Source organism: Micromonospora sp. NPDC051227 (genome assembly GCF_044455385.1).
Taxonomy (GTDB): domain Bacteria; phylum Actinomycetota; class Actinomycetes; order Mycobacteriales; family Micromonosporaceae; genus Micromonospora.
Genome location: NZ_JBITET010000018.1, coordinates 1 through 56,545 on the forward strand (window position 1 = coordinate 1; position 56,545 = coordinate 56,545).

The following is a 56,545-nucleotide window of genomic DNA, read 5'->3' on the forward strand; positions in this document are numbered from 1 at the left end:
CCGGAAGCTAAGCCCTCCAGCGCCGATGGTACTGCACTCGTGAGGGTGTGGGAGAGTAGGACGCCGCCGGACAATCTTCCAGAAAAGGCCACCCCAATTGGGGTGGCCTTTTCTGCGTTTCCCTGCCCTGGTTGAGCCTTGAAGCCGCCGGTCACGCTCGAACCAAGATGTAGTGGCCTCACGACGTGCGGACATCACTACACCGAGGATGCTGCGCGATCTTGTCGTCTACGGATCGGCGGTGCCGGTCAGTCTCGGGTCTGCATGCCGTCGCGGAGGTTGCGCAGCAGGCCGCCGGCGTCGCTGACCGACCGGCCCGGGAACATCGCCATCACCACGCTGCCGTGGTCGGCCCAGCCGCACACCGCGAAGTCCCCGCCCTCGCCGCTGGTGCTGCCACACTTCAGCACCCCGCCGAGATCACCCGCGGGCAGCTCCCGCAGACCGTTCACCGCACCGGTCTCGTCCGACATCAGGCGGAAGAGGCTGTCCAGGTCCCGTTCCGGCTGCCAGAGCAGTGTGGTGCCCCCGAAGATGAGCACCGAGCGCTTGTCGTCGGCCGGGTCGCGGTAGACCGTGCCGAAGCTGCGGTCCAGTTCGATGTTCGCCGCCAGGCCGCTGCGCAGATAGTCGGCAGTGCTCTTCGCCCGCTCGCTGTCGTCGCGGGTCAGACCTGCCACCCGATCGGGTGACGCCAGTTGGGTGTCCTTCTGCTGGGCCACGCGCCACCCACCGACACCAAGCACGCCGGCACCGGCGAGACCAACCACCAGTGCGACCGTCCAACCGATCTTGCGGCGGCGTGACCAGCCGCTGGGCCGCTCGTCGGGGTCGCCTCCGGAGTCCCGGGTGCTCAGCTGGATCGGCTCTTCGGTCAGCTCGACCGGCTCGCGGCCGCCGTCGCGCGACCGCTCGGTGAGATGTGCGTCGGACATAGCCGACACCGTACGCGAACGGCAGGTGGCGCACGTCGGGTCTGCGGAAGCCCTCCGTAGACTTGTCCGGTGACCGAGAGACTGGATGCCCGACGCCCCGACGCCCCGACGCTTGCCGGCCAGTACCAGCCCGGTGAGGTAGAGCAGCGACGGTACGAGCAGTGGGTAGCCGGCGGGCACTTCCGGGCCTCCGCCGACAGCGACAAGCCCCCCTTCACCATCGTCATCCCGCCGCCGAACGTCACCGGCTCGCTGCACATGGGCCACGCGTTCGAGCACACGCTGATGGACGCGTTGACCCGGCGTAAGCGGATGCAGGGCTTCGAGGCGCTGTGGCTGCCGGGCATGGACCACGCCGGCATCGCCACCCAGAACCTGGTCGAGCGCCAGCTCGCCGCCGAGGGGCTGTCCCGACACGATCTCGGCCGGGAGAAGTTCGTCGAGCGGGTCTGGCAGTGGAAGGCCGAGTCCGGTGGCGCCATCCTCGGCCAGATGCGCCGCCTCGGCGACTCCGTCGACTGGGACCGCGAGCGCTTCACCATGGACGCGGGGCTGACCCGAGCCGTCCAAACGATCTTCAAGAAGCTCTTCGACGACGGCCTGATCTACCGGGCCAACCGGATCATCAACTGGTGTCCGCGCTGCCTCACGGCGCTCTCCGACATCGAGGTCGAGCACACCGACGACGACGGCGAGCTGATCTCGATCCGCTACAGCGACGAGGTCGTGGTGGCCACCACCCGGGCCGAGACGATGCTCGGCGACACCGCCGTGGCGGTGCACCCCGACGACGAGCGCTACCAGCACCTGATCGGCACCGAGGTCGAGCTGCCGTTGACCGGCCGCCGGATCCCGATCGTCGCCGACGCGCACGTCGACCCGTCCTTCGGCACCGGCATGGTCAAGGTGACGCCGGCGCACGACCCGAACGACTTCGAGATCGGCCAGCGGCACGACCTGCCCGCGCTGACGGTCATGGACGAGCGCGGTGTGATCACCGTGCCCGGCCCGTTCGAGGGATTGGACCGGTTCGAGGCGCGACCGGCGATCGTGGCGGCGCTGCGGGAGCAGGGCCGGATCGTCGCCGAGAAGCGCCCGTACGTGCACGCGGTCGGGCACTGCTCGCGGTGCAAGACCACCGTCGAGCCGCGGCTGTCGCTGCAGTGGTTCGTCAACACCGCCCCGCTGGCCCAGGCCGCGGGTGACGCGGTGCGCGACGGCCGGGTCCGCATCGAGCCGGCCGAGCTGGCCAAGCGCTACTTCGCCTGGGTCGACAACATGCACGACTGGTGCATCTCCCGCCAGCTGTGGTGGGGGCACCGCATCCCGGTCTGGTACGGCCCGGCGGGTGAGATCGTCTGCGTCGGCCCCGACGAGGCGCCGCCGACCGGCGAGGGCTGGCACCAGGACGAGGACGTCCTGGACACCTGGTTCTCCAGCGGCCTGTGGCCGTTCTCCACCCTGGGCTGGCCCGAGCAGACTCCGGACCTGGCGAAGTTCTACCCGACCAGCGTGCTGGTCACCGGGTACGACATCCTGTTCTTCTGGGTCGCCCGGATGATGATGTTCGGCCTCTACGCGATGGACGGCCGGCCGCCCTTCGACGTGGTCGCGCTGCACGGCATGGTCCGCGACCAGTTCGGCAAGAAGATGTCGAAATCGTTCGGCAACGTGGTCGACCCGCTGGACTGGATCGACCGGTACGGCGCCGACGCCACCCGGTTCACCCTGGCGCGGGGCGCGAACCCCGGCCAGGACGTCCCGGTCAGCGAGGAGTGGTGCCAGGGCTCCCGCAACTTCTGCAACAAGCTCTGGAACGCCACCCGGTTCGCCCTGATGAACGGCGCGCACACCACGGGCGACCTGCCCCCCACCGAGCAGCTCTCCACCGTCGACCGGTGGATCCTGTCCCGGTTGGCGCACGTCACCGCCGAGGTCGACGAGCAGTTCGAGGCGTACGAGTTCGCCAAGGTGTGCGACCTGCTGTACCACTTTGCCTGGGACGACGTCTGTGACTGGTACGTCGAGCTGAGCAAGCCGGTGCTCGCCGAGGGCGGTGAGCGCGCGGAGGCCAGCCGCCGGGTGCTCGGGCACGTGCTCGACCAGCTGCTGCGGCTGCTGCACCCGGTCATCCCGTTCGTCACCGAGGAGCTGTGGCTCGCGCTGACCGGCGGCGAGACGGTGCAGGCCGCGGCCTGGCCGGTGGCCGACCGGTCGCTGGTCGACGACGCCGCCGAGGTCGAGCTGGTCGGCGTGCAGCGGGTGGTCACCGAGATCCGCCGGTTCCGTTCCGACCAGGGGCTGCGCCCCACGCAGCGGGTGGCTGCCCGCCTGGACGGGCTGTCCGGCGCGGGTATCGCTGCCCACGAACCGCTGATCCGTTCGCTGGTCCGGTTGGATCCGGCCGGTGACGACTTCCAGGCCAGCGCCACGTTGGCCATGCCCGGCGCGGTCGGTGTCGCGTTGGACACCCGGGGGTCGATCGACGTGGCCGCCGAGCGGGCCCGGCTGACGAAGGACCGCGCGGCAGCCGAGAAGGAGGTCGCGCAGGCCCGGGCGAAGCTCGACAACCCTGCCTTCATCGGCAAGGCCCCCGAGCCGGTGGTCGCGAAGATCCGCGACCGGCTCGCCACCGCCGAGGCCGACCTGGTCCGGATCGACGCTGCTCTGGAGACACTGCCCTCGTGACCGACCGTAACGAATTCGCCGCCGTCGAAGCCGAGCTGAACGCCCGCGGTTTCACCCGCATGGTCTTCGAGCTGGACCGGATCGAGTCACTGCTCGACCTGCTCGGCAGCCCTCAGCGGGCGTACCCGGCGATCCACCTGACCGGCACCAACGGCAAGACCTCCACCGCGCGGATGATCGACTCGCTGTTGCGGGCGCACGGGCTGCACACCGGGCGGTACACCAGCCCGCACCTGGAGACCGTCCGGGAGCGGATCAGCCTGGACGGGGAGCCGGTCAGCGAGGAACGGTTCGCGTCGGTGTACCGGGAGATCAAACCGCTGGCCGAGCTGGTCGACGCGCGGTCGGACGAGCCGCTGACGTACTTCGACATGACCACCGCGCTGGCGTTCGCCACCTTCGCCGACGCGCCGGTCGACATCGCGGTGGTGGAGGTCGGCCTCGGCGGGGCCGAGGACGCGACAAACGTTCTCCAGGCCGGGGTCTGTGTGATCACCCCGATCGGGCTGGACCACACCGAGTGGCTCGGTGACACGCTCCAGGACATCGCGCTGGCCAAATCCGGCATCATCCACCCGGGTGCCACCGTGATCTCGGCGGCCCAGGAGGAGGAGGCTGCTGGCCCCCTTCTCGAACGCTGCGCCGAGGTCGGGGCCACCATCGCCCGGGAGGGCGGCGAGTTCGGCGTGCTGGGTCGGGCGGTCGCGGTCGGCGGTCAGGTACTCACCCTCCAGGGACTGGGTGGTGTGTACGACGACGTGTTCATCCCGCTGCACGGTGCCCACCAGGCGCAGAACGCGGCGGTGGCGCTCGCCGCCGTGGAGGCGTTCCTGGGTGCGGGGGCTCGACGTCAACTGGACATCGAGGCGGTCCGGGAGGGCTTCGCCTCGACCACCTCCCCGGGCCGGCTGGAGCGGGTCCGTAACGCCCCGACCATCCTGCTGGACGGTGCGCACAACCCGCACGGCATGAAGGCCACCGTCACCGCGCTCCAGGAGGAGTTCGCGTTCAGCAAGCTGGTGGCCGTGATCGGCGTACTGGCCGACAAGGACGCTGAAGCGTTGCTGGAGCTGCTGGAGCCGGTGGTTGATCAGGTGGTGGTCACCCGCAACAGCTCGCCACGGGCGATGCCGACGGAGGAACTCGCCGCGCTGGCCGCCGAGATCTTCGGCGATGAGCGGGTGGACTCGGCCGAGGAGATGCCGGACGCCATCGAGTTGGCGGTGGCGTTGGCCGAGGAGGACGTCCCGGGTGAGCTGAGCGGGGTCGGAGTGCTGGTCACGGGATCCGTGGTGACGGTCGCCGACGCGCGCCGGCTGCTGAAGCGATGACCAGCCCGGAGCGGGACCCGCACCCCACCGAGGACCCGACCGGCCCGCCGGTCGAGCAGCCGGTGGGGGAGGAGCCCACGACCGGGCAGCCGCGACGCTCCGGGTTGCGCAACCCGGAGCGGGCGGTACGCGGTCTCGGTGCTGGCACCCTCAGCCTGGAGGCGCTGGTGCTGTTGCTGGCGATCCAGCCGATCCGGGTGGTCGGCGGTGATCTCGGCGGCGCCGCGATCGGTGCGGTGGTGGCACTGGCGGTGGCCGCCGTGGTGCTCGCCGGCATGATGCGTCGCCAGTGGGCCTGGAACGCCGGCACCGTGCTCCAGGGCCTGCTGTTGCTGGGCGGTCTGCTGCACTGGTCGCTGCTCGGGCTGGGCATCATCTTCGCCCTGGTATGGGCGTACGCGTTGCACGTTCGCCGCGTCATTCTCGGCTGACGCCGGGCCCGGCCGGCGCCGTCCGAAGGCGGGCCGGGTCAGGCGTCGGCGCGTTCGCGCCACTGGGTCAGCGCGACGCCGTGGCCATCCGGGTCGCGAAAGGCCGCCGCCCACCCCTCCAGCTTCGTGCCCCGGTTGACCACCCGGGGCGCGTACGTGAAGCGGACGCCCGACTCGCGCAACCGCTCGTACGCCGCCTCGATGTCGCTCACCTCAAGGTTGACGTGCACGAGTCGGCGGCTGATGGGCGCCGCCCCGGTCACCTCGCGCAGGACGATCCGGGTCGTTCCGGAGGCCAGGACGGCGTTGTGGGCACCCTGGTCGACCTCGCTGAAGCCGAGCACGTCGCGGTAGAAACCGAGCGACCGGGGCAGGTCGGTGACCAGCAGGGTGAGGCCCACGCCGCTGATCGGCGCGGCCGGGTCCGCGGCCGAGCCGGCGTCGAACCCGAAGATCGCCTGGTCCAGTTCCTCGTCGGTCACGGTCGCGGGTGCGGCCCCGGCCGGGGAGGGATCGTCCAGCGGAAGATCGAGTGGGTCCAGCGGGTCGGCCGCGCCCGGGCCGGACCGCTGCGCGGGCGGCGGGTCGAAGCGCTGCGCGCTGGGCTGCTCGAAGCGCTGCGCGCTGGGCGGGTCGACGGGGTCCTCGGCGGGTGGGGCGGTCGTGCCGCCCTCCTCCGAAGCGTCGAACCGGTCGGCGGCGGGCTCGTCGAAGCGCTCCTCGGCGGGCGGGCGCGGTGCCGGAGTGGTCGCCCGTCGGGGCAGCCCACCGGCCTGCGGCTCGACGACGACGCCCTCCAACACCACCGGGCCACCCGGGCTCTGGTGCATCACCACGGGCTCGCGCTCCTCGGGCACGACGCCCGGGTCGTCGTGCCGGAGGTCGTCGCGCGAAGGGTCGGTGCGCAGCGGGTCACCGAGCGGGTCGCGGAACGGGTCACCGACCGGGTCCCGGAAGTCGTCGCGGAACTCGTCGTCGGGTGCGCGATCGGCCCACGGCGGCGCGTCCTGCTGGATCAACAGCTCGTCCATCGCCTCCGCGTCGGCGAACTCCGGCGGAAGATCGGCGACGGCAGCGGCGGTCTCGGCATGGGTCGGCACCTCGTCCCAGAGGACCTTGACGTGCCGCTGGTCGTCCAACGCGACCCGGATCGGCAGGGTCTGGCCCAGCGACGGCCACTTGGAGACCGGCACCCTCGGCTCAATGATCTTCTTGGACCGCGGCGGCAGACCAGGGGCGTCAATCACCAGTTGCAGTTCGCAGCGGCCGAACGCGTACTGGGTGGGTGGTTCGGAGGCGCTGTGCACGTGCCCGACGCCGACGACCCACGTGCGACCGCCGCCGCGTACGGTCGCCAGCGCGATCGCCAGCACCAGCAGGGCGACCCCGAGAGCCACGATGGCCCAACTCGTCATGCCGAGCCCGAACAGGACGACGAACGTGGCCACGGTGCCCAGCACCGCGCCGATCAGCTTGCGTACCGGCGCGATGGGTCGGTTCCCGCCATTCGCCACAGTGGACCTCCCGGGGTCAGGACCAGGCTAGGCCGGATCGGCCACCGGGGGAAAGACCGGCCGCCGCGCCGGCGCCGGGACCGGGTCGCTAGGCTGACCGTACCGATCCCAAGCGTTCTGCGCGTACAGGAGGAACCCAGCGTGTCCAGCAACAGCCCGGATGAGCGCAGCCTCGTTCTGATCAAGCCCGACGCGGTTCGCCGCGGCCTGGTCGGCGAGGTCCTCTCCCGCTTCGAGCGCAAGGGGCTGCGGATCGACGCGATGGTGCACCGGACGATGGATGCCGCGCTCGCCGACGAGCACTACGCCGAGCACGTCGACAAGGCGTTCTACCCGCCGCTGAAGGACTTCATGACCGGCGGCCCGCTGGTCGCCCTGGTGCTCTCCGGCGACCAGGTCATCGACGTGGTCCGCGGGCTGGTCGGCGCCACCGACGGACGCAAGGCCGCCGCCGGCACCATCCGGGGTGACCTGTCGCTGTCCAACCGGGAGAACCTGGTGCACGCCTCCGACTCGACGGACAGCGCCAAGCGCGAGATCGCGCTCTGGTTCCCCGAGCTGGGCTGACGCTTACCGGCCCGGGGCCGACCGACGACGCCCGGGTTCAGCCGACCACCGGCACCTTCGCCGGGTTGCCGACCACGTAGATCCCGGTGATCCGTCCGTCGGCCGCGGCGATGGTCAGCGTGTACCGACTGCCGTCCGCGCGGGTGATCAGCATCGCCGGCTCCCCGTTGAGCTCGACCGGATCCATCACCACTCGGTGACGCGGGCCGTAGACCCCGGCGTAGAACCGGGCTATCCGGTCCGCGCCGGTGACCGGGTTGAGGGCGGCCCGCACCCGACCGCCGCCGTCGTTCCACGCGGTGGCGTCGGCGGCCACCAGGTCGGTGAGCCTCGCCAGGTCACCGTCGCGGGCGGCGGCGAGGAACGCGTCCAGCAGCCGCTCCCGCTCCGGGCGGCTGGCGGTGAACCGACGCTGCTCCTGCCGTACCCGCGCGGTCGCCCGGTGGTACAGCTGCCGACAGTCGGCGACGGACCGGTCCAGGATCTCGGCGATCTCCGCGTACGGCAGGTCGAAGGCCGTGTGCAGGACGTACACCGCCCGCTCCGGCGGGGTGAGCCGCTCCAGGACGTGCAGCAACGCGGTGGAGAGCGAGTCGCGTAGCTCCACCCGGTCCAACGGCCCGAACGGCGAGGGCACGGTCGGCACCGGCTCGGGCAGCCATGTCCCGACGTACGTCTCGCGGGCCGCCTGCCGGGCGCGCAGCCGGTCCAGGGCCAACCGGGTGACCACCCTGGACAGGTACCGGCGCGGCTCCTCGACCCGGGCCCGGTCCACACCCAGCCAGCGCAGGTACGCCTCCTGGAGCACGTCCTCCGCGTCGTGCCGGCTGCCGAGCAGGCGGTACGCGAGCCCAAGCAGCATCGGCCGGTGCGCCTCGAGCGCACCGGCCGCCTCCGCTGCCGCCTCGGTGGTCACGCCTGGGCCGGAGGCTCCAGCCGCATCGTCACCCCGATCCGATTCCACACGTTGATTGTGGCAATCGCGATGACGAGGTCGGCCAGTTCCTTCTCCGACCAGACCTTCGCGGCGTCATTCCACACCTCGTCCGGCACCCCGTGCTCGCCGAGCCGGGTGACCGCGTCGGTGAGGGCCAGCGCGGCCCGCTCCCGCTCGTCGAAGAAGGGCGCCTCCCGCCAGGTGGCGACCGCGAACAGCCGCTGGCTCGACTCGCCGCCGGCGAGCGCGTCCCGGCTGTGCATGTCCACGCAGTACGCGCACCCGTTGATCATCGACGCCCGCAGCTTCACCAGTTCCAGCACGGTCCGGTCGACGTTCGTCTGGACGTACTTCTCCAACCCCATGACGGCCTTGTACGCCTGCGGTGCGACCTCGGCCGGGTTCATCCGTTGCACGACTACCTCCTGATCGGTCCGACGCCGGTACGACGGGTGGGCCGGGCCGGGTCGTGACAACACCGGCTGTGATCTCGCTCATGCCGCCGAGGTGGCCCGGGTGGGCGGCACGCCGACCGACCGACGACCGGCGTTCGCGTTCGCGTCACCCGGGCCGCCGCTCACGGTCACCTCCGCCCGATAGACCCACGGGGTCAACCCATGATCGGGAGGAAGCATGACCGAGCTTGATCGACGTACCCTGCTGCGGACCGGCCTGGTGGTCGGTGCCGGAGCTGCCGGCGGCGCCCTGCTGGGCGGTGCCGGCGCGAACGCCGCCCCGGCCTGGCGCCCGGCGGCGCGCCCGGTGCTCACCCACGGCGTGCAGAGCGGTGACGTGACCGCGGACTCGGCACTGGTCTGGACGCGGGCCGACCGACCGGGCCGGATGCTGGTCGAGGTGAGCCGTCGGCCGGACTTCCGGGGGGCGCGTAAGCTGCGCGGCCCGGTGCTCGGCCCGAACGGCGACTTCACCGGAAAGGTCCGGCTGCGGGGCCTGCCGGACGCCGAGCGGCTGCACTACCGGGTGCGGGTGGAGAGCCTGGATCGGCACGGGGTGGTCAGCGAGCCGCTGACCGGGACGCTGACCACCGCGCCGGGGCGGCACCGGCGACGCGACGTGAAGTTCGTCTGGACCGGCGACGTGGTCGGGCAGGGCTGGGGGATCGACCCGAACTTCGGCGGTATGTCGATCTTCCGGGCGATGCGGCAGACCCGGCCGGACTTCTTCCTGTGCAGCGGCGACACGGTGTACGCCGACGGCCCGCTGGTCGAGTCGGTGAAACTGCCCGACGGGCGGATCTGGCGCAACCTGGTCACCCCGGAGAAGAGCAAGGTCGCCGAGACTCTGACCGAGTACCGTGGGCAGTTCGCGTACAACCTGCTCGACGAGCACCTGCGGGAGTTCGCCGCGGCGGTGCCGCAGATCAACCAGTGGGACGACCACGAGGTCCTGAACAACTGGTACCCGGGCGAGATCCTGGACGACCCGCGCTACACCGAGCGGCGGGTCGACGTGCTCGCCGCCCGGGCCCGCCAGGCGTTCAACGAGTGGCTACCGGTGCCGGTCGACGGGCCGATGTACCGGCGGCTGTCGTACGGGTCGTCGCTGGACGTGTTCGTGCTCGACATGCGCACCCACAAGGACCCGAACGACGGCAACACGTACGCCGACCCGAAGCGTGGGCTGCTCGGCCGGCAGCAGCGGGAGTGGCTGATCCGGGAGCTGAAGCGCTCCACGGCGACCTGGAAGGTGATCGCCAACGACCTGCCGATCGGGGTGGTGGTGCCGGACGGTCCGGGCGCGCAGGAGGGTGTCGCGCAGGGCGACCCGGGTGCGCCGGCGGGCCGGGAGTTGGAGTTCGCCGAGGTGTTGCGGGCCACCCATCGGGCCGGGGTGACCGGCATGGTCTTCCTGACCGCCGACGTGCACTACTCCGCCGCGCACCACTACGACCCGTCCCGCGCGGCGGTCGGCGACTTCACCCCGTTCTGGGAGTTCGTCTCCGGCCCGGCGCACGCCGGCGCGTTCGGCCCGAACGCGCTGGACGGCACGTTCGGGCCGCAGGCGGCCTTCGTGCACGCGTCGCCGGTGGCCAACACAGGCCCGGCGGGAGGCTTCCAGCACTTCGGTGAGGTCACCATCGACGGTGAGTCCGAGGCCCTGACGGTCCACCTGCGCGACCGCGACGGTGCCTCGTTGTGGAGCACCACCCTCCCGGCCCCCTGACCCCCACCCCTCCCCGGGTTGATCATGAGGTTGGCGGGCGGATCGACGAGCTGCCGTCCCGTCAACCTCATGATCAGCGGGGGTCGTCGAGGCTGGTCGGGCGGGTCACCCGCCGCTGCTCCGGTTCGCCGCTACTCGGAGGCGCGGCGGTGGGCGCGTCGAGTATCGTTGAGCACCGTAAGGCGATGACCCGGCCATCACCGGTGAGCCTCCGGAAGAACAGCCGGGCAACCGGCCCAGTAGAACCGGACGGGTGCGGCCCGTCACAGCCGACAATGAGCGGGCGGTCGATCCTGACCGCCAAGCGGGGTGGTACCGCGGGCCACCCGGGAGCGCCGTTTGAGGCGTACCCCGGAAGGTTCGTCCTCGCAGTCCCACGTTGAGTGACTGCACGAGGAGAGCGACCCCCGATGGCCTATCCGTTGCACGACCCGACCGCCGCCGGTGTCCCGGCGAGCCCGGACCTGCCCGCGGTCGAGCGCCGGGTGCTGGAGCACTGGACGGCCGACAAGACCTTCGAGGCCAGCATCGAGGCCCGCCCCGCCGGCACGGACGGCAAGAACGAGTACGTCTTCTACGACGGCCCGCCGTTCGCCAACGGCCTGCCGCACTACGGTCACCTCTTCACCGGCTACGTCAAGGACGTGGTGCCGCGCTACCAGACCATGCGCGGGCGGCACGTGGAGCGGCGCTTCGGCTGGGACTGCCACGGCCTGCCCGCCGAGGTGGTGGCCGAGAAGCAGCTCGGCATCACCAGCAAGGCGGAAATCATCGACCTGGGCGTGGACCGGTTCAACGAGGCCTGCCGCACCTCGGTGCTGGAGTTCACCCAGGACTGGGAGCGGTACATCAACCGGCAGGCCCGCTGGGTCGACTTCACCAACGACTACAAGACCCTCGACCTGGACTACATGGAAAGCGTCATGTGGGCCTTCAAGACCCTGCACGACAAGGGTCTGATCTACGAGGGCTTCCGGGTGCTGGCGTACTGCTGGCGCTGTGAGACGCCGCTGTCGAACACCGAGACCCGGATGGACGACGTCTACCGGGACCGGCACGACCCCACCCTGTCGGTGTGGTTCGAGCTGACCGCCGACGAGTCCGCGCCGGAGCTGGTGCGCGGGCCGGTGAAGCTGGGCGTCTGGACCACCACGCCGTGGACCCTGCCGTCGAACCTGGCGCTCGCCGTCGGGCCCGACATCGAGTACGCGGTGCTCGAACGCGACGGCGACCGCTACCTGGTGGGGGCGGCGCGGCTGGCCGCGTACGCCAAGGAGCTGGAGGGCTACGAGCAGGTCGGCACGGTGTACGGCCGGGACCTGGCCGGACGCCGCTACACGCCGCTGTTCGACTTCCTCGTCGAGCAGGCCGGGGAGAACGCCTACCAGGTGCTCGGCGCGGAGTTCGTCACCACCGAGGACGGCACCGGGATCGTGCACCTGGCCCCGGCCTTCGGTGAGGACGACCAGAACGTCTGCAACGCCGCCGGCATCCCCACCATCGTCACCGTTGACGACCACACCCGGTTCACCGCGCTGGTCCCGCCGTACCAGGGTGAGCAGGTCTTCGACGTCAACAAGCCGGTGATCCGGGAGCTGAAGGACCGGGGGGTGGTGCTCAAGCAGGACACCTACACCCACTCGTACCCGCACTGCTGGCGTTGCGACACCCCGCTGGTCTACAAGGCGGTGTCCTCGTGGTTCGTCGCGGTGACGCAGTTCCGGGACCGGATGGTCGAGCTGAACCAGGAGATCAACTGGACGCCCGGCCACATCAAGGACGGCTCGTTCGGCAAGTGGCTGGCCAACGCCCGGGACTGGTCGATCAGCCGGAACCGGTTCTGGGGCTCGCCGATCCCGGCGTGGAAGTCCGACGACCCGAACTATCCGCGCCTGGACGTCTACGGTTCGCTGGCCGACATCGAGCGGGACTTCGGCGTACGCCTGACCGACCTGCACCGGCCGGCGGTGGACGACCTGGTCCGCCCCAACCCGGACGACCCGACCGGGCAGTCGATGATGCGTCGGGTGCCGGAGGTGCTGGACTGCTGGTTCGAGTCCGGGTCGATGCCGTTCGCCCAGGTGCACTACCCGTTCGAGAACGCCGACTGGTTCGAGCACCACTACCCGGGTGACTTCATCGTCGAGTACATCGGGCAGACCCGCGGTTGGTTCTACACCATGCACGTGCTGGCCACCGCGCTGTTCGACCGGCCGGCGTTCCGCAACTGCCTGAGCCACGGCATCCTGCTCGGCTCGGACGGGCGCAAGATGTCCAAGAGCCTGCGCAACTACCCGGACGTCTACCACGTCTTCGACGCGTACGGCTCGGACGCGATGCGCTGGATGCTGATGTCCTCGCCGGTGCTGCGCGGTGGGGACATGGCGGTCACCGAAGCGGGCATCCGCGACGCCGTCCGGCAGGTGCTGCTGCCGCTGTGGAACGTGTGGTATTTCTTCACGCTCTACGCCAACGCCGACGGGTATCAGGCGCGGCGGCGCACCGACTCCACCCACCTGCTCGACCGGTACGTGCTGGCGAAGACGAACGAGCTGGTTTCCACGGTCGGCGCGCAGATGGACGCTTACGACATCTCCGGTGCCTGCGCCACCGTCCGGTCCTACCTGGACGCGCTGACCAACTGGTACGTGCGCCGGTCCCGCGACCGATTCTGGTCCGGTGACGCCAACGCCTTCGACACCCTGTCGACGGTCCTGGAGACCCTCTGCCGGGTGGTGGCGCCGCTGGCGCCGCTGACCGCTGAGGAGATCTGGCGTGGCCTGACCGGGGAGCGTTCGGTGCACCTGACCGACTGGCCGGAGGCGAGCGAGTTCCCGGCCGACCACGACCTGGTCGCCGCGATGGACAACGTGCGGGCGGTCGCCTCGGCGGCGCTGTCGCTACGGAAGGCCAAGGGGCTGCGGGTGCGGCTGCCGCTGTCGAAGTTGACAGTGGCCTCGCCGGCCGCAGAGCAGCTGCGGCCGTTCGCCGACCTGGTCGCCGACGAGGTCAACGTGAAGACTGTGGAGTTCAGCGCGGAGCTGTCCGCGTACTGCGAGCAGGTGTTGACGGTGGTGCCCCGGGCGCTCGGCCCGCGGGTCGGCAAGCAGGTGCAGCAGGTGATCAAGGCGGTCAAGGCGGGCGAGTGGGAGCTGGTCGACGGTGCCCCGGTGGCCGCCGGCGTCACCCTCGCCGAGGGTGAGTACGAGTTGCGCCTGGTCGCCGCCGACGCCGAGCAGTCCGCGCCGCTGCCCGGCGGCGAGGGCGTGGTGGTGCTGGACACCGATGTCACAGCGGAGTTGGCCGCCGAGGGGCTGGCCCGCGACGTGGTGCGGGTGGTGCAGCAGGCCCGCCGGGACGCCGACCTGGACGTCTCGGACCGGATCGTGGTGTCGGTGTCGGCGTCCGACGAGGTACGCGCGGCGGTGTCCGCGTACGTCGACTTCGTCTCCGCGGAGGTGCTGGCCGACTCGGTGGACTTCGCCGAGGGCCTGGAGGGCTTCGCTGGCGAGGTCGGCGATGGTGAGCGGGTAACGGTGGTCGTCCGCCGGGTATGACGGACCATCGCCAGGGTGCGGGCGCCTCACCACCTCCGTCCGGAAGGTGTGGAGGCGTCCGCTACCGTGACACCGCCTGTTCGCACCTGATCTGCCGGAGGACCAGTGCCCCTGCTCTACACCATCGGCAAGCTCACCGTGGCGCCCACGCTGCGGTTGGCGTTCCGCCCGACCGTGGAGGGGCTGGAACACGTGCCGGAGATCGGTGGCGCGGTCTTCGCCGGCAACCACCTCTCGGTTGCCGACGAGTTGTTCCTCGGCACGGTCGTGCCCCGGCACCTGGCGTTCTGGGCCAAGTCGGAATATTTCAAGGGCGCCGGCGTGAAGGGTGCGATCTCCAAGTTCGTCCTCACCGGCCTGGGTGCGATCCCGGTCGAGCGGGCCGGTGGCCGGGCGGCGCTGTCCGCGTTCGACGCGGCGATCCCGGCGCTCAAGGGCGGTGACCTGGTGGTGGTTTACCCGGAGGGCACCCGCTCACCGGACGGCAAGCTCTACCGGGGGCGGACCGGCGCGGCCCGGCTGGCGATCTCGGCCGGCGTGCCGATCATCCCGGTCGGCATGATCGGCACGGACAAGGCGCAGCCGATCGGTGCCCGCGTGCCCCGGCCGGGCACTGCCAAAATCACGGTTAGATTCGGCAAGCCGCTGGACTTCACCGGCCGACCGGACGACCGCACCTCGCTGCGGCAGATGACCGACGAGCTGATGAGTGAGATCCAGAAGCTCACCGGCCAGGAGTACGTGCCCCGCTACGCCCCGCCGCGCGCCCACCCGGATCCGACCCGCGACGCCTGACCCCGCCGGGCTCACCCTGCCCCTCAGTCAGTTGCCCGGCCCGGCCCTTGGCCTGCCGGGCCGGGAGGTATACCGCCTTTTGCGTTGTGGCCGCGGCGCGGCGTGACGCTGCGTCACGACTGCTGCCGCCGGTGCGCGGGCCGGGCGTCCGGGTGCGGAGCACCGCGCCCCAGCCGGCCGGGGTGCGGCTCAGCCCCGCTCGGGTTGGACGATCTGGGCGCGCAGGGTGCCCAGCAGTTCGGCACTGTCGGCGACGGAGAGTCGCGTGAACACACCGGTGGCGATGCTGCCGTGGTCGACCGACGTGCAGACCACCACGGCACTGCCGTCGGCGCTACCCACCGCGCACCGTTCGTGCCTGCCCCGCACACCGGTGTCCACGCTCTCCGGGGCATCCAGGGCGTACCGGTCGGTGAGGCGGCTGATCTCGGCCTCCGCGTCCGCCTCCGGGCTCAGCCGGAAGCCGGTGCCGCCGAAGACCGTCACCCGCTTGCCGCTCGTCGTGGCGTAGACGGCGGCGAACGTGTCCTCGGCGAGCCAGTGCTCCTTGCGTACCTCGCCCTCCAACTTCTTGGCGGTCTCGGTGCTGCGGCTGTCCTGTCGCAGGCTGAGGTCGTCCACCTGGACGGGCAGGGCCGCGCGCGCCGGGTACTGGGCCGAGATCGGGAACCCGTAGTAGGCGGGGCAGCCACAGCAGCAGGCCAGGGTGAGCAGCAGCAGCCACGGCCAGCGGCGTCGTCGGCGGACCGGTACCGGCACGTACCCCTTGGGGGCCTGCCAGCCCGGCGGCGGCGATGGTGGTGGCGCGGCGGATCGCCGGCCCCGGCGCTGCTTCGGCACCTTCGGCGGCGCGGGTGGTGCGGGTGGCGACATCGGTCGGGCCGGCACCATGGGTCCGATGACCCGCGGCGCGCCCGGGGCGGCCGGCGGCGGCACCGGGCGCGGGCCGGCCGGGGAAGCGGGCGGCCCGGACCACTGCCGGGTGTCCCGCGATGCGGCCGGAGGAGCGGGCGGCCCGGACCACTGCCGGGTGTCCGGCGGCGTCGGATACGACAGCGTGGGCGGCAGCGGGGGCAGTTCGGCGGAGGGCAGGTCCCAGCCGCCGGTGTCGACGCCGGCCCACGGGTCGACCGGTGTCTGGTGCTCCGGCGGCCCGGCGGCCACCGGCGGGGGAGGGGTCGGCTCGGCCGACTCACCCCAGGCGGGTCGGCGGGGCAGCGGCGGTGGTACCGGGGCCGAACCGCTCCACCTGGGCGCCGGGACCTCCGCGGTCGCGGCAGGCTCCGGCTGGTCCGGAAGTTCTGGCTGGCCCGTGGGCTCCGGGTGGTCCGGGGGTTCCGGGTGGTCCGGCGGTTCCGGCTGGTCCGGGGGTTCCGGCTGGTCCGGGGGTTCCGGCTGGTCCGGGGGATCTGGCTGGTCCGAGGGTACGGGTGGGGAGGTCGGCTCGTCGGCGACCGCCCGGTCCCGCTCCGGCTCCGCGCCCGGGGTGCTCCCGTCGGCCGGCCGTGCTCCCGGCTGGGGCTCCGGCATCGCGGCAATCTCCTCTCGCGCCGAACCGAGGTTAGTACCGTGCCGCCACCACCGCCGATCGGGCGTGCGCGCGATCGGCGCCGGACGAACGCGTACCCTTGGGCATCATGAGTGCCCCGTCCACGACGCCGCGCGCGGCCGCGACCAACTCCATGTGGTCCCAGCTCGAGCCGCTGCTACCCCAGATCTCCAAGCCCATCCAGTACGTCGGGGGCGAGTTGGGTGCGGTGACGAAGGACTGGGACGCGGCCACCGTGCGTTGGGCGCTGATGTATCCCGACGCCTACGAGGTGGGCCTGCCCAACCAGGGCGTGCAGATCCTCTACGAGGTGCTCAACGAGCTGCCCGACACCCTCGCCGAGCGGACTTACGCGGTCTGGCCGGACCTGGAGACGCTGATGCGCACGCACGGCGTGCCGCAGTTCACCGTCGACGCGCACCGGGCGGTGCGCGGGTTCGACGTGTTCGGCATCTCCTTCTCCACCGAGCTGGGCTACACCAACATGCTCACCGCGATCGACCTGGCCGGCATCCCGATGCTGGCCGCCGACCGCACCGACGCCGACCCGGTGATCGTGGCCGGCGGGCACGCCGCGTTCAACCCGGAGCCGATTGCCGACTTCATCGACGCCGCGGTGCTCGGCGACGGCGAGGAGGCGGTCCTGGAGATCACCGCGATCGTCCGGGAGTGGAAGGCCGAGGGCTCGCCGGGCGGCCGCGACGAGCTGCTGCTGCGGCTGGCCCGCACCGAGAGCGTCTACGTGCCGCGCTTCTACGACGTCGACTACCTGCCGGACGGCCGAATCCAGCGGGTCGTACCGAACCGGGCGGACGTGCCGTTCCGGGTGCACAAGCGCACGACGATGGACCTGGACGCCTGGCCGTACCCGAAGAAGCCCCTCGTTCCGCTGGCCGAGACGGTGCACGAGCGGTACGCGGTGGAAATCTTCCGGGGCTGCACCCGGGGTTGCCGGTTCTGCCAGGCCGGGATGATCACCCGCCCGGTACGCGAACGGTCGATCACCACCGTCGCGCAGATGGTCCGCGAGGGCCTGGAGTTCTCCGGCTTCTCCGAGGTCGGCCTGCTGTCGCTCTCATCGGCGGACCACTCCGAGATCGGCGACATGTGCTCGGGCCTCGCCCAGCAGTACGAGGGCACGAACGTCTCGCTGTCGCTGCCCTCGACCCGGGTGGACGCCTTCAACATCGACCTCGCACAGGAGTTGTCCCGCAACGGGCGGCGTACCGGCCTGACCTTCGCCCCGGAGGGCGGGTCGGAGCGGATCCGCAAGGTCATCAACAAGATGGTGTCGAAGGAAGACCTGATCCGTACGGTCGTCACCGCGTACACCAACGGGTGGCGGCAGGTGAAGCTCTACTTCATGTGCGGCCTGCCCACCGAGACCGACGAGGACGTCCTCGAGATCGCCGAGATGGCCCACGAGGTGATCAGGGCCGGCCGGGCCGCGACCGGCTCCAAGGACATCCGCTGCACGGTCTCCATCGGCGGGTTCGTGCCGAAGCCGCACACCCCGTTCCAGTGGGCCGCGATGGACCGTCCGGAGGTCATCGACCACCGGCTCAAGATCCTCAAGCAGGCCATCAACGCGGACCGATCGCTGGGCCGGGCCATCGGCTTCCGCTACCACGACGGTGAGCCGTCGCTCATCGAAGGGCTGCTCTCCAGGGGTGACCGCCGGGTCGGCTCGGTCATCCGCAAGGTCTGGGAGAACGGCGGCCGGTTCGACGGGTGGAGCGAGCACTTCTCGTACCAGCGCTGGGTGGACGCGGCGGCCGAGACGCTGCCCGCGTTCGGGGTGGACCTCGACTGGTACACCACCCGTCAGCGCGACGAGCTGGAGGTCCTGCCCTGGGACCACCTCGACTCGGGCCTCGACAAGGACTGGCTCTGGCAGGACTGGCAGGACTCGTTCAGCGAGTTCGAGCAGGACGACTGCCGGTGGACGCCCTGCTTCGACTGCGGCGTCTGCCCATCGATGGACACCGAGATCCAGATCGGCCCCACCGGCAAGAAGCTTCTGCCGCTCACCCCGCTGGGCGGCAACGGCATGAAGGTCCCGTCGGGCCACTCGCACTCGCACCCCTGACCGCGCTGCCTTCGGGCAGCGCTGGCTGGCGGTGACCCACCACCCTCCACATCCGACATGTCGCCCAACGGGTCCGCGTCTCGCGGGCCCGTTGGCGTTGTTCGGACCCGGCCCGCGCGGTGGCCCGCACCGGACCTTCCGCGAGATCGGCCGCCATCTGTACCACGTGCTGGTGGCTGGGGCTGCCTCGACTAGGTCAGACTCGATACGCTGCGTCTGACATGGACCGACCCGGCGGGTCGGGGACGGGGGAGGAATCGCATGGGTAGCATCCCGCCGCCGAGCATCGGCGATCTGCACGTCAGCGTCGAGGACCTGGACGCCGCCGCCACGTACGTCGAGCGGCTCAGGCAGTACATCGACGACACCATCAAGTACGAGATGGAACGCATCAAGGAGCGGATGAAGGGCGACAGCAACAACGCCCAGACCGTCCCTAACGGCACCCCCTTCGGCGCGTACGAGGACGCCCGCATGCAGTGGCGGGCCCTGGAGGCGTCAACGGTGAACATGGAAGCGCACCTCACCACCCTCTCCCAGAAGCTCGCCGCGCTCAAGGAAGGCACCGAGGAGATCGCCAAGGCGTTCCGCGACACCGAGGCGCGCAACGGCGCCAACGGCAAGGAGATCGAGCGGCTCCTGGAGTCGGCGGCGCCGCCGCCCACTGCCAGCGGTGCACCCACCTACCCTTACACGGCCTGAGGGGGACGTCATGGCTGGAGGAACCTGGGAGCGGTGCGTCCGTGAGGTGACGCTCTCCGCGGACCCGGATACGGTCGGATCGGTCGGAGCGGGCTGGAGCAACCTCTCCAGCGGCCTGCAACAACTGCGGGACGCGCTCGTCGGTCGCTCGTTCGTCGGCCCGATCGCGACGGGCCAGGAACGCCCGCACGTCGGCGGTCTGCCCGGGATGCTCGCCGGTTGGAAGGGCGGCGGTGGTGACGCGTACCGCGAGCACCTGGGCAAGATAGGCAAGCAGATCGAGGATCTGATCACCGACGCGACAAACGTCAGTGGCGCGTTGACGCGGATCGAGGGCGACATCCGCAAGTCGGTCTCCACGATCCCGATCCCGCTGATGGACGACTTCGGCTTCAACGAGTGGAGCCTGCCCAACGGCACCGAGCTCGACGATGCCCGCGACGGCGAGAGCTCGTCGGGGTTCCTCGCCGCGCTGCGCAAGGACTACCAGAACAACCCCGGCTCGTACGCCGACGGCGCGTTCCGTGACAAGGCCGACGACCTGGAAGCGACAATGAAGGTCGACGGTCAGGCTGGTGACCAGAAGCGGGGCGGCTGGTGGGACACCCAGGCCCACCTGGACAACTGGTACCGGGACAATCAGAACGCGGCGAACACCGCGATGGCGCCGCTGCCCCAGGCGGTCTACACCGAGCGTCCGAAGCTCACCGTGAACAGGCCGGACGGTGGATTCGAAGAGGATGACCTCCGTCGCGACCCCCGGGTCCCGCCGTCGGGGCGGCCCGACATCAGTGGTGGCGAAATCGGCGGGAAGCCCGACATCGGTGGTGGCGGCCCCACGATCGGCAGCAGGCCGCCGGGCATCGGTGACACGGGCGGTCCGACGTCCACCGTCGACCCGTTCTCCCCGACCAAGCCCGGTGGGCTCGGCGATGGCTCGCCCACCGGCGGCACGGGCCAGCTCACACCCCCGTCGACGGGCTCCAGCTTGCCGGGCTACGCGGACGGCGACGCTGGCTACAGCAGCGGTCTGGCTGGCGCCACCCCGGGCGGGGTCGGCGGCCTGGGCGGCGGCATCGGCGGCGGCGGGGTCGGCAGCGCCGGTCTCGGTGGCGCCGGCGGTGGTTTCGGAGGCGGCGCTGGCGTCGGCTCGGCCGGCGGGATCGGCGGCGGTGCCGGCGGTGGCCTGGGTGGCGGTGCCGGGATCGGCGTGGGCGGCATCCCCGGCATGGTGGGTGGCGGCAACGGAAAACTGCCGCCGATGACGAGCGCGGCGAACGCGTTGCGCACGGCCCAGGCCGCCGGCGGCGCCGGGATGGCGGGCGGCGCGCGTGGTGCCGGCGTCGGCGGTGCCGGAATGATGGGCGGCGGCATGATGGGCGGCGCGGGTGGCGCCGGGCAGGGTGGCAGCACTGGCTCCGAGCATTCGTCGTGGTTGACTGAGGATGACGATCCGTGGGGCCCTGGTGACGGGGCGTCCCCGGGTGTCCTTCGATGAGGATGGACGGATGAGGGTGAACGTCGGAAGCCTCCGACCAGTGACCGCGTGCCTGCTGGCGGGGCTCCTGGTGGTGGGGGCCGCTCAGCCGGCGGCAGCCGCGCCCCGACGGGCCGAGCAGTGGTATCTGGACGAGCTCCGGATCGATCAGGCGCACAAGATCTCGACCGGGCGAGGCGTGGTCGTGGCCGTGATCGACAGTGGTGTCGAGGCCGGCCATCCGGACCTGCGCGGTCAGGTGCTTGCCGGTGGTCGCAGCTACGGTGCCTCCGGAGATGGTCGGGCCGATGAAGACGGGCATGGCACGCACATGGCCGGCATCATCGCGGCCAAGGCCAGCAGCGACGGTGTGACTGGCATCGCCCCCGGTGTGAAGATCCTTCCCATCAAGATGCGCAAGGAGGATGGGGTCTACAAGAGCGCCGGGATGGCTCGGGGCATTCGGATGGCCGTCGACGGCGGCGCCAAGGTGATCAACATTTCCATCGGTGGCGCGGGCCTCGCCAACCCCGTGGAGGAGAGCGCAATCAAGTACGCGCTGGACCATGACGTCGTCGTGGTCGCCTCCGCGGGCAACACCGGCCGTGGCCGCACCGCCGTGGGCAGTCCCGCCAACACCCCGGGCGTGATCGCGGTGACCGGGACGACCAGGGGCGGCGCGTTCTGGTCCGGCTCGGTCCAAGGGCCGGAGGCGGTGGTCGCCGCCCCCGGCGACGGCATCTACAACGTCGCCAACGAGGGGGGCTACGGCTGGGGCGACGGGACCTCTGACTCCAGCGCGATCGTCTCCGGTCTCGCCGCGCTGATCCGGTCGAAACATCCGGACCTCAGCGCTCCCAACGTGATCAACCGGATCATCCGGACCGCGCGGGACGCCGGTGCGTCCGGGCGGGATCCGCAGTACGGCTTCGGGGTGATCGACCCGATCAAGGCGCTGACCGCGAACGTGCCGCCGGTCACCGCCAACCCGCTGCTCGACCCGGCTGCGGCGGCGTCGACCGACCCGGGTCCGGCCCGTGCCGAGGGTGCGGACGAGGAGTTCGACGTCACCCAGCACGGCGACCGCGGTGGCCCCACCGACCAGCAGGTCATGGTGGTCGGCATCGGCATCGCCGTGGTGCTGGTGTTGCTGCTGGGTCTGGCGGTCTTCCTCATCTGGAACCGCCGTCGGTACCGGCGGGAGGCGGCCCGGGCCGCCGACATCCCGGACGAGGTGCTCGACCGGGCGGCCCAGGGCACGTACCCGCCGCCTGACGCGGGCTACGCCCCGCCGCCGGGCTACCCGCCCCCACCCGGCCACGCCCCTCCTGCCGGGTATGCCCCGCCTTCCGGCTACGCCCCGCCCTCGGGTTACGCCCCGCCCTCCGGTTATGGCCCGCCGCCGGGCGGGGTACCGCCCGCCCCGCCGAGGGAGCGGTAACCGGTCCGATCATGGTGGCCGGCCGGTGACCTCCGCGTCACCGGCCGGCCATCGGCGTTCGCGGCGGGTGGTCGCGACCCTGACGGCCGGTTTGCACCCGTCTGGCGGGGCGATCCGGCCGCCCCGGTTGGGTACCGTCACGAGCCCTGCGCCAGGATGGGCGGACACGCAGGTACACCCGAGGAGCCCACGATCGCCAGAAAGCCTCAACCCGAGGGCGGCCAGGCACCGGTCGTCCAGCGCGTCCGCATCCGGTACGCCAAGCGCGGACCGCTGCGATTCACCTCGCACCGGGACTTTGCCCGGGCGTTCGAGCGCGCGCTACGCCGGGCCGCCGTGCCGGTCGCCTTCTCTCAGGGTTTTCACCCGCACCCGAAGATCTCCTACGCCAGCGCCGCGCCGACCGGGGTGGCGAGCGAGGCGGAGTACCTGGAAATCGCCCTTCAGGCGGCCGTCGACCCGGAAGCGTTGCGCGCCGCGTTGGACGCCGCGCTCTCGCCGGGGCTGGACGTCCTGGACGCCGTGATCGCCGAAGGGGGCAACCTGCCGGACCGGATCGAGGCGTCGCACTGGCACATCGAGTTGCCTGAGGTCGACACGGCGGTGCTGCGCGCCGCGGTGGACGCCTTCGTCACGGCCGAGGAGGTGCTGGTCGAGCGGATGACCAAGCAGGGTCGACGCACTTTCGACGCCCGAGCCGCCGTGATGTCGATCGATGTCCAACTGCCTACGCCGACGCCTTCCGGGGCGCCGGCCGTACCGTGTGCGATACTCGAACTGGTCGTGCGGCAGGTCACCCCGTCCGTACGGCCCGATGACGTCCTTTCCGGCCTCCGCGTGGTGGCCGACCTGGAGCCGCCGGTTTCGCCGAGGGTGACACGGCTGGCTCAGGGCACGTTGACCGCGCAGGGTGCGATCGTGGATCCGTTGGATGCGGACCGCGACGGGGCAGCCATCGTTGGGCACTGACCGACGGTCGGTGTTCTGGCAGGCAGACTTCGGCGGTCGCGCACCACGCGCGCCCGGCGGAAACACTTTTGCGGCGACCCTGCGTGGCAGCGCTCACCCGCGCCCGGGCTAGCCAGAACTGGAGAACGTCCATGCTCGAGAACGAGCCCGAGGGCGGCGAACGGACCGGTTCACAGCCGGCCGGTGAGACCGCCGACCAGAGCACCACGGCCGACGGCGCCGCCGTCGAGACCTCCACGACGGCCGTCGGTTCGGCCTCGATGGAACCGGCTGGCGCGGCGAGCGCTCCCGCTGAGGCGGCCGAACCGGCCGCGCCGGTGCGGCGCACCCGGGCGACCCGTCGTCGGGCCGCTCCGCTCAACCAGCCGGAGCAGACCGACGCCCCGATCGAGGCGCCCACCGGTGGCGCCGGCAACGTCGAGTCGCCGCAGGCGGAGGTCTTCGCCCCGGTCTCCGGCGACCTGGACGTCGCACCGAAGGCTCCCCGGCGCCGCCGCAAGGCCGCCCCCGTCGAGACGACCGCTGAGGAGCCGCTGGTCGCCGCCTCTGCGGAGGAGGCCTCGGCCGAGGTGGTGCCGCCGGTCAAGGTGACCCGTACCCGGCGCAAGAAGGCCACACCGGCGGCCGTCGAGGAGCCGCCCGCCACCGAGCAGCCGGCCGCCGCCGACGAGGTGCCCGCGGTCGAGGAGCCGGTCGTCGAGGAGCCGGACCTCACCGAGGAACCGGCGGAGTCCGACCTGCGCGAGGCCGAGGCCGAGTTGAACGACTCCCCGGCTCTGCCGGGCACGTCCGCCGCGGATCTGGCCTGGAGCAGCGGCGCGCAGGACCGCTCCGGCGAGGTGCCACCGGGTGTGGCCGTCTCCGGTGTGACAGCTGAGCCCGCCGAGATCGAGCCGGAGCAGCCGCGTACCCGTCGTCGGCGCGCCGCGCTCTCCGCGCCCACCGTGCTGTTCATGGCACCCCAGCCGGACGCCGTGCCGGTGACCCGACCGGTGGAGCCCGCCGCGGCGACCGAGGAGCCGGCCGTCGAAGAGGCCGCCGAGCCGTCCCGCCGCCGTCGGCGTGGTCGCCGCGAGGTCGAGCCGGTGGAGCCGATCGAGGCCATCGAGGCCGAGGAGGAACCGACCGACGAGGCCGACGAGGCCGACGAGGCGGATGAGGACGACGAGGACAGCGCCGCCGCGCGCCGCCGCCGCCGGCGTGGTCGCCGGGGCCGGGGCCGGGGCAAGGGCGGGGCCGACGACGCCGAGGACGATGAGTCCGAGGAGGCGGCGCAGGCCGACGAGGAAGAGACCGCCGAGGCCGACGCTGAGGCCGACGAGGACGAGGAGTCCGAGGGCGGGGACGGTCTGACCCGTCGTCGCCGTCGCCGTCGCCGTCGTGGCGCCGGTGACACCGAGGGCGCGGCGGACGACGGCGTGCCGACCGTGGTGAAGATCCGCGAGCCGCGCCGGACCGTCGACGAGGTGCAGGGTGTGTCCGGCTCGACCCGGCTGGAGGCCAAGCGCCAGCGCCGCCGGGACGGTCGGGAGCAGCGCCGTACCCGCCCGCCGATCCTCAGCGAGTCGGAGTTCCTGGCGCGCCGGGAGGCCGTCGACCGGGTGATGGCGGTCCGCCAGCGCGGTGACCGCACCCAGATCGCGGTCCTGGAGGACGGCGTGCTGGTCGAGCACTACGTCACCCGCAACTCCTCCGGGACGATGGCCGGCAACGTGTACCTCGGCAAGGTGCAGAACGTGCTGCCGAGCATGGAGGCCGCGTTCGTCGACGTCGGTCGGGGTCGCAACGCGGTGCTGTACGCCGGCGAGGTCAACTGGGACACCTCCGGGCTGGAGGGGCGGGCCCGCTCGATCGAGCAGGCGCTGCGCTCCGGCGACTCGGTGCTGGTCCAGGTCACCAAGGACCCGATCGGGCACAAGGGCGCACGGCTGACCAGCCACATCGCGCTCTCGGGCCGGCACCTGGTCTACGTGCCCAACGGCAACGCCTCCGGGATCAGCCGCAAGCTGCCGGACAACGAGCGCAAGCGGCTGCGGGACGTGCTCAAGAAGCTGGTCCCGGACGGCGCGGGCGTGATCGTCCGGACGGCCGCCGAGGGCGCCACCGAGGACGAGCTGGCCCGCGACGTCAAGCGGCTCCAGGCGCAGTGGGAGGACATCCAGGCCAAGGCCGCCGAGGGTGGCGCTCCGGTGCTGCTCTACGGGGAGCCCGACCTGGTCATCCGGGTGGTCCGGGACCTGTTCAACGAAGACTTCCGCGAGCTGGTGATCGAGGGCGAGCAGTCGTACGACATGGTCGAGTCGTACCTGTCGCACGTCTCCCCGGACCTGGTCGACCGGGTGCGCCGGCACGTCGGCACGAGCGACGTCTTCGCCGAGTACCGGATCGACGAGCAGATCATCAAGGGCCTGGACCGCAAGGTCTTCCTGCCCTCCGGCGGCTCGCTGGTGATCGACCGCACCGAGGCGATGACGGTCGTCGACGTCAACACCGGCAAGTACACCGGTTCCGGGGGCAACCTGGAGGAGACCGTCACCCGCAACAACCTGGAGGCGGCGGAGGAGATCGTCCGTCAGCTCCGGCTGCGGGACATCGGCGGCATCGTCGTGATCGACTTCATCGACATGGTGCTGGAGTCGAACCGTGAACTGGTGCTGCGCCGGCTCACCGAGTGCCTGGGCCGGGACCGCACCAAGCACCAGGTCACCGAGATCACGTCGCTCGGCCTGGTGCAGATGACCCGTAAGCGCATCGGCGCGGGTCTGCTGGAGGCGTTCAGCGAGACCTGCGAGTGCTGCAAGGGCCGGGGCGTCATCATCCACACCGAGCCGGTGCCGGAGAAGCCGCGTCCCGCCGGTGCGGGGGAGAAGGTCAAGGCGGTCGCCTCGGCGGTGGCTCCCGCTCCGGCGGCCGAGCAGGCTGCCACCTCGTCCCGTCGCCGGGCGCGCAAGAACGCCCCGGCCGTGGCCGAGCGGACCGCTGTCGAGGTCGTCGACACCGACACCACGGCCGAGCCGGACGCCGACTACCAGGACACCATGGGCTACGACCTGTCCCGCTACGAGTCGGACACCGCCGCCGCACCGGCGATTTCCGACGCTCAGCAGGGCGAGTCGGCTCGGCTGGCCGCAGCGGACGACCCGGACGCGCTCGCTGACGGTGAGGGTGACGAGGAGACCACCGAGGGTGGTGGCGGTCGTCGCCGGTCGCGTCGCGGTGGCGCCCGTCGGCGGACCCGCCCCTGAGCGCCTGACCGGCCACGTGTTTGACGAGGTCCCTCTCCCGGCAAAGTGACGGGGGAGGGACTCGTCGTTGCGGCCAACCGGCCCTCGATCGGCCTTCCCGGGTCAGGAGAAGAAGATGCGCCGTCTGCTCGCGGTCACCGCGCTGCTCACCATGCTCTCCGGCACGGCCGGCTGCTCCACCGCTGGGACCGCCGAGGGCGCTGGCTCGGCGGCCGCTGGCACTCCTCCCGGCCCGACCGGCATGCCGGCCAGCGGTGGTGTGGCGGGCGGCGACGCCACCCAGGTCTGCGCCGCCGCGCAGGAGGCCAGCACCACTGCCGTCCGGACGTACGTGGCGGAGCTGGGCCAGATGCTGGCGGCGGTGGGCGCCGGGGACAGCCGCACAGCCGAGGCCGCCCGGGGACGGGCTGAGGCGGCGCTGACGAACTGGCGGACCGTGCTGCGGGAGCAGTCGGAGCGGACCGACGATCCGCAGCTCAAGACGCTGCTCACCGACCTCGGCACCGAGGTTTCCGCGCTCGGTGCCGACGTCGAGTCGATCGACGAGACCGAACTCGACCGCCTCCAGCAGCGCCTCGACCAGCTCTGCGCGCGCTGACCAGGGCGGGCCGGTTTGGGGTCCGGGCCAGCGATGGCGTACTCTTGCCTGCGGCCCACCTTTGGTGTGCCGAGTTCCCGTGTGCCCGCGCCGCCGTGCACTGCTACCCGGCGAGCCGCTGCGGGAACGACCGCCAGCAGCCTCAACGACAGGGAGTCCGCCTCCGATGTACGCGATCGTCAAGACCGGCGGCAAGCAGTACAAGGTCGCCGAGGGCGACGTGATCGAGGTCGAGAAGCTCACCGGTGCCCCCGGTGACGCGGTGAAGCTCACCGCGGTGCTCCTCGTCGACGGTGACGACCTGGTGACCGACGCGGCGAAGCTTGCCGAGGTCGCGGTGTCCGGCGAAATCGCCGCGCACACCAAGGGCCCGAAGATCCGGATCCACAAGTTCAAGAACAAGACCGGCTACCACAAGCGCCAGGGTCACCGCCAGCCGTTGACCCAGGTCAAGGTGACCGGCATCTCCAGCGGGAAGTAGGTCGTCCTCCAATGGCTCACAAAAAGGGTGCGTCCAGCTCGCGTAACGGTCGTGACTCCGCGGCCCAGCGACTCGGCGTGAAGCGCTTCGGTGGTCAGGTCGTCAGCGCCGGTGAGATCATCATCCGGCAGCGTGGCACCAAGTTCCACCCCGGTGACCTGGTCGGCCGTGGCGGCGACGACACGCTGTTCGCGCTGTCCGCCGGTTCGGTCCTGTTCGGCACCAAGCGCGGTCGCAAGACCGTCAGCATCGTTCCGCAGCAGTAGTTCTCGGGCTAAGCGGGCCGCGGACCTCCGGGTCCCGGCCCGCTTAGCCTTTTTCGAAGTGCGAGGTCGAGCCTCGCTGGAAGGATTGACGCCGTGGCAACGTTCGTTGACCGGGTCGTTCTGCATCTGCAGGCCGGCGATGGCGGGCACGGTTGTGTCTCGATCCACCGCGAGAAGTTCAAGCCCTTCGGTGGGCCGGACGGCGGCAACGGTGGGCACGGGGGCAGCGTGTCCCTGGTGGTCGACCCGCAGGTGACCACCCTGCTCGACTTCCACTTCCACCCGCACGTCAAGGCCGACAACGGCAAGGGCGGCGCCGGCTCGAACCGGGACGGGGCCAACGGCCGCAACCTGGTGCTGAAGGTGCCCAACGGCACGGTGGTGCAGACCTCCGATGGCACCGTGCTGGCCGACATGGTCGGCGCCGGCACCACCTTCGAGGTCGCCCGCGGTGGGCGCGGCGGGCGGGGTAACGCCTCGCTGGCCAACGCCAAGCGCAAGGCGCCCGGCTTCGCCGAGCTGGGGGAGCCCGGCGACCAACTGGACATCGTGCTGGAGCTGAAGAGCGTCGCCGATGTGGGCCTGGTGGGCTTCCCGTCCGCCGGCAAGTCGTCGCTGATCTCAGTGATCTCCGCCGCGAAGCCGAAGATCGCCGACTACCCGTTCACCACACTGGTGCCCAACCTCGGCGTGGTCCGGATGGACAACCACACTTTCACCGTCGCGGACGTGCCGGGCCTGATCCCCGGCGCGGCCACCGGTAAGGGCCTGGGCCTGGAGTTCCTGCGACACATCGAGCGCTGCGCGGTGCTGGTGCACGTCATCGACTCGGCGACCCTGGAGCCCGGCCGCGACCCGGTGGCCGACATCGACGCCATCGAGGCCGAACTGAGCCAGTACGGCGGCCTGACCGACCGCCCACGGCTGGTCGCCATCAACAAGGTCGACGTGCCGGACGGCCGCGACCTCGCCGATATCGTGCGCCCCGACCTGGAGGAGCGCGGTTACCAGGTGTTCGAGGTCTCCGCGGCCACCCGGGAAGGGCTCAAGGAGCTGACCTACGCGATGGCCGAGCTGGTCGACGCAGAGCGTAAGGCCGCTCCGCCCGCCGAGCCGACCCGGATCGTGATCCGCCCGATCGCCGTGGACGACGACGGTTTCACCATCACGGCCGAGGCGGACGGCTCGTTCACCGTGCGCGGTGTCCGGCCGGAACGCTGGGTCAAGCAGACCAACTTCGACAACGACGAGGCGGTCGGCTACCTGGCTGACCGGCTGGCCCGGCTCGGGGTGGAGGACAAGCTGGCCAAGGCCGGCGCGCAGCCCGGTGATCTGGTTCGGATCGGCGCGCGCGAGTTCGACTGGCAACCGACGCTCTTCGCCGGTGTGGACTTCGTACCCGGCAACCGGGGCACCGACGTCCGCCTGGAGGAGAAGTCGAACCGGGCCTCCGCCGCGGATCGGCTCGCCGCCCGGAAGGCTCGCCGGGTGCGCTCGGCCGACGATTTGGGCGCGGACGCATCCGACGACAACATCGACGACGAGGACGACGCCGAGTAGTTCGTTGCGCTCCGTGGTGGGGTTGATTTCCGGAAACCTGCCCGAAATCCACGCCTCCTAGCGTGGGGTGATGCTGATCGAGTCCCGGCCTGCCACCGATCCGGAGATCGCCGCCATGGTCATCGCGCAGCAGCGTGAGCTGCGCGAGGCCGATGGTGGGTTGGACGGGCAGGTCTTCGTCCCCCATGACGACGTCCGCTACCTGGCGGTGGTGGTGAACGGTCGGGCGGTGGCCTGCGGCGGGCTCCAGGCGCTCGATGCCGAGACCGGCGAGGTCAAGCGGATGTACGTCCGGCCCGCGTACCGGGGGCGGGGGATCGGTCGCCAGTTGCTCGCCGCGCTGGAGGAGTGCGCGTTCCGGCAGGGGCACTCGGTGGTCTGCCTGGAGACGGGCACCTACCTGCCGGCCGCTATCGCCCTGTACACGGCGTGTGGCTACCAGCAGATTCCGGTCTACGGCGAGTACGTGGGCAACCCGTACAGCGTCTGTTTCGCGAAGCGTTTGCCGGTCGCGGCCTGACGGCCGCGTCGCCGCTGCCGCGTCGCCGTTTCAGGCGCCGGTGCTGGCGTGCTCGACGGTCACCGGCTTCGACTCCGGCGAGGCGTGCTGGCGCAGCACGATGCTCAGCAGGATCAGCGCGCCGACCGCGAGAAACTCGCTCTGCCAGTTCTGCATGGACTGGAACCAGAAGTCGCTGGTGCCGAGGAACTCCCACACCCCGATCGGCGGCGCCCCGCTCTGGAGCGCCTGCTCCTGGTTGTACGCGGCGGTGCCGCCGAGCAGGTGACCGACGAACGAACCGGCGAAGATCAGCAGCAGCGCGAGGGAGAGGCTGTTCCGGTAGATCACCAGCGGCAGGCCGCCGACGCGTACCGGCAAGGGTGACTGCGGGGTCGCCCGGCGCTCGTCGTCCTCCGGTCGGTCGGTCTGGTCCATCGGCTTCGACTCGGCCGAGCCCCGCTGCACCAGGTACGCGGTGAGCAGCACGTACCCGCCCATCTGCAGGAACTCGGACTCCCAGTTCTCGAAGACCGCCTCGGCGAAGTGCCCACTGGTCAGGTACGCCGGCCAGCTCAGCGGCGCGGCCCCGAACTCGGTCAGCTCCTCATTGTGGGTCTGCCAGCCGAAGACGCTCTGCAACACCAGAAAGACCAGGAACGCCCCCAGCATGGCGATGGCCAGGGCGTTGTCACGCAGCCGACGAGGCATGACCGCACCTCCTTCGTGGGTCGATTACCCCCACGGGCGTAGGCACGAAACCCAGGTCAGTGCCGGTCGGCGGGGCTGTCCAGCCGTCCGCCGGTCCCCGCCTGGTTCGACAACAGCAGCCCGAGCGCGAGCATCCCGAAGCCGAGCGCCAGGTGCAGCCAGTTGTCGGCGTCGTTGACCGGCAGGATGTTCGCCCCGCCCTCCGGGTTGACCGCCTCGATCGCCAGGCCGTACAGCCAGAGAGCGAGGTAGATGGCGCCACCGGCGGCCAGGAACACCCGGGCGCCGGCGACGCTGCGGGCCAGCGCCAGGCCGACCAACCCGAAGAGCAGGTGCACCGCGTTGTGCAGGATCGACACCTGGAACAGCCCGAGCAGGTGGGCGTCCGAGTGGTGCCCAGCGAACCGCAACTCCCCGTAGTCGGTGGTGATACCGGGGATGAAGCCGAGGACGCCGATCAACAGGAAGACCCCGGCCACGACCAGCGCGGCCAGCTGGACCCGGGGTCGTGGGCCAGCCGCTCGGCCGCCTCGTGCGTCTCGTGCCATCGCTGCCCCCTCCGTGGATCTACCGGCCTCGCGAACCTCACTGTCCGCAGCGGCGACGTGACGCAGCCCGACGATCCTCCATTTTGAAGAGCAACAGGTGGGCCGCGCAGATAAATGCACGAAGAGGTATGGAACCCAAAACGGAGGGTAGGTGAATGGTCAGCGGCGGCGGCAACGCGTCGCATCCCCCCAGCACAACCGCGACGACTTTCTGAGCGGAAGGGAAATCATGACTAACGATCTTTCACCTACGTCTTCCACGTACGGGCAGCACTCGACCAACGGCGGTGGCGTCCGCGACCAGGCGCGCCAGGTCGGGTCGGAGGCCGCGCAGGCCGGTGGCGCGGTCGCCCAGACCGCCAAGGAGCAGGGCACCGAGGTCGGCCGTGAGGCAGCCCGGCAGGCCCGCAACCTGTACGGCGAGGCCCGTAGCCAACTCACCAGCCAGACCGGTGAGCAGCAGCGCCGAGCCGCCGGTGGGCTGCGTTCGCTGGCCGACGAGATGCGCTCGATGGCCGAGCAGGGTGGCCAGGCCGGCCCGGTGACCGAGCTGGCCCGCCAGGCCGCCGACCGGGTGCAGGGCGTCGCCGGTTGGCTTGAGCAGCGCGAGCCCGGCGACCTGATCACCGAGGTACGCGACTACGCGCGGCGCAACCCGGGCACCTTCCTGGTCGGCGCGGCGGTGCTCGGTGTGCTGGCTGGCCGGCTGACCCGTGGCATCTCGGCCGCCGGCGACGACTCCGGCAACGGTTCCTCGACCTTCCGGGGCGCCGGGGCGTACGACCCGGAGGAGACCGCCGTGATCCCGACGCAGCCGCCGGCGCCCCGCGCGGTGCCGGACGCCGTTCCGCCGGGCGGCTACACCGACCAGACGCCCGGTACCTACGCCGACCCGGCGCCCGGCGGCTTTGCCGAGCCGGGCCGGGGCGACTACCCGGAGCACTCCGGCACCGGCCAGCCGCTGCCGCCGGTGACCCAGACCGACCCGCTGCCGGGCGTGCCGTCCAGCGGCAGCCCTCGCCCGTGAGCCGCCGAGTCATCCGAGAGGAGGCGACGGCATGAGCATGCCGACGCAGGGGTCCGGACTGGACTCCGGTTACCACCCCGACGCGGATGCCCCGCACACCGCGTCGGAGGTGAAGGGCAGTTCGCTGGGTGACCTGATGCGTCAGGTCACCACCGACCTGTCGACGCTGATGCGTCAGGAGGTTGAGCTGGCCAAGGCCGAGATCCGCCAGGAGGGCAAGAAGGCCGGCAAGGCCGCAGGCCTCTTCGGCGGTGCCGGCTTCGGCGGCTACATGGTGGCCCTCTTCGTGTCCATCGGCATCTGGCAGTTCCTGGACAACGTCATGGACTCCGGTCTGGCCGCGCTGATCGTGGCCGTGATCTGGGCCGTGGTCGCCGCGGTCCTCTACTCGAAGGCCAAGAAGAACGCCCAGCACGTACGCGGGCTCAAGCAGACCAACGACAGCGTGCAGCGGATCCCCGACGCGCTCAAGCCGCACCCGGAGGGAGTCACCCGATGAGCACCGATCCCGATCAGATCCGCCGCGAGATCGAAGCCACCCGTAACAGCCTCAGCTCCGATGTGGATGCGCTGGCGTACAAGGTCAGCCCCAGCCGCATCGTCGACGACCGTAAGCAGCGGGCCCGTTCCGCTCTGCAGAATGTGAGGGACAAGGTCATGGGAACCGCGTCTGACCTCGGCCACGGCACCGGCCAGGCCGCCCACTCGGTGGGTGACCGCGCCTCGTCGGCGGCCTCCGGTGTCAGCGACGCCGCGCACTCGGCCGCGACCACTGTCAGCGACGCCGCGCACAGCGCGCCGCGGGTGATCCGGCAGAAGTCCCAGGGCAACCCTCTCGCCGCCGGCCTGATCGCGTTCGGCGTCGGCTGGCTGGCCTCGTCGCTGATCCCGGCCTCCCGCCGCGAGCAGCAGGCCGCCGCCCAGGTGAAGGCCAAGGTCGGCGAGCACAGCGGGGCCGTGAAGGAGAAGCTGGGCGAGGTGGCCAGCGAGCTGCGCGAGCCGGCCCAGCAGGCCGCCGAGTCGGTGAAGTCCACCGCTCAGGACGCCGTGCACGCGGTCAAGGACGACACGAAGTCCGCCGCCCACCAGGTCAAGGACCACGCCACCCCCTGACCCAACCCCCAACCAGCACGACAGCTCGCGGTCACCCTCTGGTGCCCGCGAGCTGTCGCGTTGGGGTCAGCGCCGATCTTGCGGTTTCGGCTGGAGTTCTGTGGGTTTACCGGCGGTTTCGTCCCAACCGGAAGTGCAAGATCGCGGGGAGCCGTGGGTTGCGTGGGGCGGGGTTGGCGGCTCGGCGGATGCGGGTGTCGCCGTAGCGGACGCCGCCCAGCAGGAGGCGTTGGGTGACCGCCAGCCAGCCGCACACACCGCGTTCCAGCAGCCAGAGTGGGGCCGCCAGTGCCGTGGCCGGCGGGAACACCCGGGTGCCGCCGGCGCGGCGGCGACCCGTCTCGGCCAGGGCGACGACACCGGCCGCCGCGCCGAGCAGCAGCCTGGGCCGGCGCGACGCGACCGCCGCCGCCAGGGCCGGCAGCACCGCGAGCGCGATCAGCAGGCGAGCCGGCTGAGCCAGATCGTCGTACGCCTGACGGACCCGTTGACCACGGAAATGCGCGCCATCCGGAGGTAGTCGGCGGACGTACAGCCAGGCCGGATTGGCTTCGGTGCCGCCGTACCCGCGCACCGTGCGGATCAGCTCCAGGTTCTCGAAGAGCACGTCCGGGTCGTACCCGCCCATGGCGAGGAAGGTGCTGCGCCGCACGGCAAGGGTGCCCGGGTAGTCCACCCCGAGCGCCCGGTTGAGCAGCGTGCGGCCGGTGTCCCACCAGGCGTGCCAGGGCAACGGGTCGAAGTAGTTCTGCGGTCGTACCAGGTCGGCCCGGCCCAGCAGCCGGTGTACCGCGCTCAGCGCGGACTCGTCGTACCGGACGTCGTCGTCGGCGATCACCACGTGCTCGTGGCCGGCCGCGCGGACGCCGGTGTGTACGCCCAGCACCTTGCCGTTGAGCCCACGCTCACTCGGATCCGGCGGGAGGTGCCGGACCAACCCCCGCCACGTCTCGGCGTGCCGGGCGAAGACGTCCGGAGGGGAGCCGTCGACCACGAGCACCTCCACCCGGTGACCGATCCAGCGCAGGTAGTCGGTCAGCTCGGCCAGGCCGGTGTCGGTGTGCCAGCGCAGCGGCAGCACGTACGTCATCGGCAGGCGGACCGGCGACGTGTCGGCGCCCTCGGGCGCGACCTCCCACCGGCGGGTGGCGCACCGGGCGTTCTCAGTACTGCTGAACGAGGACATGGCAACTCCGTGACGGACAGGGTCGCGGTCGGTGTTGAGCAGCATCTGCCCGCATTTCCGTCGATCAAACAGCGGGTCGTTCCGACTGCCGGACCCCGTGTCCGGTTGTCCGGGTGGAGAAGCTGATGACGGGAGGACGGGCGTGAGGGCGCTCTGCTGGGAAGGCGTCGGCAAGCTGGCCGTCCGGGACGTGCCGGAGCCCCAGATCCGCGCCGAGGGAGACATCATCGTCCGGGTCCGGGGCAGCAGCGTCTGCGGCTCCGACCTGCACCTGATCAACGGATACCTGCCGGCGATGCGGGAGGGGGACATCCTCGGCCACGAGTTCATCAGCGAGGTGGTGGAGATTGGGCCCGGCGTACGGCGGCACCGGGTCGGCGACCGGGTGGTGGTGGGGTCGGTGGTCGCCTGCGGTGGCTGTTGGTACTGCCGGACCGAGCAGTGCTCGCTCTGCGACAACTCCAATCCGCAACCGGTGTTCACCGAGAGGCTGTGGGGGCACTCGCCGGCCGGCATCCTGGGCTGCTCGCACGCCGCCGGCGGCTACTCGGGATCACACGCCGAGTACATCCGGGTGCCGTTCGGCGACATCGGCGCCTTCGCCGTACCCGACGGGGTGCCGGACGACTCGGTGGTGTTCGCCTCCGACGCGATGCCCACCGGGTGGATGGCTGCGGACTTCTGCGGGCTCACCGGTGGCGAGGTGGTTGCCGTCTGGGATGCCGGTGGAGTCGGTCAGATGGCGGCCCGTTCGGCGCAACTCCTGGGTGCCGAGCGGGTCATCATGACAAGGCACTGGTGCTGCGGATGGGGCAGATGCACGCGCAGCGCTACATCCCGATGCTGCTCGACCGGCTCGCCGCCGGCGAGATCGACCCCGGTCATCTGGCCACCCATCCGCTCTCCCTGGAGCAGGGTGCCCAGGGGTACGAGCTGTTCGAGAAGAAGGAGGACGGCTGTCTGCGCAGCGTCCTGCATCCCTGACGGCCGGGCGTATCCGCCTCGCCGGTCGCTGCGATCGGCGGGGCGGGGTCAGCCGGCGCGGCGGACGTTGGTGAGGGTCAGCCCGAGGGGCGGCAGCGCGGGCATCCGGTGCAGATCCAGGGCCAGGTTCTGGACGGGAACGTCGTAGCGCATGGTGGTGACGAGGTTGGTGACCGCCCGCTTCATCAGGTCGATGGTGATCCACTCGCCGGCACAGCGGTGCCCGGCCCAATGGTCGCCGCCGCCCTGCGGGATCAGCTCGAACGGGTCGACCCGGCGGCCGGCGAACCGCTCCGGGCGAAACAGCTCCGGTTGCGGCCAGAGCGTCGGGTGGTGGTTGGTGCCGTAGAGGTCGAGCAGCACCCGTCGGCCGCGCGGAAAGTGGTGGCCCTGCCAGTCGAAGGACCGCCGGACCCGGGCCGCCGCGATCGGAAAGAACGGGTAGTAGCGGCGTACTTCCTGGACGAAGTGCTCGGTGGCCTCGTCGTCGTCGCGGACCCGTTCCCGCCAGGCCGGATGGTCGTGCAGGGCGAGCGCGGCGAAGGTCATGTACTGGTCGACGGCTACCACCGGGCGCAGCACGTTGAGCAGCTCCACCCCCGCGATCCGCCGGGGAAGGAGATTGCCGCGCTCGTCGCGGTGTTCGGCGATCACGGCCAGGGCGGTGCCGGCCGGCGCCGGTGAGAAACCGACCCGGGTCCGTTCGATGAGGTCGGCGAGCCAGTGTTCGGCGCGGTACCGGGCCAGCCGTCCCCTCCAGTGCCGAGGTCCGAGCACGGCCGGAGCCTCGATCATGGCGTGCAGCTCGACGGCGCGACGCTCGACCTGCGACGCGGGCAGCGGCACCCCGGCCCAGGCACAGACCACCCGGGTCAGCATTCGGCCCAGCTCGTCGTAGAGCGACACCGGGCCCGCACTCTCCCAGGCGGCGACCCGGGTCCGCCACTCGTCGTCGAAGAGCTGGCCGAGCCGCTGGATCGCCGCCGGTGTCATGATCGACATGAACATGGCCTTGCGGTCGGAGTGCTCCGGCCCGTCCAGCCCCTGCACCCCGCCCCGCCCCGTCAGGGTTCGCTGCACCCGCAGCGGCATCGCGGTGGCGCGTTGGAAGCGGTCGTTGTCGTAGAACAGCTCAGCCGCCGGCCGGCCGCGCAGGCAGATGGTCGGGGCGAGCAGGATCCGGGTCTTGAAGACATCGCTGCCGTACCGCTCGCAGCGTTCGCCGATGAACCGGTAACCGGCGCGGAGCAGCGCGAGGGTGCTGTCCGGGCTGCGGTCGGCCGGCATGGTCGCCATCGGGTCTCCTCACGCGCAGGTGCGGCTGGTCGCCGTTTGCCGTGCGCGCTTACCCCCGTCCACGGCGCTGAACCCCGCCCGGCTGGCCCCTCCCAGGGGCGGCGGAACCTGGTTTGCTGCTGGTGGGACGAGCACGGGGAGGGCGGATGCGCGACAACAGTTCACCGCGCTGGCGGCAGCGGCGCGCGGCCGGGGCACTCGGCGCAGGCCGCGACGGGCGGTCACTGATCGGGCCGCCGCGGCGGCCCAACCGTCCGCACCGGTTCTTCACAGTGCACCTGGGCTTCACCGCGCCCGGCCCGGCCGAGGCCCGGGAGCTGGCCGTGGCGTACGCGGAGGCGCTGAGCCTGCTCCGCTCGGAGGTGGCACTCGGTGCGGCGGCCCTGTCACCGGCGGACGCCTGGCAGCGGGCCGAGCGGCTGTTCTGCGGCGCGGTCGGCCCGGACGGCGAACGCTGCGTCGACGTGGCCGACCATCCGGGCTTCCACCACGCCCCGGGCCCGGGTGGCCTCGGCTGGGGTGACGGCGACGGCCCCGGCGATGGTTGACCACCAGCTCCGGTGGGCCGATCCGGGAGTGCGCCGGCCGACCCGCCAGCGTGGCCGTGCCGGTGTCCCGACCACGGGCACCGGCACGGCGATCCACCACCGACGGGTCGGCGGGCACGGTCAGTCCAGGTCGAACTCGCCGTCCTGCGCGCCGGCCACGAAGGCGTCCCACTCGGCCTGGGTGAAGACCAGCACCGGCCCGTCCGGCTCGGCCGAGTTGCGCATCCCGATCAGATCGTCGACGAAGGCGACCTCGACGGCGCTGTCGGAGGTGTCCCCCTCGGCCCGCTGCCAGACCGCCCGAGAGAGGTCGAAGTCGCCCTTGGGGTGCTGCGCCATGGTTCTTTCCTCCAGTGCCGAGGGTCGTGTGGTGACCGGGTGCCGATCCCCATCGGGCAGGATAAGCGGATGCCGAGCCTGACCCGTGTAGAGGCGACCGCGCGTGGCGCGTCGATTACTGTCGAGTCCTATCAGGTGGACCTCGACCTGACCGGTGACGGCGACCTGTTCCGCTCCCGCGTCGAGATCCGGTTCCGGGCCACTGCCGGCGCCGCGACCTTCGTCGAGGTCAAGCCCGCCAAACTGCGCGGTGTACGCCTCAACGACCGCGACCTGGACCCCGCCCTGCTCACCGACAACCGGCTGCCGCTCGACGACCTGGCCGAGGAGAACACGCTCGTCGTCGAGGCGGAGATGGCGTACTCCAAGACGGGGGAGGGGATGCACCGCTTCGTCGACCCGGCCGACGGCGAGACCTACCTCTACGCCGAGTCCTTCCTCGACAACGCGCCGCGCATCTTCGCCGCCTTCGACCAACCCGACCTCAAGGCCCCGGTCACCCTATCGGTCACCGCGCCGCAGCAGTGGATCGTCGCCGGCAACGCCGAGCTGGCCGCCAACCCCGCCCCCGGGCGCTGGGAGTTCGCCCCGAGCGCGCCCCTGGCCACGTACTTCTTCTCGCTGATCGCCGGGCCGTACCACGTCCGGCGGGCCGAGCACGACGGCATACCGTTGGGCATCTACTGCCGCCGGTCGCTCGCCGATCACCTGGACGCCGACGCCGAGGAGATCTTCACCATCACCCGGCAGTGCCTGGACCGGTTCCACCAGCTCTTCACCGAACGCTACCCGTTCGGCAAGTACGACCAGGCGTTCGTGCCCGAGTTCAACGGCGGCGCGATGGAGAACCCGGGCCTGGTCACCTTCCGTGACGACTACGTGTTCCGTTCGGCGGTCACCGACACCCAGCGCGAGCAGCGGGCCGGCACCATCGCCCACGAGATGGCCCACATGTGGTTCGGTGACCTGGTCACCATGCGCTGGTGGGACGACCTGTGGTTGAACGAGTCCTTCGCGGAATACCTCGGCACCCGGGTCACCGCCGAGGCGACCCGCTTCGATCAGGCCTGGACGACCTTCGCCATGCGGCGCAAGGCCTGGGGCTACGCCGCCGACCAGCGGCCCTCCACCCACCCGGTCGCCCCACGGGAGGTCGTCGACGCCGAGGCGGGCCTGCTCAACTTCGACGGCATCTCGTACGCCAAGGGTGCCAGCGTGCTGCGGCAGCTGGTCGCGTGGCTCGGCGACGAGGCATTCCTCGCCGGCCTGAACGCGCACTTCGCCGCACACCGCTTCGGCAACGCCACCCTCGCCGACCTGCTGGCCAGCCTCTCCGCCAGCAGCGGGCGGGACCTGTCCGACTGGGCCGAGCTGTGGTTGCGCCGCCCGCAGGTCAACACGCTGCGTGCCGAAGTCGCCGTCGACGCGGACGGTCGCTACACCGAGGTGGCCGTGGTGCAGACCGCGCCCGAGTCGTACCCGGTGCTGCGCCCACACCGGATCGGCGTGGGCCGCTACTCGATGGACGGCACCGGGCGACGCGACGAGGTGGACATCGACCCGAACGCCGACGGAGGCCGTACCGTGCTCGGTGCGTTGACCGGCGAGCCGGCGGCCCGGTTGTTGCTGCTCAACGACGGTGACCTCACCTTCGCGAAGGTACGCCTCGACCCGGCGTCGGCGGACGCCGTCCCGCAGGTGCTGCCCGGTCTGGCCGACCCGCTGGCGCGAGCGGTGCTCTGGCGCGAGGCACTGGACGCGGCGACCGACGGCGAGCGGCCGGTCACCGGCCTGGTCGACCTGATGGCCGCCGCGCTGCCCACCGAGACCGAGGTGATCATCGCTGAGGACGTGCTGACACTCAGCCGGTCCCTGGTCGACCGCTACCTCGACCCGCTGACCCGCTCCACGGCGCTGGCCAGGGTCGCCGGGACGTGCCAGCGGCTGCTCGACGGCGCGCCGGCCGGTGAGTCGCTGCAGCTCGCCGCCGCACGGGGTTGGATCGCCGCGACCACCGACGCTGACCTGCTGGTCGGTTGGCTCGCCGGCCGGGACGTGCCGGCCGGTCTGAAGGTCGACGCGGAGCTGCGCTGGGCGGTGCTGCGTCGCCTGGTGGTGCTGGGCGCCGCCGGCGAGGCGGAGATCGCCATCGAGGCCGCCGCCGACAACAGCTCCACGGGCGCGGAACGGGCCGCCCACTGTCGGGCGGCCCTGCCCGACCCGGTGACGAAGCAGGCGACCTGGGAGATCATCCTGCGGGACACCGCGCTGTCCGGTCGGCTGCTGGAGGCGATCACCGAGGGGTTCTGGCAACCCGAGCAGGCCGACCTGACCGCCGCGTACGTCGATCGGTACTTCGCGGAGATGCCGGCCGCCGCGCACCGCCGTACCCCCTGGACGGCCGACCGGGTGGCTGCCCTGGCGTTCCCCCGCTACGCCGTGGCGCAGCCCACCCGGGAGGCGGCCGCGGCGCTGCTGGCCCGCGACGACCTGACCCCTGGCCTGCGCCGGGTGGTGACCGACGCCGACGACGACCTGCGTCGCGCGCTGGTCGCCCGGACGGCGGTGGCCGCCGCCTCGGCCTGACCGCTGAGCAGCGTGGCCTGACGCCGTGGGGTGGCCGGCGGGGGCTGACCCGCCGTGGCCTGGCCAGCGCAGGCTGGCCCAGCACGGGCTGGCCGCTGCGGGGTGGCTGGCCGGCCGCCCCGCAGCACAGCTCAGCGCAGGGCGGGCTCCGCCGTGACCGGCGCGTCCCAGTCGATGACGTAGCGCTGCTCGTCGGCGACGGTCTTCTCCGGGTCCAGCACCGTGCGCACCATCAGCGGCATCAGCAACGGCATCAGCGTCCGCGCGACCGCACCGGGGGCCTTCGCGTGGTTGATCCGGGCCGCGCGGGCCGCGACCTTCTCCACCCGGGTACGACGCAGCCGCACGTACGCGGCGAAGGCCGCCTCGACGTCCGGCAGGTCGCGTAGGCAGCGGGCGAGTTGCACTCCGCTCTCGATGGCCAACGACGCACCCTGCCCCGAACTGTTCGACGGTGCGTGCGCCGCGTCGCCGACCAGCACCATCCGGCGCCGATACCAGTGCGGCACGGGCGGCATGATCTGCAATGACCCGACCACCTGGAGGTCGTCGGCGTTGCTGTTCACGACCAACTCCCGGCCCGGGTCGTCGTCGCCGTAGGTGGCGCGCAGCGTGTCCAGCCACTGCTCCGCCGGCACCGCCCGGGCCTCGACGAGGCTCATCGGCCGCTGCTGCGGCAGATTGGCCCCCCACCGGGTGCCGCCGCCGGGCTCCGGCCAGTACAGGTAGTAGCCGCGCCGGCCGAACGCGAACGTCATCGTGCCCGGCTCGGCGTCCACCTCGTGCCGGGCGACCGCCTCGAAGCCGAGCAGCCCGGTGAACCGGGGACCGGGCGCGGCCCGGTCGATGAGACCGCGGACCGTGGAGCGGATCCCGTCCGCGCCGACGAGGATGTCCGCGGTCGCGGTGCTGCCGTCCTCGAAGCGTGCGGTCACGCCGTCGCCGGTCTGCTCGGCGTTGACCAGTCGCTTGCCGTACGCGAACGGCACGCCCTCGGCGAATGCCTGGTCGTGCAGCACCTGGTACAGCTCGGCCCGGTGCACCACGTGCAGCGGTGGCACCCCGGTCAGCGTGGGCATGTCGATGCGGCGGCGGCCGACGGCCAGAGCGCTGCGGTCGATCGGTGTGGCGATCGCCGTCACCGCCTCGTGCGCGCCGACCGTACGCAGAGCCGCCACGCCGTTGGGCGCGAGGGCGAGTGTGCCGCCGATGCCGCTGGCCGTGGTCGGGTACGCCTCGTAGACGGTTGCGGTGATGCCGGCGCGGCGCAGCGCGAGCGCTGTCACCGGCCCGGCGATGCCACCGCCGATGACGATCGCGGTTCGTACCGTGGTCATGCTCTCTCCCTGGGTGTGGTCGTTGGTGCGCGGGCGCGCGGACCTGGTGTGGTCGGTGCGCGGGCGCGCGGACCTGGTGTGGTCGGTGCGCGGGCGCGCGGACCTGGTGTGGTCGGTGCGCGGGCGCGCGGACCTTGTGCGGTCGGTGCGCGTGCGCGCGGACCTGGTGTGGTCAATGCGGGCGCGCGGACCTGGGAGGGAGCCCGGTTATCCTCGTGGTTGCCGCTTCGGGCCGGGTGCCTTCCCAGGCGTCGGTTCGGGGTCAGGGCCCCGGTGAGGTGTTGGCGCACCTCGCCGGGGCCGCTCTTCAGCCGGTGGTGTCGGCTCTCCGGCTGCTGCTGTCGGGGCGTTCGGCGCTGTCGGGGCTGGCCTCCCGGGTGTGGGTGGTTGGGGTGTCGGGGTCGGCCTTCGGGGTGCTGGTTTTCTGGGCCAACTCGGTCAGCTCGGCCGGCATCTCGCCGGTCTCGTGGAAGGTCCGCCAGGTGTCCAACCCGGGGTAGCTGCCGGAGGTCAGCTCGGCGAGCAGCGCCCGCAGCCAGGCCGCCTCGGCGTCCCGCATGGCGAGGTCGTACTCCGACTCCACCAGGAACAGTCGCGGGATCTCCCGCAGGTGCGCGTCGAGCGTTTCGCGGTCCTGGCGGATCGCGGCGTCGAGCAGATCGAGCCGTTGCCGCAGCAGGTCGGTGGCCTCGTCCGGGTGCAGCGCGGCGAGCACGGACAACCCGGCCCGGAAGCGGGGATGCTCCGCCATCGGGGTGGAGACCAACTCGCGGGCCCAGTCGACCAGTTCCGCCCGCCCCGCGTCGGTGATCCGGTAGACGGTGCGTTCCGGGCGTCGGCCCTCGCGCACGCTCTCCACCGCCTCGATCAGGTGGTGTTTGTCCAGGTTGCCGATCACCGTGTAGAAGGACCCCCACTTGAACTCCATGTCCTGGTCCTTGCCCCAGGCACGCAGTGCGGTGGCGATCTCGTACGGGTGCATCGGCCGCTGGACCAGGGCGGACAGCACGGCCAGCGCCAGCAGATTGCCGACCTTGCGCCGCTTCGGCACGACGCCCCCCTCGCTCGTTGACGTTTACTCGTAGACGAATATACGCCACGGGGAGGATGCAGCGACCCCCACGTGCGGTGCCCTTGCGTGGGTGCCCTGCGTGCGGCGCCCCTCCCTTGATCGACTCGTTTTTCATGAACTCGCGGTGTCCGGGTCTCCCGGAAGGGCCGACTTTCAGGAAGTCGAGTTGATCACGGCCGGGCAGCTGAGTTGATCACCGAGCGGGGCTGAGTTGATCACCGCGGGACGTTGGGGCGGTCGCGGCGGGCTGGGTTGTGGCTCTCAGGGGGTGACGTACGGCGGTGCCGGGCCGGAACGGTCGGCCACGACGCCCGGCCTACGATCATTGGGTGGAGGAAGATATCCGGCGGATCGGGATCATGGGTGGCACCTTCGACCCGATCCACCACGGGCACCTCGTCGCGGCCAGCGAGGTAGCGGACCGGTTCGGCCTGGACGAGGTGGTCTTCGTGCCCACCGGGCAGCCCTGGCAGAAGGCCGACGAGCCGGTCAGCCCGGCCGAGGACCGGTACCTGATGACCGTGATCGCCACCGCCTCCAACCCGCGCTTCCAGGTCAGCCGGGTCGACATCGACCGCGGCGGGCCGACCTACACCGTCGACACGCTGCGTGACCTGCACGCCGAGTACGGCCCGAAGGTGCAGTTGTTCTTCATCACCGGCGCGGACGCCTTGCAACGCATCCTGTCCTGGAAGGACCTGGACGAGATCTTCGAGCTGGCCCATTTCATCGGCGTGACCCGGCCCGGTTTCCCGCTGAGCGACAAGCACCTTCCGGCGGATACTGTCAGCCTGATCCAGGTGCCCGCGATGTCCATTTCGTCGACCGACTGTCGTGCTCGGGTCGCCCGGGGCGAGCCGGTCTGGTATCTGGTGCCCGACGGTGTGGTGCAGTACATCGCCAAGAGGAACCTCTATCAGCGCTGAGCGCACCCGTTATGCCCAGGTTCGTGGCACTAACCGACCAGAACTGGACGATCGGGGTGCCGCCGGGTATGAGACGCTTGGAGGATCGCACGCTTGATCGAAGGAGAACGGTGACAGTTTCCGAACGCGCTCACGAGCTGGCTGTCGCGGCCGCCCAGGCCGCCGCCGACAAGAAGGCGCAGGACATCACGATCATCGACGTCGGCGACCAGCTCGCCATCACCGACGCGTTCGTGCTCGCCGCCGCCCCCAACGAGCGGCAGGTGCTGGCCATCGTCGACGCCATCGAGGAGAGCCTGCTGGAGCTGCCGGAGAAGGCGAAGCCGGTGCGGCGCGAGGGCGAGCGTGGTGGCCGCTGGGTGCTGCTCGACTACGTCGACATCGTGGTGCACGTCCAGCACACCGAGGAACGCGAGTTCTACGGGCTCGACCGCCTCTGGAAGGACTGCCCCACCATCCCGTTCGTCGATCGCGACCTGGTCGAGGCCGACGCCAGCGGGTCCGCCACCGCCGAATGACCCGACTGATCGTCTGGCGGCACGGCAACACCGACTGGAACGCCGCCAACCGCGTCCAGGGGCAGACCGACGTACCCCTCAACGAGCTCGGCCGCGACCAGGCCCGCGCCGCCGCTCCGCTGCTTGCGGGGCTGCGGCCCGACGCCATCGTGGCCAGCGACCTGAGCCGCGCCGCCGACACCGCCGCCGCGCTCGCCACGCTGACGGGTCTACCGGTACGCGCCGACGCCCGGCTGCGCGAGCGGCACTTCGGCCAGTGGCAGGGTCTGCACCTCACCGAGGTCGCCGAGCGGTTCCCCGAGGAGTACGCGCGCTGGCGGGCCGGCGACCCCGACCCGGGCGCGGATCTGGAGCCCCTGCACGACCTCGGAGAGCGGGTCGGTGCCGCGCTACAGGAGGCAGCCGACGCGGCCCCGGGCGGCACCGTGGTGATCGCCACTCACGGTGGCGGTTCCCGGCAGGGCATCGGTCACCTGCTCGGCTGGGACACCGCCGTGCTGCGCACCATCGGTTCGCTGGCCAACTGCCACTGGACCGAGCTGCGCCACGACGACGTCCGCGGCTGGCAGTTGCGGGCGCACAACGTCGGCCTGATCACCGCCCCGGTCGCCGTCGACGCGGTCTGAGCCTTCGCGCCTCGGCGTTCCCGGCCGCGATCGGCTAGCGTGCCGGGCATGCCCGTCGCGGTTGTCATCGACTCCACCGCCTACCTTCCGCCCGAGCTGGTGCAGGCGCACCGGCTGACCGTCGTGCCGTTGACCGTCGTGCTCAACGGCGCGGAAGGGCTGGAGGGGGTGGAGACCCAGCCGGCCGACGCCACCCTGGCGCTGAGCGCCCGCCGGGTCACGGCGACCACCTCCCGCCCGGCGCCCGAGCAGTTCGCCCGGACGTACCGCCGACTGCTCGACGCCGGCGCCGACGGGATCGTCTCGGTGCACATCTCCGCCGCGCTGTCCGGCACGGTGGAGGCCGCCCGGCTCGCCGCCGCCGACCTGGACGGCCGGGTCGAAGTCGTGGACAGCCGCTCGGCGGGTATGGGGCTGGGCTTCCCGGCCATCGCCGCCGCCACTGCCGCCGAGGCCGGCGCCGACCTTGCCGCTGTACGCGACACGGCGCTCGCCGCCATCGCCCGCACCACCGTCTGGTTCTACGTCGACACGCTGGAGTTCCTGCGCCGGGGCGGCCGGATCAACGCGGCCGAGGCGTTGGTCGGCACCGCGCTGTCCGTCAAGCCGATCATGCACATGCCGGACGGGGCGATCGTGCTGCGGGAGAAGGTCCGCACCGCCAGCCGGGGAGTGGCCCGTCTCGTGGACCTGGCCGTCGAGGCGGCCGACGGCGACGACGTGGATCTCGGGGTGCACCACCTGGCCGCGCCGCAACGGGCCGAGGCGTTACGCGCCGCGCTGACCGAGCGGCTCGGTGACCAGCTGCACGACACGTACGTCTCCGAGGCGGGTGCCGTCGTCGCCGCGCACGCCGGGCCGGGCCTGGCCTGCGTGGTCGTCCACCGCCGACCGGAGGGCTGAGCCGTGCCCACGTCGTGCGTGGTGACCGGAGGCGGTCGCGGTGTCGGCCGGGCCGTGGTGGAGCGGCTACTGGCGACCGGCGTCACCATCGTCGTCCTGGAACGCGACGCCGACGCGGTCGACTGGTTGGCCGACCATCCGGCCGCCGATCGGCTCGTCGCGGTGGTCGGCGACGCCGCCGACGAGCAGGTGGCCGAGCGCGCCGCCGAGCTGGCGGACCGCGCCGCGCCGCTGACCGGCTGGGTGAACAACGCAGCGGTGTTCCGCGATGCCACGCTGCACTCCGCGTCGGCCGACACGGTGCTGGACCTGATCGGGTTGAACCTGCGCCCGGCCGTGGTGGGCGCCGCAGTCGCCGTCCGCCGCTTCCTGGCCCGCGCCGCCGGCGGCGCGATCGTCAACGTTTCGTCGCACCAGGCCCGTCGACCGGTGTCCGGTGCCCTGCCGTACGCGACGGCGAAGGCCGCCGTGGAAGGGTTGACCCGGGCGCTGGCCGTCGAGTACGGGCGGCACGGCATCCGCGCCAACGCGGTCGCGCTCGGCTCGATCGCCACCGAGCGGCACGCCGAATTCCTGGCCGCGCAGGAGCCCGCCCAGGCCCAGTGGATCGACGCCGAGCTGAATCGGCTGCACCCGGTGGGCCGCATCGGGCGGGCCGAGGAGGTGGCCGAGGCGGTCGCGTACCTGCTGTCGCCCGCGGCGAGCTTCGTCAACGGGGTGACGCTGCCGGTGGATGGCGGACGGGCCGTACTCGGCCTCGACCCAGAGGCCCGCTGACCGCCTAGATCGCTCGGCTTCTAGCTGTCGGCGACGAAGACGCCCTGGCCCTGCTGACCGTAGATCAGGTTCCGTTCGTGCAGCTCCTTCACGGCTCGATAGGCCGTGGAGCGTGCAACGTTGTACAGCTCGCCGATCTCGGACACCGATGGCAGTTGTTGGCCAGGCGAGTATTCGCCCGAGCGGATCTTCTGCTCGATGTCATCCGCTACGCGGCGGTAGTGCGGTGGTCTCGTCGGCATGAGCGGCTCTCCCGGACTTCAGCGGAGATCATGTTTCCAGCCCGGGCGTGATCGAGACAAGGCGGCAACGCAGCAAAGTGGAGACAGTGAGAACTTGACTACAGTGAGACAGTGGATACAGTGAGACAGCGGCCGGGTGCTCCTGGACTTCAGCACTCCCGAGGTATCCGGTCTGCCCGCCCTGAGGGAGCGCATCGCAAGGCTTCGGCCCCCAGGGCGGGCTACTTCGGATCGCGCGGAGGCGCCGACATGCCAATCGATGAACCGGTGTCCACGGCGACCGAACTGTTCATGGCCAAGCGGGTGCTGGATGCCCACTGGACCCGGGCGCTCGACCGGCCGTGGCGGGCAGGCGGATGCCTGGAGTGCCGAGGACGCAGCGAGTGCCGACAACTCGACTGGGCGTTGGCGGTCATGGCAGAAGTCGCCTCGGTCATGCTCCAGAAACGGTGAATGATCCTGCCCGCGCCGCTGTGTTAGCCTCCGTGCGCGCCCCAGATGGGCCTACCCCCCCCGGAGGTTCTGGCTACTTCAGCCACCACGCCGAGATCGACGCGATGTGCGCGTCTCTCGTGCGGGATCCGGGGCGTCGGTGCCCTCGGGGCTTCGTCATCTGCGTGGCTGGGTGAAGGCTGTGGGCCTCCGGTCGGGTCTTCGGATCGACCGGGAAGAAGACGGTACGCATGACAGTCACGTTCAACCACACCATCATCGCCAGCAAGGACAAGAGCGCCTCGGCCGCGTTCTACCGGGAGTTGTTCGAGCTGCCGGAGGCACCATCGTGGGGGCCGTTCGCCAACGTTCAACTGGATGAGGGTGTGCTGCTCCAGTTCGCCGAGCCGCCGGTGGACATCCAGATGCAGCACTACGCGTTCCTCGTCGACGACGAGTTGTTCGTGCGGTGCCTGGCGTTCGTCGAGGGGCGTGGCATCACGTACTGGGCCGACCCGCAGCTGAAGCGGGAGGGGGAGACCAACACCGAGCACGGCGGGCGGGGCTTCTACTTCTTCGACCCGGCCGGCCACGCCATCGAGATCATCACCCGGCCGTACCTGTAGCAGGCCCGTCGGCCGGTCGGGCGCGGTTGCCCCACCGGTCGTCAGCCTCGCTGCTGAGCCTCGTGGGTCGTGGGGCCGCTCTCGCCCGGCCGTACGGGATTAGTCAGCTGGAACCCCGACGCCGCGAAGTTGGCCCCATGCTCGCGGTCGGACAGCACGAACGTCCCGCCCCGCCGCTCTGGCTGCCAGCCACTCTTCAGGCCGCAGGTGATGACCGCCCGCACGTCGGCGGGTGTGGGGTAGCCGTTGTCGACAACGTACGGAGCCACCTCCGTAGCAGATCTGGGCATGATCAGGGCGTTGTCCACAGTGGCAGTGGTTGTCCACAGGGCAGCGCCGTCACCTCCCACTGTCCCGGCCGCCGCCATAGCGTCGCGCTGTGTCGCACGACGAGGAGACAGAGGTACGCCAGCGCCTGCGCCGGCTGACGGAGGCGTTTGTCGCACCGCTGCCCCGGCCGGAGGCGCCGCTCGCGGGCGTACCCCCGTCCGCCCTGGTCGGCGCGCAGCCCGCAGACGTGCTGCCCCGGGCCGCCGCGTTGGTCGCGGAGCCGGCGTCGGACGGCCTTGCGGTCCCGCCCGAGTCGCGGCTGCCCGGGCCGGGGGCGTTCGACCCCGGCCGGCGAGGTGTGCGGGCGTTGGCGGTGGTCGCCGTGGTGGTGGTCGTGGGTGCGGCAGGTTGGGCCTGGCAGGCCCGGCCGCAGTCGGAGCCGGCCGCCCCGCTGGCCAGCGACGCCGCGTCGGCTGCGCCGACGGCTGACCCCAGGGTGTCCGGCTCCGGCGAGGTGGTGGTGGCGGTCGCGGGAAAGGTCCGAAAACCCGGTTTGGTACGCCTGCCGGCCGGGTCCCGTCTCGCCGACGCGGTGCAGGCGGCCGGCGGCGCGCTCCCGGGGGTCGACGTGGCGCTGCTCAACCCCGCCCGCAAGGTCACCGACGGCGAGCTGATCGTGGTCGGGGTGACGCCACCGCCGGTGCCGGGCGGTGCGGCCGGGCCTGCGGCGGGCGATGCGGGACCCGCCGTCGGGCCGCTGAACCTCAACACCGCGACACTGGCGCAGCTCGACGCGCTGCCCGGGGTCGGTCCGGTGCTCGCCCAACGGATCCTCGCCCATCGAGATCAGCACGGCGGGTTCAAGTCCGTTGGCGACCTACGCCAGGTCGACGGGATCGGCGATGCCCGTTACGAACAGCTCAAGGATCTGGTGACGGTGTGAGGCAGTCCATCGTCGCCGCTGACCCACCGCCGGCTGGGCCGGCTCAGACCGCGCTATCGGCCGGCCGGCCCCAACCCCGGTTGCCGGCCGGGCCAGGGCAGCCCGCGCCGCCGGCCGGCAGGGCCTGGTCGGAGCCGCCGGATCTGCGGCTGGCTGGGCTCGCCGTGGCGGCCTGGCTCACCGCGCTCGCCGGCCTGCACCTCGGCAGCCGGACCATACTGCTGGTGGCCGGCACGACGGCCGGTCTGACGGCAATTGGTGCTGTGCACCTGCTCGGCCGCCTCGGCCATCCCCGAGCTGTGGTGCGGCGCTACGGGTGGGTGGCCGTGGCGGTCGGCCTCGGAGTGGTCTGCGGTGGCGCGGCCACCGCCGCCCGGCTCGCCGTTCGCGACGCGCCGGCGATCCGCGCCCTCGCCGAACAACGCGCTCCGATCACCGCCGACCTGGTCGTCCGGGACGATCCGCGGCCAATCCGGAGCGCCGGGCGGCCGGGGATGCTGCTGGTGTCGTCCGAGCTGGACCGGCTCACCGGCCCGGACGGTCGACGGATCCACGCGTCGGTGCGGCTGCTCGTCCTGGCGACCGACCCGGCGTGGCGGGGCCTGCTGCCCGGGCAGCGCCTCACCGTCGACGGCCGGCTCGGCGTTCCGCGCGGCGGCGACCTCACCGCGGCGGTGCTCAGCACCAACGATCCGCCGGAGCGGCACGGCACGCCGTCCTGGGCGCAGCGCGCCGCCGGGACACTGCGTACCGGCCTGCAACGGGCCTGCGCGCCGCTGCCCGACGACCCCGGTGGGCTGCTGCCCGGTCTGGTGGTGGGCGACACCAGCCGACTGCCACCCGCCGTCGAGGAGGACTTCCAGGCCACCGGGATGACCCACCTCAACGCGGTCTCCGGCTCCAACGTGGCGATCGTGGTGGGTGCGGTGCTGTTGCTGGCCCGGTGGTCGCGTGCCGGCCCGTGGCTCGCCGCCGCGCTGTGTGGGGTGGCGCTGGTGGGGTTCGTCATCCTGGTCCGCCCGTCGCCGAGCGTCGTACGGGCCGCCACGATGGGAGCGATCGGGCTCGCCGCGCTCGCCGCCGGTCGACCTCGGGCGGCGCTGCCCGCGTTGGCCGCCGCCGTGACCGTGCTGGTGCTCGTCGACCCCGAGTTGGCCGGGGATCCCGGGTTCGCCCTCTCCGTGCTGGCCACCGGTGGCCTGCTGCTGCTCGCGCCGCGTTGGCGGGACGGATTGCGTCGGCGGGGCGTCCCGCCCGGGCTGGCCGAGGCGCTGGCAGTGCCGGCGGCTGCCCAACTTGCCTGCGGCCCGGTCGTCGCCGGGATCTCCGGGACGGTGAGCCTGGTGGCGGTGCCGGCGAACCTGCTGGCGGTGCCGGCCATCGCGCCAGCGACAGTGCTGGGTGTGCTGGCGGCCATGGTGTCGCCGATCTGGCCGGCCGGCGCCGAGTTCGTCGCGTGGCTGGCGAGCTGGCCGGCCTGGTGGCTGGTGGTCATCGCCCGCCAGGGTGCTCAACTGCCCGGTGGCACCCTGCCGTGGCCGGGCGGGGTGCCCGGTGCCCTGCTGCTGACCGGGCTGACCGTCGCGCTGCTGATCGCGGTGCGCCGGCCACTCGTACGCCGGCTGGTGGCGGTGGTTGGGGTCGCCGCCGTGCTGGGTGCCCTGCCGGTTCGGCTGCTGGCCGCCGGCTGGCCGCCCGCCGGGTGGGTGGTGGTGGCCTGCGCGGTGGGGCAGGGCGACGCCCTGGTGCTCCCGGTCGACCCCGGCCGGGCCGTGGTGGTGGACGCCGGGCCGGAACCGGGTGCGGTGGACGGTTGCCTACGTCGGCTCGGCGTACGGGAGGTGCCCCTGCTGGTGATCAGTCACTTCCACGCGGACCACGTGGGCGGGGTGGCCGGAGTGTTCCGAGGGAGGCGGGTGGGTGCCGTGCTGACGCCGTCGTCGACCGACCCGGAGAACGGTCGGGACCTGGTTCGGGTGGCGGCCATCGGCGGGCGGGCCGCGCTGCTGACCACCGTGGCCGGCGCTCGCCACCCCGTGGGCGGGGTCGACCTGCTGGTGCTCGGCCCGCCGTACCCGCTCGCCGGGACCAGGTCCGACCCGAACAACAACTCGCTGGTGCTGCGCGCCACGGTGGCCGGGGTACGGATCCTGCTGGCCGGCGACGCGGAGACCGAGGAGCAGCACGCGGTGCTGGCGCGGGCGGCCCCCGGCCAGTTACGGGCGGACGTGTTGAAGGTCGCGCATCACGGGTCGGCGTACCAGGACCGGGGCTTCCTCGACGCGGTCCGGCCGACGGTGGCGCTCGTGCCGGTGGGCACGGGTAACACCTACGGGCACCCGAGCCCGGGGCTGCTCGCCCACCTGGGCAGGAGCGGCGTGCGGGTGCTGCGCACCGACACGGACGGCGACGTGGCGGCGGTCCGAACGGGCGACGGTCTGGCGGTAGCCCGCCGAGGTGTGCCCGCCGGCCGGCGGCCCTGAGTCGCGGACGGCTGCCCTCCGCGGTTCCCTTGATCCGGTGTGGATCAAGAAGGCGGACTTCCGATTATCCCGACGATTTGCGAATTGAAGAGAGAATTGAGTTGGATGTCTGGATTTGCGCTGTGTGCGGGCTGCGCCGATCAAGCAGCGAATGAGCAGGCACGATCCCGCCGCAGGCCGTGCGAATATGGGCGGCGTGACCCCCGCCAGCCTCGCCCCCATTCTGCTCGTCCTCGGTGACGAGGAACTGCTCGCCACGCGCGCGGTCACCGAAGCTGTCGCGAAGGTTCGCAGCGTCGACCCCGAGGTGGACGTCCGCGAGTACCAGGCCAGCGCGCTCACCGTCGGCGAGATCGCCGAGATGCTCAGCCCTTCGCTGTTCGGCGGGCGGCGGCTGCTGATCCTGCGTTCCGGCCAGGACGCCCGCAAGGACCTGGTCGCCGCGCTGTTGGCGTACGCGAAGAATCCGGACCCGGAGGTCCAACTGCTGGTGCTGCACCTGGGCGGTGCCAAGGGCAAGGCGTTCGCCGACGGTCTGCGGGCGGCCGGCGCGACGGTGGTCCCGGCCGCCAAGCTCAAGGGGCACCGCGATCGGGTGGCCTTCGTCCGCGACGAGATCCGCCGGGCCGGCGGAAAATGCTCCGACGACGCCGCCGAGGCGCTCATCGCCGCGGTCGGCAACGACATGCGTGAGCTGGCCGCCGCCTGCTCCCAACTGGTCGCCGACACCGATGGGCGGATCAGCGCTGAGACGGTCTCCCGTTACTACCGGGGCCGGGTCGAGGTGACCGGCTTCACGGTGGCGGACGCCACAATGGTCGGCGACGTGCCGGGGGCGCTTGAGGCGCTGCGCTGGGCCCTGCACGTCGGGGTCGACCCGGTGCCCATCGCCGACGCCCTTGCCGACGGGGTGCGCACGGTGGCCCGGGTGGCGTCGGCCGGTCGAGGTAGTCCGTACCAGCTCGCCAGCAGCCTCGGAATGCCCGCCTGGAAGATCGAGCGGGCGCAGCGGCAGGGGCGGGGCTGGACGCCGGAGGGCCTGGTCCGGGCCATGCAGGTCGCCGCCGAGTGCAACGCGGCCGTCAAGGGCGGCTCCGACGACCGGGCGTACGCCCTGGAGCGTGCGGTCTTCTCGGTCGCGGCGGCCCGGCAGGGCAGCACCAGGTGACGGGGGCGAACCGTCCGGCGTGGGCCACCATTCCAGTGGACGAGGAGCGTTACCGGCCGCTCTACGCCCGGCTCCTCGGCCTGCGGTTCGTCAACCCCGGCGGCGTGCTGTGCTTCCTCTTCTTCGAGGGTGCCATCGCCTTGGCGGTGCTGCTCGCCCTCGCCGAGTTGGTCAGCTGGTGGGCGGTGCTGGTGCTGCCGGTCGTCGTGGCCGCCATGGTGAAGCTCAACGACATGGTGGCCGCGATCGTGGTCCGCTCCGCCGCGCTCGTGCCCGAGCAGGAACGGGATCGGTTTCGCCGGCAGATGGAACCGGTGGTCGGCCGAGCGCGGGTGGAGTGGGTCTCAAACAGCGTTCCCGGCGTGGTGATCACCGCCGACCCGGTACCACCGCCCCGGCGGGCCAACCCGTCGGACTGAGCGCCGACCCCGTCGGGGCCCACGCACAGAACGGCCGGCCCGGATAGACACGGCCGGCCTCTGGACACACGGAAACCCCGGGCCTGGGGCCCGGGGTTTTCCGAATCAGTCTGACGGTGAAGTCGTCAGGCGGAGAGCGACACCACGCGCTTCGCGATCGCGGACTTGCGGTTCGCGGCCTGGTTGGAGTGGATCACGCCCTTGCTGACGGCCTTGTCCAGCTTGCGCGAGGCGTCCAGCATGAGCGCGGTCGCCTTCTCGACGTCACCGGCCTCGGCAGCCTCGTGGAACTTCCGGACGGCGGTCTTCAGCGACGACTTGACCGACTTGTTGCGCAGCCGGGCCTTCTCGTTCTGCCGGTTGCGCTTGATCTGGGACTTGATGTTCGCCACGCGACAGCCTCGTCTTGATAGCTCGGGTTGGTCAGCTTATTGCGCGTGATGACGAACGTGCGTCATCGCTGCGCGAAGAGCCAGGTTACCAGGTCGCCGGGGACGAGCCAAAACGGCTCGGCCTTCGCGCGGACGGACCCGGCCCGTCGGGGACCAGGTTACGCCCTCGAACACGGCGGCGGCTCACCGCCGAGCGGGCGGCAGGCCGGCCCGCCGCACCGCCAGCCCAGCCCGCGTCACCCGCCAGCCCGCCCCAGGTCAGCCCGCGTCACCGCCAGCCCACCCCAGACCGGTCCGCGTCACCGCCACCCCTGGCGGCGGGCCAGCCAGTCGAGCGACTGCTCGCCGCTCCACCGCTGGTGGGCGGGCAGGTGTGGAGAGGCCGTCGGCGGTGCCGCCGCAGCGCCGGTGAGGTAGTAGCCGGCCAACGCGGCCAGGGTCGCGTCCAGCGCGTCCGGGGGCGCGCCGGCGGTGGCGGGGTGCGCGGCGAAGAGCCGGTCCGCGTCCAGCCCGCTGGCGTACGCGGTGAGCAGCAGGCCGGCCAGGTCGAACCAGGCCGGCCCGGAGCAGACCCAGGTCCAGTCGCAGAACCAGGCTCGGCCGTCCGGGCCGATCAGCACGTTGTCGACCCGCAGGTCGCCGTGGATCAGGCCGGTCGCGCCGGCGGCGTACCGGGGGAGGAGGGACTCCAACTCCACCAGCTCGGGCAGCCGGCCCAGCAGCGGCGCGGGCAGTGCTGGGGTCGGCTCCCGACCGGCGGCGACCTCCTCCCACCAGAGGATGTCCGACCGGGCCAGGTCGGCCAGGTGCGGCAGGCTGAGCGCGGTCAGCTCGGCCGGCGGGTCGACCAGGGCAGTGGCGACCTGCGCGTACCCGGCGAGGGTGGCGTCCAACTCGGCGGGCACCCAGGGCAGGCGCGGGGTGTGCCCGTCGACGGCGTCGGTGCAGAGCACGAACCAGCCGGCCGCGGAGAGGGTCCACCGGGGGCGGGGCGCCGGCAGGTCGGCCGGCAGCCGGTCGAGGATCGCGGCCTCTCGGGCGTACCAGTCGACCAGATGCGGTTGCTCGGCGGCGGGTGCGGCCTTGACGAAGGCCCGACCACCGTCGGCGGTGTCGAGCACGGCGGCGAACCCCCGGGTGAAGCCCGCGCCCGCGACCCGGGCGGTGACCACCGGCGCGCCGAGCCGTTCGGCGACCGCGGCCCGCAGCGCCGCCGGTAACGCCGGCCACGACGGGCGCAGGGCACTCGCGTGGTACGGCACCGGCGGCAGCAGGGGAGGGGACATCCCACCATGCTGCCCCGGGGTACGTGCGCGACGCAGCGCGACACTGCCAGACTGCCAAGCCATGAGGACCGAGGACTTCTGGCAGCTGATCGACGAGGCGCGGGCCGGCGGCGGGGGTGAGCCCGGCCCGGTCGCCGCACGGGCCGTGGCGTTGCTCGCCGAGCGCGACCCGGAGGACATCATCGGGTACGCGCGGCACCAGACACGGGTGCTGGCCGCCTCACACAAGGCGGATCTGTGGGGTGCGGCGTACCTCATCAACGGTGGCGCATCGGCTGAGGGCTTCGAACACTTCCGGGGCTGGCTGATGGCCCAGGGCCGAGCCGTCTTCGCCCGCGCGGTCGCCGAACCGGACTCGCTGGCCGAACTGCCCCAGGTGCGGGCGGCCTCGCTCAGCGGCGAGGAGTTCTCCGCCGAGCAGATGCTCTCGGTGCCCTGGGACGCGTACCGCAAGGCCACCGCGACCGAACTGCCGGCGGACCGCGACCCGGTGCGGACGCCGGATCTCAACGACTTCTGGGACTTCGACGACGAGGACGAGGCGCGTCGCCGGCTGCCCCGACTGGCCGCGCTCTTCGTCGAGCCGCCAATGGAGTGAGGGGTCCTCGGGCCGTTCCATCGCCCGCGCAGTGGGCGTACCCCGGCGGCGTGGGAACATAGAGGGGGTCGGCGGCGCGCCGGCCTGTTCACGTCAGCCGACCAGAACGGACCGCTGTGCCACCGAAGCTCGATCCCGGCGCGAACGCCCCTGGTGCCACCGACCCCGGTCGCATCCGGAACTTCGGCATCATCGCCCACATCGACCACGGGAAGTCGACCCTGGCCGACCGGATGTTGCAGCTCACCGGCGTGGTCGACCCGCGGCAGATGCGCGCGCAGTACCTGGACCGGATGGACATCGAGCGCGAGCGCGGCATCACCATCAAGAGCCAGGCCGTCCGCATGCCGTGGACCATCCGCGAGGGTGAGCGGGCTGGTGAGCACGCGGTGCTCAACATGATCGACACCCCGGGGCACGTGGACTTCACCTACGAGGTGTCCCGGTCGCTGGCCGCCTGCGAGGGTGCCGTGCTGCTGGTCGACGCCGCGCAGGGCATCGAGGCGCAGACCCTGGCCAACCTCTACCTGGCTCTCGAGAACGACCTGCGCATCATCCCGGTGCTCAACAAGATCGACCTGCCGGCCGCGCAGCCGGAGAAGTACGCCGAGGAGCTGGCCCACCTGATCGGCGGTGACCCCGCCGACTGCATCCGGGTTTCCGGCAAGACCGGCGAGGGTGTTCCGTACCTGCTCGACGAGATCGTCCGGCAGTTCATCCCACCGGTCGGTGACGCCGTGGCGCCCGCCCGGGCGATGATCTTCGATTCGGTGTACGACGTCTACCGCGGTGTCGTCACGTACGTCCGGGTCATCGACGGCCGGATCAGCGCACGTGACCGGATCAAGATGATGTCCACCGGCGCGGTGCACGAGCTGCTGGAGATCGGTGTCATCTCACCCGAGATGGTCAAGGCCGAGGCGCTCGGCGTCGGCGAGGTCGGCTACCTGATCACCGGTGTGAAGGACGTCCGGCAGTCCCGGGTCGGTGACACGGTCACCATCAACAGCCGGCCGGCGGCCGAGGCGTTGGGTGGCTACAAGGACCCGAAGCCGATGGTCTACTCCGGCCTCTACCCGATCGACGGGTCCGACTACCCCAACCTGCGCGAGGCGCTGGACAAGCTCAAGCTCAACGACGCCGCCCTGGACTACGAGCCGGAGACCTCCGGCGCGCTGGGTTTCGGCTTCCGCTGCGGCTTCCTCGGCCTGCTGCACCTGGAGATCATCCGCGAGCGGCTGGAGCGCGAGTACAACCTCGACCTGATCTCCACCGCGCCCAACGTCGTCTACCGGGCGATCACGGACGACGGCGAGGAGATCGTCGTCACCAACCCGAGCGAGTACCCCACCGGCAAGATCGCCGAGGTGTACG

The 56,545-nt window shown here is 71.7% G+C and carries 52 protein-coding genes and 1 pseudogene (1 of these 53 cut by a window edge); 37 read left to right on the top strand and 16 right to left on the bottom strand.

The genetic code is table 11. The features are described 5' to 3' along the window. Positions 1-248: 248 nt before the first annotated feature. Complete coding sequence (locus tag ACIA47_RS29560; protein WP_396711582.1) at positions 249-935, bottom strand: hypothetical protein; 687 nt, start codon at positions 933-935, stop codon at positions 249-251. Between the two features lie 69 nt (positions 936-1,004). Between ACIA47_RS29560 and ACIA47_RS29565 the strand changes: the two genes are divergently transcribed. From ACIA47_RS29565 to ACIA47_RS29575, 3 genes are read left to right on the top strand one after another with little or no spacing between them, the layout of a single operon-like run. Further along, positions 1,005-3,623 (top strand): valine--tRNA ligase, encoded by a 2,619-nt coding sequence (locus ACIA47_RS29565; RefSeq protein WP_396711583.1) that lies wholly within the window; start codon positions 1,005-1,007, stop codon positions 3,621-3,623. Next, positions 3,620-4,954 carry a bifunctional folylpolyglutamate synthase/dihydrofolate synthase gene (locus ACIA47_RS29570; protein WP_396711584.1) on the top strand — a complete coding sequence of 445 codons (1,335 nt, stop codon included), beginning with the start codon at positions 3,620-3,622 and terminating at the stop codon, positions 4,952-4,954. Before ACIA47_RS29565 ends, ACIA47_RS29570 begins: the two co-directional genes overlap by 4 nt. After that, a complete protein-coding gene (locus ACIA47_RS29575; protein ID WP_396711585.1) occupies positions 4,951-5,385 on the top strand; it encodes a DUF4233 domain-containing protein in 435 nt (144 codons plus the stop codon). The genes ACIA47_RS29570 and ACIA47_RS29575 overlap by 4 nt, the downstream gene beginning before the upstream one ends. A 38-nt stretch (positions 5,386-5,423) precedes the next feature. Here the strand turns inward: ACIA47_RS29575 and ACIA47_RS29580 are convergent, their stop codons facing one another. Beyond that, a complete protein-coding gene (locus ACIA47_RS29580; protein WP_396711587.1) occupies positions 5,424-6,899 on the bottom strand; it encodes a VOC family protein in 1,476 nt (491 codons plus the stop codon). 141 nt (positions 6,900-7,040) lie between these two features. On the opposite strand from ACIA47_RS29580, the gene ndk reads away from it, so the two are divergent. Then, entirely contained in the window at positions 7,041-7,466 is a 426-nt protein-coding gene (ndk, locus tag ACIA47_RS29585; RefSeq protein ID WP_091409968.1) for a nucleoside-diphosphate kinase, read from the top strand. Positions 7,467-7,503: 37 nt separating this feature from the next. On the opposite strand, the gene sigJ is transcribed toward ndk, so the two are convergent. Both sigJ and ACIA47_RS29595 read right to left on the bottom strand, forming a co-directional pair. Then, positions 7,504-8,382: an RNA polymerase sigma factor SigJ gene (gene sigJ / locus ACIA47_RS29590; RefSeq protein ID WP_396711588.1), complete on the bottom strand. Its 879-nt coding sequence runs from the start codon at positions 8,380-8,382 to the stop codon at positions 7,504-7,506. After that, positions 8,379-8,810, bottom strand: coding sequence for a carboxymuconolactone decarboxylase family protein (locus tag ACIA47_RS29595; RefSeq protein WP_208646735.1), 432 nt, complete (start codon positions 8,808-8,810; stop codon positions 8,379-8,381). Before ACIA47_RS29595 ends, sigJ begins: the two co-directional genes overlap by 4 nt. A 226-nt stretch (positions 8,811-9,036) precedes the next feature. On the opposite strand from ACIA47_RS29595, the gene ACIA47_RS29600 reads away from it, so the two are divergent. The 3 genes from ACIA47_RS29600 (at position 9,037) to ACIA47_RS29610 (ending at position 14,939) form a co-directional block, all read left to right on the top strand. Next, on the top strand, positions 9,037-10,587 hold the full coding sequence (locus ACIA47_RS29600; protein ID WP_396711590.1) for an alkaline phosphatase D family protein: 1,551 nt from the start codon (positions 9,037-9,039) through the stop codon (positions 10,585-10,587). Positions 10,588-10,997: 410 nt separating this feature from the next. Then, entirely contained in the window at positions 10,998-14,144 is a 3,147-nt protein-coding gene (ileS, locus tag ACIA47_RS29605) for an isoleucine--tRNA ligase (protein ID WP_396711591.1), read from the top strand. A 105-nt stretch (positions 14,145-14,249) separates the two neighbouring features. Continuing rightward, a complete protein-coding gene (locus tag ACIA47_RS29610; RefSeq protein WP_238690205.1) occupies positions 14,250-14,939 on the top strand; it encodes a 1-acyl-sn-glycerol-3-phosphate acyltransferase in 690 nt (229 codons plus the stop codon). Positions 14,940-15,128: 189 nt separating this feature from the next. Here the strand turns inward: ACIA47_RS29610 and ACIA47_RS29615 are convergent, their stop codons facing one another. Further along, complete coding sequence (locus tag ACIA47_RS29615; RefSeq protein ID WP_396711592.1) at positions 15,129-16,469, bottom strand: hypothetical protein; 1,341 nt, start codon at positions 16,467-16,469, stop codon at positions 15,129-15,131. Positions 16,470-16,576: 107 nt separating this feature from the next. Here ACIA47_RS29615 and ACIA47_RS29620 point away from each other — a divergent pair, with 107 nt between their 5' ends. The 11 genes from ACIA47_RS29620 to ACIA47_RS29670 all read left to right on the top strand — a co-directional run bounded on the left by ACIA47_RS29620 (position 16,577) and on the right by ACIA47_RS29670 (position 29,836). Beyond that, the gene (locus ACIA47_RS29620) at positions 16,577-18,577 is read left to right on the top strand and encodes a TIGR03960 family B12-binding radical SAM protein (RefSeq protein WP_396711593.1); all 2,001 of its coding nucleotides are present in this window, start codon (positions 16,577-16,579) and stop codon (positions 18,575-18,577) included. Positions 18,578-18,838: 261 nt separating this feature from the next. After that, positions 18,839-19,279, top strand: coding sequence for a hypothetical protein (locus ACIA47_RS29625; RefSeq protein WP_396711594.1), 441 nt, complete (start codon positions 18,839-18,841; stop codon positions 19,277-19,279). Between the two features lie 10 nt (positions 19,280-19,289). Beyond that, complete coding sequence (locus ACIA47_RS29630; RefSeq protein ID WP_396711595.1) at positions 19,290-20,777, top strand: hypothetical protein; 1,488 nt, start codon at positions 19,290-19,292, stop codon at positions 20,775-20,777. A gap of 40 nt (positions 20,778-20,817) precedes the next feature. Then, positions 20,818-22,197, top strand: coding sequence for a type VII secretion-associated serine protease mycosin (mycP, locus tag ACIA47_RS29635; RefSeq protein WP_396711596.1), 1,380 nt, complete (start codon positions 20,818-20,820; stop codon positions 22,195-22,197). 156 nt (positions 22,198-22,353) lie between these two features. Next, positions 22,354-23,166 carry a TIGR03936 family radical SAM-associated protein gene (locus ACIA47_RS29640; RefSeq protein ID WP_396711597.1) on the top strand — a complete coding sequence of 271 codons (813 nt, stop codon included), beginning with the start codon at positions 22,354-22,356 and terminating at the stop codon, positions 23,164-23,166. A 131-nt stretch (positions 23,167-23,297) separates the two neighbouring features. After that, on the top strand, positions 23,298-26,411 hold the full coding sequence (locus ACIA47_RS29645) for an Rne/Rng family ribonuclease (RefSeq protein WP_396711598.1): 3,114 nt from the start codon (positions 23,298-23,300) through the stop codon (positions 26,409-26,411). 115 nt (positions 26,412-26,526) lie between these two features. Beyond that, positions 26,527-27,009, top strand: coding sequence for a hypothetical protein (locus ACIA47_RS29650; protein WP_396711599.1), 483 nt, complete (start codon positions 26,527-26,529; stop codon positions 27,007-27,009). 166 nt (positions 27,010-27,175) lie between these two features. Further along, positions 27,176-27,490, top strand: coding sequence for a 50S ribosomal protein L21 (gene rplU, locus ACIA47_RS29655; protein WP_007464063.1), 315 nt, complete (start codon positions 27,176-27,178; stop codon positions 27,488-27,490). Positions 27,491-27,501: 11 nt separating this feature from the next. Then, positions 27,502-27,756: a 50S ribosomal protein L27 gene (gene rpmA, locus ACIA47_RS29660; RefSeq protein ID WP_030491740.1), complete on the top strand. Its 255-nt coding sequence runs from the start codon at positions 27,502-27,504 to the stop codon at positions 27,754-27,756. Positions 27,757-27,849: 93 nt separating this feature from the next. Next, on the top strand, positions 27,850-29,316 hold the full coding sequence (gene obgE, locus ACIA47_RS29665; RefSeq protein ID WP_396711600.1) for a GTPase ObgE: 1,467 nt from the start codon (positions 27,850-27,852) through the stop codon (positions 29,314-29,316). 70 nt (positions 29,317-29,386) lie between these two features. Continuing rightward, positions 29,387-29,836: a GNAT family N-acetyltransferase gene (locus tag ACIA47_RS29670; RefSeq protein WP_112680972.1), complete on the top strand. Its 450-nt coding sequence runs from the start codon at positions 29,387-29,389 to the stop codon at positions 29,834-29,836. 30 nt (positions 29,837-29,866) lie between these two features. On the opposite strand, the gene ACIA47_RS29675 is transcribed toward ACIA47_RS29670, so the two are convergent. Both ACIA47_RS29675 and ACIA47_RS29680 read right to left on the bottom strand, forming a co-directional pair. Next, the gene (locus ACIA47_RS29675) at positions 29,867-30,526 is read right to left on the bottom strand and encodes a DUF6766 family protein (RefSeq protein ID WP_396711601.1); all 660 of its coding nucleotides are present in this window, start codon (positions 30,524-30,526) and stop codon (positions 29,867-29,869) included. Between the two features lie 56 nt (positions 30,527-30,582). Continuing rightward, a complete protein-coding gene (locus ACIA47_RS29680; RefSeq protein ID WP_396711602.1) occupies positions 30,583-31,074 on the bottom strand; it encodes a DUF4383 domain-containing protein in 492 nt (163 codons plus the stop codon). Between the two features lie 229 nt (positions 31,075-31,303). On the opposite strand from ACIA47_RS29680, the gene ACIA47_RS29685 reads away from it, so the two are divergent. The 3 genes from ACIA47_RS29685 to ACIA47_RS29695 are packed head-to-tail and all read left to right on the top strand — an operon-like array spanning position 31,304 to position 33,214. After that, entirely contained in the window at positions 31,304-32,101 is a 798-nt protein-coding gene (locus tag ACIA47_RS29685; RefSeq protein WP_396711603.1) for a hypothetical protein, read from the top strand. A gap of 31 nt (positions 32,102-32,132) precedes the next feature. Continuing rightward, a complete protein-coding gene (locus tag ACIA47_RS29690) occupies positions 32,133-32,600 on the top strand; it encodes a phage holin family protein (RefSeq protein ID WP_396711604.1) in 468 nt (155 codons plus the stop codon). Then, positions 32,597-33,214, top strand: a complete 618-nt coding sequence (locus ACIA47_RS29695; RefSeq protein ID WP_396711605.1) for a DUF3618 domain-containing protein — start codon at positions 32,597-32,599, stop codon at positions 33,212-33,214. The genes ACIA47_RS29690 and ACIA47_RS29695 overlap by 4 nt, the downstream gene beginning before the upstream one ends. Before the next feature lie 106 nt (positions 33,215-33,320). Here ACIA47_RS29695 and ACIA47_RS29700 read toward each other — a convergent pair whose 3' ends face one another. After that, positions 33,321-34,400 (bottom strand): glycosyltransferase, encoded by a 1,080-nt coding sequence (locus tag ACIA47_RS29700; protein WP_396711606.1) that lies wholly within the window; start codon positions 34,398-34,400, stop codon positions 33,321-33,323. Between the two features lie 142 nt (positions 34,401-34,542). On the opposite strand from ACIA47_RS29700, the pseudogene ACIA47_RS29705 reads away from it, so the two are divergent. Then, positions 34,543-35,384: pseudogene (locus tag ACIA47_RS29705) on the top strand (alcohol dehydrogenase catalytic domain-containing protein). Positions 35,385-35,432: 48 nt separating this feature from the next. Here ACIA47_RS29705 and ACIA47_RS29710 read toward each other — a convergent pair. Beyond that, positions 35,433-36,680 carry a cytochrome P450 gene (locus tag ACIA47_RS29710; RefSeq protein WP_396711607.1) on the bottom strand — a complete coding sequence of 416 codons (1,248 nt, stop codon included), beginning with the start codon at positions 36,678-36,680 and terminating at the stop codon, positions 35,433-35,435. 146 nt (positions 36,681-36,826) lie between these two features. On the opposite strand from ACIA47_RS29710, the gene ACIA47_RS29715 reads away from it, so the two are divergent. Beyond that, the gene (locus tag ACIA47_RS29715) at positions 36,827-37,228 is read left to right on the top strand and encodes a hypothetical protein (RefSeq protein ID WP_396711608.1); all 402 of its coding nucleotides are present in this window, start codon (positions 36,827-36,829) and stop codon (positions 37,226-37,228) included. Positions 37,229-37,348: 120 nt separating this feature from the next. Here the strand turns inward: ACIA47_RS29715 and ACIA47_RS29720 are convergent, their stop codons facing one another. Beyond that, entirely contained in the window at positions 37,349-37,567 is a 219-nt protein-coding gene (locus tag ACIA47_RS29720; protein WP_030336536.1) for a DUF397 domain-containing protein, read from the bottom strand. Positions 37,568-37,636: 69 nt separating this feature from the next. Here ACIA47_RS29720 and pepN point away from each other — a divergent pair, with 69 nt between their 5' ends. Then, positions 37,637-40,153 (top strand): aminopeptidase N, encoded by a 2,517-nt coding sequence (gene pepN / locus ACIA47_RS29725; RefSeq protein ID WP_396711609.1) that lies wholly within the window; start codon positions 37,637-37,639, stop codon positions 40,151-40,153. 131 nt (positions 40,154-40,284) lie between these two features. Here the strand turns inward: pepN and ACIA47_RS29730 are convergent, their stop codons facing one another. Both ACIA47_RS29730 and ACIA47_RS29735 read right to left on the bottom strand, forming a co-directional pair. Continuing rightward, positions 40,285-41,490, bottom strand: a complete 1,206-nt coding sequence (locus tag ACIA47_RS29730) for an FAD-dependent oxidoreductase (protein ID WP_396711610.1) — start codon at positions 41,488-41,490, stop codon at positions 40,285-40,287. Positions 41,491-41,797: 307 nt separating this feature from the next. Continuing rightward, complete coding sequence (locus ACIA47_RS29735; protein ID WP_396711611.1) at positions 41,798-42,541, bottom strand: PadR family transcriptional regulator; 744 nt, start codon at positions 42,539-42,541, stop codon at positions 41,798-41,800. Positions 42,542-42,891: 350 nt separating this feature from the next. On the opposite strand from ACIA47_RS29735, the gene nadD reads away from it, so the two are divergent. From nadD to ACIA47_RS29760, 5 genes are all read left to right on the top strand, one after another. After that, positions 42,892-43,488, top strand: a complete 597-nt coding sequence (gene nadD, locus ACIA47_RS29740; RefSeq protein WP_203124014.1) for a nicotinate-nucleotide adenylyltransferase — start codon at positions 42,892-42,894, stop codon at positions 43,486-43,488. Positions 43,489-43,598: 110 nt separating this feature from the next. Then, complete coding sequence (gene rsfS / locus ACIA47_RS29745; RefSeq protein WP_203124025.1) at positions 43,599-44,006, top strand: ribosome silencing factor; 408 nt, start codon at positions 43,599-43,601, stop codon at positions 44,004-44,006. Further along, positions 44,003-44,632, top strand: a complete 630-nt coding sequence (locus ACIA47_RS29750; RefSeq protein WP_396711612.1) for a histidine phosphatase family protein — start codon at positions 44,003-44,005, stop codon at positions 44,630-44,632. Before rsfS ends, ACIA47_RS29750 begins: the two co-directional genes overlap by 4 nt. A 48-nt stretch (positions 44,633-44,680) precedes the next feature. Further along, positions 44,681-45,535 carry a DegV family protein gene (locus ACIA47_RS29755; RefSeq protein WP_396711613.1) on the top strand — a complete coding sequence of 285 codons (855 nt, stop codon included), beginning with the start codon at positions 44,681-44,683 and terminating at the stop codon, positions 45,533-45,535. 3 nt (positions 45,536-45,538) lie between these two features. After that, on the top strand, positions 45,539-46,312 hold the full coding sequence (locus tag ACIA47_RS29760; protein WP_396711614.1) for an SDR family NAD(P)-dependent oxidoreductase: 774 nt from the start codon (positions 45,539-45,541) through the stop codon (positions 46,310-46,312). 20 nt (positions 46,313-46,332) lie between these two features. Here ACIA47_RS29760 and ACIA47_RS29765 read toward each other — a convergent pair whose 3' ends face one another. Further along, positions 46,333-46,554, bottom strand: a complete 222-nt coding sequence (locus ACIA47_RS29765; protein WP_091409860.1) for a GntR family transcriptional regulator — start codon at positions 46,552-46,554, stop codon at positions 46,333-46,335. A 249-nt stretch (positions 46,555-46,803) separates the two neighbouring features. On the opposite strand from ACIA47_RS29765, the gene ACIA47_RS29770 reads away from it, so the two are divergent. Together ACIA47_RS29770 and ACIA47_RS29775 are read left to right on the top strand one after the other, a co-directional pair. Continuing rightward, positions 46,804-47,007, top strand: coding sequence for a hypothetical protein (locus ACIA47_RS29770; RefSeq protein WP_141710518.1), 204 nt, complete (start codon positions 46,804-46,806; stop codon positions 47,005-47,007). 230 nt (positions 47,008-47,237) lie between these two features. Next, entirely contained in the window at positions 47,238-47,612 is a 375-nt protein-coding gene (locus ACIA47_RS29775) for a VOC family protein (RefSeq protein ID WP_112604312.1), read from the top strand. A 41-nt stretch (positions 47,613-47,653) separates the two neighbouring features. Here the strand turns inward: ACIA47_RS29775 and ACIA47_RS29780 are convergent, their stop codons facing one another. Continuing rightward, on the bottom strand, positions 47,654-47,881 hold the full coding sequence (locus ACIA47_RS29780; protein ID WP_396711615.1) for a hypothetical protein: 228 nt from the start codon (positions 47,879-47,881) through the stop codon (positions 47,654-47,656). A 110-nt stretch (positions 47,882-47,991) separates the two neighbouring features. On the opposite strand from ACIA47_RS29780, the gene ACIA47_RS29785 reads away from it, so the two are divergent. The 4 genes from ACIA47_RS29785 (at position 47,992) to ACIA47_RS29800 (ending at position 52,895) form a co-directional block, all read left to right on the top strand. After that, positions 47,992-48,825: a helix-hairpin-helix domain-containing protein gene (locus ACIA47_RS29785; RefSeq protein WP_396711616.1), complete on the top strand. Its 834-nt coding sequence runs from the start codon at positions 47,992-47,994 to the stop codon at positions 48,823-48,825. 80 nt (positions 48,826-48,905) lie between these two features. Next, the gene (locus ACIA47_RS29790; protein ID WP_396711642.1) at positions 48,906-51,308 is read left to right on the top strand and encodes a ComEC/Rec2 family competence protein; all 2,403 of its coding nucleotides are present in this window, start codon (positions 48,906-48,908) and stop codon (positions 51,306-51,308) included. Between the two features lie 187 nt (positions 51,309-51,495). Further along, on the top strand, positions 51,496-52,476 hold the full coding sequence (gene holA, locus ACIA47_RS29795) for a DNA polymerase III subunit delta (RefSeq protein WP_396711643.1): 981 nt from the start codon (positions 51,496-51,498) through the stop codon (positions 52,474-52,476). Beyond that, positions 52,473-52,895, top strand: a complete 423-nt coding sequence (locus ACIA47_RS29800) for a hypothetical protein (protein WP_396711617.1) — start codon at positions 52,473-52,475, stop codon at positions 52,893-52,895. Before holA ends, ACIA47_RS29800 begins: the two co-directional genes overlap by 4 nt. Before the next feature lie 125 nt (positions 52,896-53,020). Here ACIA47_RS29800 and rpsT read toward each other — a convergent pair whose 3' ends face one another. Together rpsT and ACIA47_RS29810 are read right to left on the bottom strand one after the other, a co-directional pair. After that, the gene (rpsT, locus tag ACIA47_RS29805) at positions 53,021-53,287 is read right to left on the bottom strand and encodes a 30S ribosomal protein S20 (protein WP_030491765.1); all 267 of its coding nucleotides are present in this window, start codon (positions 53,285-53,287) and stop codon (positions 53,021-53,023) included. Positions 53,288-53,586: 299 nt separating this feature from the next. Further along, positions 53,587-54,573, bottom strand: a complete 987-nt coding sequence (locus tag ACIA47_RS29810) for a phosphotransferase (protein WP_396711619.1) — start codon at positions 54,571-54,573, stop codon at positions 53,587-53,589. A 61-nt stretch (positions 54,574-54,634) separates the two neighbouring features. Between ACIA47_RS29810 and ACIA47_RS29815 the strand changes: the two genes are divergently transcribed. Continuing rightward, positions 54,635-55,171 carry a DUF4240 domain-containing protein gene (locus ACIA47_RS29815; RefSeq protein ID WP_328652535.1) on the top strand — a complete coding sequence of 179 codons (537 nt, stop codon included), beginning with the start codon at positions 54,635-54,637 and terminating at the stop codon, positions 55,169-55,171. Positions 55,172-55,287: 116 nt separating this feature from the next. Continuing rightward, positions 55,288-56,545, top strand: partial view of a translation elongation factor 4 gene (lepA, locus tag ACIA47_RS29820; protein ID WP_112620143.1) — the 5' portion only. It continues 620 nt past the right edge of the window; only the first 1,258 of its 1,878 coding nucleotides appear in the window; its start codon is at positions 55,288-55,290; the stop codon falls past the right edge of the window.

Coding starts and splice junctions, on each gene's coding strand:
- ACIA47_RS29770 (WP_141710518.1), top strand. CDS start 46,804: ATGCCAATCGATGAACCGGTGTCCACGGCGACCGAACTGTTCATGGCC.
- ACIA47_RS29600 (WP_396711590.1), top strand. CDS start 9,037: ATGACCGAGCTTGATCGACGTACCCTGCTGCGGACCGGCCTGGTGGTC.
- ACIA47_RS29685 (WP_396711603.1), top strand. CDS start 31,304: ATGACTAACGATCTTTCACCTACGTCTTCCACGTACGGGCAGCACTCG.
- ACIA47_RS29640 (WP_396711597.1), top strand. CDS start 22,354: ATGGGCGGACACGCAGGTACACCCGAGGAGCCCACGATCGCCAGAAAG.
- ACIA47_RS29700 (WP_396711606.1), bottom strand. CDS start 34,400: ATGTCCTCGTTCAGCAGTACTGAGAACGCCCGGTGCGCCACCCGCCGG.
- ACIA47_RS29560 (WP_396711582.1), bottom strand. CDS start 935: ATGTCCGACGCACATCTCACCGAGCGGTCGCGCGACGGCGGCCGCGAG.
- ACIA47_RS29575 (WP_396711585.1), top strand. CDS start 4,951: ATGACCAGCCCGGAGCGGGACCCGCACCCCACCGAGGACCCGACCGGC.
- ACIA47_RS29615 (WP_396711592.1), bottom strand. CDS start 16,469: ATGCCGGAGCCCCAGCCGGGAGCACGGCCGGCCGACGGGAGCACCCCG.
- ACIA47_RS29690 (WP_396711604.1), top strand. CDS start 32,133: ATGAGCATGCCGACGCAGGGGTCCGGACTGGACTCCGGTTACCACCCC.
- ACIA47_RS29750 (WP_396711612.1), top strand. CDS start 44,003: ATGACCCGACTGATCGTCTGGCGGCACGGCAACACCGACTGGAACGCC.
- ACIA47_RS29630 (WP_396711595.1), top strand. CDS start 19,290: ATGGCTGGAGGAACCTGGGAGCGGTGCGTCCGTGAGGTGACGCTCTCC.
- ACIA47_RS29765 (WP_091409860.1), bottom strand. CDS start 46,554: ATGCCGACGAGACCACCGCACTACCGCCGCGTAGCGGATGACATCGAG.
- ACIA47_RS29620 (WP_396711593.1), top strand. CDS start 16,577: ATGAGTGCCCCGTCCACGACGCCGCGCGCGGCCGCGACCAACTCCATG.
- ACIA47_RS29720 (WP_030336536.1), bottom strand. CDS start 37,567: ATGGCGCAGCACCCCAAGGGCGACTTCGACCTCTCTCGGGCGGTCTGG.
- ileS (WP_396711591.1), top strand. CDS start 10,998: ATGGCCTATCCGTTGCACGACCCGACCGCCGCCGGTGTCCCGGCGAGC.
- ACIA47_RS29670 (WP_112680972.1), top strand. CDS start 29,387: ATGCTGATCGAGTCCCGGCCTGCCACCGATCCGGAGATCGCCGCCATG.
- ACIA47_RS29710 (WP_396711607.1), bottom strand. CDS start 36,680: ATGGCGACCATGCCGGCCGACCGCAGCCCGGACAGCACCCTCGCGCTG.
- ACIA47_RS29815 (WP_328652535.1), top strand. CDS start 54,635: ATGAGGACCGAGGACTTCTGGCAGCTGATCGACGAGGCGCGGGCCGGC.
- ACIA47_RS29695 (WP_396711605.1), top strand. CDS start 32,597: ATGAGCACCGATCCCGATCAGATCCGCCGCGAGATCGAAGCCACCCGT.
- ACIA47_RS29755 (WP_396711613.1), top strand. CDS start 44,681: ATGCCCGTCGCGGTTGTCATCGACTCCACCGCCTACCTTCCGCCCGAG.
- ACIA47_RS29650 (WP_396711599.1), top strand. CDS start 26,527: ATGCGCCGTCTGCTCGCGGTCACCGCGCTGCTCACCATGCTCTCCGGC.
- ACIA47_RS29645 (WP_396711598.1), top strand. CDS start 23,298: ATGCTCGAGAACGAGCCCGAGGGCGGCGAACGGACCGGTTCACAGCCG.
- ACIA47_RS29675 (WP_396711601.1), bottom strand. CDS start 30,526: ATGCCTCGTCGGCTGCGTGACAACGCCCTGGCCATCGCCATGCTGGGG.
- ACIA47_RS29625 (WP_396711594.1), top strand. CDS start 18,839: ATGGGTAGCATCCCGCCGCCGAGCATCGGCGATCTGCACGTCAGCGTC.
- rplU (WP_007464063.1), top strand. CDS start 27,176: ATGTACGCGATCGTCAAGACCGGCGGCAAGCAGTACAAGGTCGCCGAG.
- pepN (WP_396711609.1), top strand. CDS start 37,637: ATGCCGAGCCTGACCCGTGTAGAGGCGACCGCGCGTGGCGCGTCGATT.
- ACIA47_RS29680 (WP_396711602.1), bottom strand. CDS start 31,074: ATGGCACGAGACGCACGAGGCGGCCGAGCGGCTGGCCCACGACCCCGG.
- ACIA47_RS29595 (WP_208646735.1), bottom strand. CDS start 8,810: ATGAACCCGGCCGAGGTCGCACCGCAGGCGTACAAGGCCGTCATGGGG.
- ACIA47_RS29715 (WP_396711608.1), top strand. CDS start 36,827: ATGCGCGACAACAGTTCACCGCGCTGGCGGCAGCGGCGCGCGGCCGGG.
- ACIA47_RS29810 (WP_396711619.1), bottom strand. CDS start 54,573: ATGTCCCCTCCCCTGCTGCCGCCGGTGCCGTACCACGCGAGTGCCCTG.
- rpmA (WP_030491740.1), top strand. CDS start 27,502: ATGGCTCACAAAAAGGGTGCGTCCAGCTCGCGTAACGGTCGTGACTCC.
- holA (WP_396711643.1), top strand. CDS start 51,496: ATGGGCGGCGTGACCCCCGCCAGCCTCGCCCCCATTCTGCTCGTCCTC.
- ACIA47_RS29775 (WP_112604312.1), top strand. CDS start 47,238: ATGACAGTCACGTTCAACCACACCATCATCGCCAGCAAGGACAAGAGC.
- ACIA47_RS29730 (WP_396711610.1), bottom strand. CDS start 41,490: ATGACCACGGTACGAACCGCGATCGTCATCGGCGGTGGCATCGCCGGG.